This is a genomic window from Brevibacterium sp. UBA7493 (genome assembly GCF_002479565.1).
In the GTDB taxonomy this organism is placed as follows: domain Bacteria; phylum Actinomycetota; class Actinomycetes; order Actinomycetales; family Brevibacteriaceae; genus Brevibacterium; species Brevibacterium luteolum.
This window is the reverse complement of sequence record NZ_DLOD01000003.1, coordinates 398,193-455,863: the sequence shown is the minus strand read 5'-3', so window position 1 is coordinate 455,863 and position 57,671 is coordinate 398,193. Positions and strand designations below refer to the sequence as shown.

The window sequence follows — 57,671 nt, the reverse complement described above, 5'->3', positions numbered from 1 at the left end:
TGACAGAACTGCAATATCGAGCAGGTGATGGATGCCGCGCCGCGCCCGGGGTAGAGACCCGGCTTAAGCACAAGGCGTATTATGATGCGAATCATGGCAAAGCCTGCACGACAAATAAGCTGGCGTTGCTGTACAGTGGCATCGACATCTGTTGTATAACAGTAGAGTAAAGACGATTTCCGATCGAAGGTGGCCTCATGGCGCTTACGCCTCAAGATGTTGTCAATAAGCGGTTCCAGCACGTGAAGTTCCGCGAAGGATACGACCAGGAGGAAGTCGATGACTTCCTCGACGAAGTCGTCCTCGAACTCCGTCGCCTCTACCAGGAGAACGACGAGCTGCGTCAGAAGCTCTCGGCGTGCGAGCAGCGCAACCAGGAGCTGAGCCAGGGACAGGGTGCTGCAGGCACCGAGCAGACCGGCGCCCAGACGATCGGATCGCAGCCGGCCGCCCAGCAGACCGCTGAGGATCCGCAGGCAACCCAGGCGATGCCCGCCGCTGTTTTGGAGCAGGACGTCAAGGAGACCCCTGCCGAGGAGAAGAAGGAGCAGGCCGCCTCGCCGCTGGTCGCCCCGCAGCAGTCGGCAGACGAATCGCGCGAGCAGGCTCAGGAGAAGCCGCAGCAGACCCAGCAGGGCGCTGCCACCAACGGCTTCGGCTCCAACGCCGCTGCAGCCGGAACCGCTGCCGCTGTCGGTGCTGTCGACGGTGGAGCAGGCGGAGGCGACCAGGACGCCCACGGCCTCATCTCGCTGGCCCAGCGCCTGCACGACGAGCACGTCGCCGAAGGTGAGCGCATCCGCGACAAGCTCATCTCCGAGGCCCGCGCCGAAGCCGACCAGATCGTCAAGGACGCTGAGAAGAAGCGCGACGACACCCTCAGCACCCTGGAGAGCCAAAAGACCAGCCTCGAGCGCGAGATCGACGGACTGCAGAACTTCGAGCGCCAGTACCGCACCCGCCTCAAGAGCTACCTCACCGATCAGCTGCGCGAACTGGAGAACTCCGGATCGCTGGCACCGGAGACCCTCGGCGGCAACCAGCAGCCGGGTCACTCGATCTGAGGCACCTGAGATGACTCACCCACGCTGAGTCACAAGGTCCAGCCGGAACGGCCGGCCGCCATGAGGCGGCCGGCCGTTGCGCGTGTGCGAAGCTGCCGGTCATCGGTATGATGGACAGCTGTATCGCCGAACCGAGGAGGACACCCGTGCCGCAGACGAGCAACCGACGTCTGCGCATCGTGCTGTTCGCCATCGCCATCGCCGTGCTCGCCGTCGACCAGCTGACGAAATTCATCGCCGTCCAGACCCTCGAAGGCCGGGAGCGCATCCCGGTCATCGGCGAACTCGCCGGCTTCACGTTCTACCGCAATCCCGGTGCCGCCCTCGGCATGGGAGAGAACACCACCTGGCTGTTCGCTCTCATCGCCATCGGCGTCTTCATCGCCATCCTCGTCGTCAGCCGCAAGCTCGGCTCCCGCGCATGGACGGCCGGCCTGGGAATGCTGCTCGGCGGCCTGACCGGAAACCTCGTCGACCGGCTGTTTCGGCCACCGGGCTTCTTCCACGGCGCCGTCGTCGACTTCATCGACCTGTACTTCTTCGTCTGCAACGTCGCCGACATCGCAATCTCGGCTGCCGCTGTGACCATCGTGCTCACGACCCTGCGGAACATCGGCGTCGACGGCACCGCCGCCGGAGACGACCAGTCATCCGGCGGCGACTACGACACCCCTACAGAGGAGGCGCGAGCGCAGCGATGACCGAGCGATCTTTCCTCGTTCCCGAAGGTCTCGAAGGCGAACGGGTCGACGTGGCCCTCAGCCGGCTGCTTGGCCTGTCCCGGTCGGCATCAGCTGCCATCGCCGCCGATGACGGCGTGCGCGTCAACGACACCGTCGTCGGCAAGTCCGAGCGCCTCATCGCCGGCTCCCGCATCGACGTGCAGATGCCAGCCGAGCCCGAACCGCTGGGCATCGACGCCGAACCGGTGCCGGGCATGAAGATCATCTACGATGACGACGCGTTCGTCGTCGTCGACAAGCCGATCGGTGTCGCCGCCCACTCAGCGGCAGGATGGCACGGCCCGACCGTCATCGGCGGTCTCGTCGCCGCCGGATACGACATCGCCACCTCGGGCGCGGCCGAACGCCAGGGCATCGTCCACCGCCTCGACGTCGGCACCTCCGGTGTCATGGTCGTGGCCAAAGGTGAACACGCCTACTCCGTGCTTAAGCGGGCGTTCAAGCAGCGCACCGTCAAGAAGACCTACCACGCGCTCGTCCAGGGACTTCCCGATCCTGTCATCGGCACGATCGAAGCGCCGATCGGACGCAACCTGCGCCGCGACGGGCTCTACGCCGTGCGCACCGACGGCAAACACGCCGTGACCCACTACGAAGTCATCGAAGCGTACCGCTCGGCAACCCTGCTCGAAGTCCAGTTGGAGACCGGCCGCACCCACCAGATCCGCGTCCACATGGCCGCCACCAAGCACCCATGCTGCGGTGACCTGCCCTACGGCGCCGACCCGGTGCTGGCGAAGAAGCTCGGACTCGAACGCCAGTGGCTGCACGCTGTCGAACTCGGATTCACGCACCCGGAGACAGGGGAGTGGGTCGAGTTCACCAGCGACTATCCCGAGGATCTGCAGACCGCCCTCGACCGGCTGCGCGTCGCCCAGGGGTGAGCGAGCGAAACGGGTCCGCCTCACAGCCGCGATGTCCCTGACGGTCGCTAGACTGGTGTGCGTCGCCGGAAGCGGGACATGCCGACTGTGAGAAAGAGGATCCGTGGCTGAGGACTTCGTACACCTGCACGTGCACACCGAGTACTCGATGCTCGATGGAGCCGCCCGCCTGGGCGACCTGATGCAGGCGACGAAAGCCTCGGGAATGAACGCGATCGCCACGACTGACCACGGGTACCTCTTCGGCGCCTTCGACTTCTGGAAGCAGGCCACCGACGCCGGCATCAAGCCGATCATCGGCGTCGAGGCGTACCTGACTCCCGGCACCGCACGCACCGACAAAACCCGTGTGAAGTGGCGCACCGATGAGAGCCAGCGCGGCGACGACGTTTCCGGCGGCGGCGCCTACACGCACAAGACGCTGCTGGCGGAGAACAACACCGGCATGCGCAACCTCTTCAAAGCATCCTCGCTGGCCAGCCTCGACTCCGCATTCGCCAAGTACCCGCGCCTGGACCGCGAACTGCTCAACACCTACTCCGAGGGCCTCATCGCCACCACCGGCTGCCCCTCAGGCGAGGTGCAGACGCGACTGCGGCTGGGCCAGTACGACGAAGCCGTCAAGGCCGCATCGGAGTTCCGCGACATCTTCGGCAAGGACAACTACTACTGCGAGATCATGGACCACGGCCTGACGATCGAGCGCCGTGTGGTCAAGGATCTGCTGCGCCTGTCGAAGGATCTCGGCCTGCCGCTGGTGGCCACCAACGACCTGCACTACACCCACGAATCCGACGCCAAGGCCCACGAAGCGCTGCTGGCCCTGCAGTCGGGTTCGAAGCTCATCGAACCGACCTACGACCAGGGCGGCAGCCGCTTCGCCTTCTCCGGCTCCGGCTACTACCTCAAGACGCCAGCGGAGATGCGCGCACTGTTCAAGGAGATGCCCGAGGCGTGCAACAACACCCTCGAGATCGCCGAACGCTGCGAGATCTCCTTTGACACCAGCGCCAACTACATGCCCCAGTTCCCCTGCCCGCCCGGTGAGGACGAGACCTCATGGCTGGTCAAGGAAGTCGAGAAGGGCCTGCACTACCGCTACCCCAACGGCATCTCCGACGATGTGCGCAAACAGGCCGACTACGAGCTCGACGTCATCATCTCGATGGGCTTCCCCGGCTACTTCCTCGTCGTCGCCGACTTCATCAACTGGTCGAAGGAGAACGGCATCCGCGTGGGCCCCGGCCGCGGTTCGGGTGCCGGTTCGATGGTCGCCTACGCCCTGCGCATCACCGACCTCGACCCGCTGGAGCACGGACTGATCTTCGAGCGGTTCCTCAACCCCGACCGTGTGTCGATGCCCGACTTCGACGTCGACTTCGATGATCGCCGCCGCGGCGAAGTCATCGACTACGTCACCGAGAAGTACGGCGACGAGCGCGTAGCGATGATCGTCACCTACGGCACCATCAAGACTAAGCAGGCGCTCAAGGACTCCGCCCGCATCATGGGCAAGCCGTTCTCCCTCGGCGAGAAGCTGACGAAGGCGCTGCCACCGGCAGTCATGGCCAAGGACATCCCGCTGGCCGATATCGAAGAGCCCGAAGCACCGCGCTACGGCGAGGCAGGGGAGTTCCGCGAGCTGCTGGAAACCGACCCCGAGGCGCGGGAGACCTTCGAGACCGCTAAGGGCCTTGAAGGCCTCAAGCGCGGGTGGGGCGTGCACGCCGCCGGGGTCATCATGTCCTCTGACCCGATCATCGACGTCATCCCGATCATGCGCCGGTTCCAGGACGGCCAGGTCATTACGCAGTTCGACTACCCCACCTGTGAGGGCCTCGGCCTCATCAAGATGGACTTCCTCGGCCTGCGCAACCTCACGATCATCTCCGATGCGATCGAGAACATCCGGCTGAACAAGGACTTCGATCTCGACCTCGAACATCTGGCCCTTGACGATGCGGAGTCGTACAAGCTGCTCTCCCGTGGTGACACGCTGGGAGTCTTCCAGCTCGACGGCGGTGGACTGCGCGGCCTGCTGCGCATGATGCGCCCGGACAACTTCGAAGACATCTCCGCAACGATCGCGCTGTACCGTCCCGGCCCGATGGGTGCCGACTCGCACACGAACTTCGCGCTGCGCAAGAACGGCCTGCAGGAGATCACTCCGATCCACCCTGAGCTCGCCGAACCGCTGGCCGAGATCCTCGACACCACCTACGGCCTCATCATCTATCAGGAGCAGGTGATGGCGATCGCGCAGAAGGTGGCCGGCTACTCACTCGGTCAGGCAGACATTCTGCGTCGCGCGATGGGTAAGAAGAAGAAAGCCGAGCTGGACAAGCAGCAGGTCGGGTTCTTCGGCGGCATGAAGGAACGCGGCTACTCCGAAGAGGCTGCGCAAGCACTGTGGGACATCCTGCTGCCCTTCTCCGACTACGCCTTCAACAAGGCCCACTCGGCCGCCTACGGGCTCGTGTCCTACTGGACGGCCTACCTCAAGGCCCACTACCCGGCCGAGTACATGGCAGCCCTGCTGACCTCAGTCGGGGACAACAAGGACAAGCTGGCTCTCTACCTCAGCGAGTGCCGGCGCATGCACATCACCGTGCTGCCACCGGACGTCAACGAATCAGCCAACAACTTCACCCCAGTCGGCGACGACATCCGCTTCGGCATGGGAGCAGTCCGCAATGTCGGCACCAACGTTGTCCAAGGCATCGTCGACGCCCGGCAGGAGAAGGGGAAGTTCACCTCCTTCAACGACTTCCTCGACAAGGTGCCCAGCCAGGTGTGCAACAAGCGCACCATCGAATCGCTCATCAAGGCCGGCGCTTTCGACTCCCTCGACCACAACCGGCGCAGCCTTGTTGAGATCCACGAAGAAGCAGTCGATGCTGTCATCGGCGTCAAGCGCCAGGAGGCCGCAGGCCAGTTCGACCTGTTCGCCGGCCTCGGCGAAGAGGACGAGTCGAGCTTTGCCGTCAAGATCCCCGAGCGCACCGAGTGGGAGAAGAAGGAGCTGCTGGCCTTCGAGCGCGAGATGCTCGGTCTCTACGTCTCCGACCATCCGCTCAACGGGCTCGAGGACATCCTGCAGTCAGAATCCGAGGGTTCGATCGCGCAGCTGCTCGACCCGGAGAATAAGCGCCAGGATGGATCCCAGACAAAGATCTGCGGCATGATCACCCAGGTCTCGCGGAAGGTCTCGAAGAACTCCGGTCGCCCGTACGCGATCGTCACGATCGAAGACCTCGAAGCGAGCATGGAGGTGATGTTCTTCGGCGACACCTACGAGCCGGTGGCCACCCTGCTGACCAATGACCTCGTCATCACCGTCACCGGCCGCATCCGCCGCTCCGATGACCGGCCGACCTCGCTCATGGCGATGTCGATGACGATCCCGGACGTCACCGACCGCGCCGACCGGCCGCTGTACGTGTCGATGCCGGTCGAACGCTGCACACCGGACCTCGTCGAGAACCTCAAGATGATCCTGCAGGCCAACCCCGGACAGACCGAGGTGCGGCTGTGCCTGACGAACCGCGACCGCACGACGATCATGCGTCTCGACCGCGGCCTGCGGGTGACAGCAGACCCGAGCCTGTTCGGCGATCTCAAGGGCCTGCTCGGACCCAGCTGCCTCACCACCCCAGCAACCACGTCGATCTTCTGATCGACAGCAGCGGCCGCACCTTCTCGCAGCTTGGGGCACCGGACGGCAGGAAAGCAGAGGACGTAGAATGGAGCGCGTGACTCACGCGCTCATGAATGTCCTCGACCTCACCGACACGCCGCTCGACCGCCGCACGCTGCGCCGGTCCGTGCCGCGTGCCCGCCTCGATTCAGCCTCCGCAGCCGAGGCGGTCATCCCGATCGTCGACGACGTCGAGACCCGCGGCCGCGCTGCCGTGCTGGAGTACACACAGAAGTTCGACTCCGTCAGCCCGGACCTGCTGCGCGTGCCCGCCGAGGAGCTCACCGCTGCCTGCGAGAACCTCGATGCCGGACTGCGCGCAGCACTGGAGGAGACCATCCGCCGCTGCCGGGAAGTCGCTGAGAACGATCGGCGTTCCTCAGCCACGACGACATTCTCCGGTGGCGGCTCCGTGACATCGCGCTGGCTGCCGGTCGAACGCGTCGGCCTCTACGTCCCCGGGGGGCTGGCCGTCTACCCCTCGACCGTCATCATGAACGCTGTTCCCGCCCAGGCCGCCGGCGTCGACTCGATCGCCATCGTCTCGCCCCCGCAGGCCAACGGCCTGCCCCACCCGACAGTGCTCGCCGCTGCCGCCCTGCTCGGCATCGACGAGGTGTGGGCCATGGGAGGCGCCCAGTCTGTCGCCGCACTGGCCCACGGATTCGACGACGGCGAAGAACTCGAACCGGTCGACCTCATCACCGGACCCGGCAACGCCTTCGTCGCAGCCGCCAAGGCACGGGTGCGCCCAGTCGTCGGCATCGACACGATCGCCGGCCCGACTGAGATCATCATCCTCGCCGACGACACCGCAGACCCAGCACTTGTGGCAGCCGATCTCATCAGCCAGGCCGAACACGACCCGATGGCCGCCTCCGTGCTCGTCACCGAGAGCCAGGACCTCATCGACGCCGTGCAGCAGGAGATCGCGCGCCAGGCAGCTGCTGCTGCGCATTCCGAACGCATCCGCACCGCACTTTCCGGGGAGCAGTCCGCGATCCTCAAGGTCGCCTCCCGGCAGGCCGGGCTGGCCGTCGTCAACGCCTACGCTGGTGAGCATGTCGAAGTGCTCGTCAGCGACCCGCAGGCAGCAGCCGAGCAGATCACCAACGCCGGTGCTGTGTTCATCGGCCCGTTCTCACCGGTGGCCCTCGGCGACTACTGCGCCGGGTCGAACCACGTGCTGCCCACCAGCGGAACCGCCGCCTACGCCTCAGCACTCGGCGTGCAGTCCTTCCTCAAGGGAAGCCAGATCATCGACTACCCAGCTGCGGCACTGGCCGAGGTCGCCGACCACATCGAAACGCTGGCAGCCGCAGAAGACCTGCTCGCCCACGGCGAGGCCGTCCGGCTGCGCCGCGGCAAGCCGGGAATGGAGGCCTGATGCACTGCCCGTTCTGCCGCCACCCTGACTCACGCGTCGTCGACTCGCGCACGGCTGAGGACGGCTCGTCGATCCGCCGTCGCCGTCAGTGCCCGCAGTGCTCCCGCCGGTTCACCACCATGGAGGCCACCAGCCTGTCGGTCGTCAAGCGCTCAGGCGTGTCCGAGGAGTTCTCCCGGCAGAAAGTCGTTGCCGGTGTGCGCAAAGCATGCCAGGGCCGACCGGTCGGGGAGGACGATCTGGCCAAACTCGCCCAGCAGGTCGAGGAGAAGATCCGCTCCCAGGGCATCGCCGAGATCGAGGCCGACGAGGTCGGCCTGGCGATCCTGGAACCGCTGCGCGAACTCGACCAGGTCGCCTACCTGCGATTCGCCAGCGTCTACCAGAGCTTCGACTCGTTGGAGGACTTCGAAGCCGCGATCGAATCGCTGCGCGCCGAGCGCGACGAAGAAGCATGAGCATCCCGCTCACCCGGCTGAACGAATTGTGAGAAGAAGCTGGATCCGGTTCGTGAAACGACCAGAAGTATGTGTAAGATAAAACGTGCGCCCAAGGCGCACGCCGCCTGTGGCATCGGAGGGGAAGCCGACGCCACGGGCGGCTTTTAATTTGCCCCAAAGATCGAGCGCCTCAGCAGCCGATGAGGCTGCCGAGGCGCGAACGGATCTTATGTGCGGTCCGCTGCTGCGATGAACGGTGCGAGGACCGAATCGCCGATGCTGAGGATCCTCAGCCGTGCCGTCGAACGGGTCAGCGACACATACAGCTGCCCGACTCCTGCCGCACTGCCGGCAGGGGCGATCGAGGCCGGATCGACGATGATGACGCTGTCGAATTCGAGGCCCCGGACCTCACTGGGATCGAGGACCGCGACGGCGTGATCGATGCCGGCGGGACCTGCAGCGAAGTCGACATCAGGATCAGATGCCAGCGCCGCCACGACACGATCGACGTGCTCAGGCATCGCGATGACAGCCAGCTGGCCGCCGCCGAGTTCGGCGCGTTCGCTGCGTACGATCTCCGGCAGCTGACGGCACAGCGACTCGATGTCGGCGAAGCCCTCAGCCAGCGGATCATAGGTGCCCTCACGCACCGGTGAAGGCACGGAGAGCTGCGGGAAGTACTCCTGCAGCAGCTCGTTGGCCACCGTCATGATGCGTCCGGGCGTCCGGTAGGAGACCGTCAGCTCCTCCATCTCGAAGCGATCGCCGACATGCGGGGCTAGCACCGAGGACCAGGTGCGGGTCGCATCCATCGTCGACGCCTGGGCAAGATCGCCGACGACTGTCGCCGATTTGCTCGGCACCCGCCGGAACAGCACCCGCCACTGCATGGGGCTGAGCTCCTGCGCCTCGTCGACCACGAGGTGACCGTAGGTCCACTCCCGGTCCTGCGCGGCCCGTTCGGCCAGCGTGCGCTCATCGGTGTCCTGCTGGTAGCGCTGGGAGATCGTCTCGGCTGAGACCATGTCACCCGTGCCGGTCATCTCAAGGACCGCCTGGGCGTACTCCAGCTCCGCATTCGGGGTGCCGGCCTGCTCCTGGGCTTCGAGCACCTCGCTGCTGGGCCCGATGAGCTCAGCGATCTCGTCGAGCAGCGGCACATCCTCAACGGTGATCTTCCCGCCGCGGGCACGGCGGATGAGGGCCATCTCCTCGATACGGAGGATCCCATCGGCGGCAGGCACCAGCCGGTGCGGCTTGCTCAGCAGGGCATCGAGCACTCCGCGCGGGCTCAGCGGCAGCCAGCACAGGTTGATCGCCACCCGCACGTCGCGGGCCCGGCGCAGCTCGTCGGTCAGCTCAGCGAGCACCTCGGGCGTGGGCTCATAGTGCTTGGCAGCTGCCAGCGCTCCGGCGAGGAGGCTGAGCAGATGCTTGACGAAGGTCAGGCGCGCCCCGTTGTGCGGCTTGCCGCTGCGGCGTGCCCGGTCTTGGGCCTCCTTGACCATCGCCGGGGTCATGGTGATCGTGTGGCTGATCGTCTTGAGCTGCTGCGGCTCGTCGGGCACCCGCTGGTAGGCGCGCACCGCCCGCTTGATGACCTCAACCATCCGCAGGTCGCCCTTGACCGCAGCCGTTGGCGCGGTGTCGTGGGCGGTGGCGTTGACCTCGGGCATGAGCTGACCGGGGGTCAGCAGCACGGCACCGGTCTCACCGAGGCTGGGCAGCACCTGCTCGATGTACTTGAGGAATACCGGCGAGGGCCCGATGAGCAGCACACCGGACTTTGCGATGCGCTCCCGGTGCTGGTACAGCAGGTAGGCCGCGCGGTGCAGCGCGACTGCGGTCTTGCCGGTCCCCGGTCCGCCCTGTACGACCACGAGCCGATCGAGGGGACGGCGGATGATGCGGTCCTGTTCGGACTGGATAGTTGCGACGATGTCGCCCATCCGGCCGGTGCGATGGGCGTCGAGGGAGGCGATGAGAGCGCCTTCGCCGTGCAGCCCGGCGCGCTGCTGGGCACTGAGCGCCGACAGGTCGAGGACATCGTCCTCGACGCTGATGACTCGGCGGCGTCGCGTAGCGATGTGCCGGCGGCGGGTGAGGTCACCTGGGTTCTCGGCAGTCGCGCGGTAGAACGGCTCGCTGGCCGGGGCCCGCCAGTCCATCAGCAGCTGGGTGCGGTCCTGAGCGGAGATCCCGATGCGCCCGATGTAGGTTGTGGCGCCGGTGACGGTGTCGATGCGGCCGAAGCACAGCCCCTCTTCGGCATTGCGCAGGCGGATGAGCTGATCCTCATACATGCTTGCGAAGGCATCGCGTTCGGAACGGTTCTGGTGGTTGCCCCCGACATGCGTCCGGCGCACGTGGTTAAGGCTGGCAGCGGTCTCCTCACGCAACGCGTCGAGACGCGCGTAGACGGTGTTGAGGTGCTGCTGTTCGTGGCTGATCTCGGTCTCTTCGCTCACCTTCCGCCTTTCTGGTCGGCAATCAATTATGCCGTGTTCTTACGCCCCCGTCACCACAGGCATGTCGGCTGCACAGAATTGAGGAGGAGTTCACCTGCCTGTTGCCGGCCATCCGCAGAAGTCAGCGAGCTTCCGGCCCGCCAGCACCGAGGCGACGGCAGGGCCGGCGCGCAGCGTCTTGGCCAGTGCGATGTCGTCGATGTCCGTTCCCGAGGCGAGGGCGATGATTGCCGAATCGCCGGCCGCGCAGCTGGCTGGGATCGGCGATGAGCACGATGTGCGCAAAGTGCTGCCGCATCCGTGTCAGCTCTCCGCGGGCGCTGGCGTGCGGGGGACAGTCGGCGATGTTGGCGAGGTAGATGCCCTTGGGTCCAAGCGTGCGCGCGGCATGGGAGAAGAACGTGTCGTCGGCAAGCTGGCCCGGCGTCTCATCGGCGCTGAACGCGTCACGGACGACGAGGCTGAGGGCGTCGTCGCGAAACGTGGCGATCTCGACCGCACCGTCGCCTGCGCGCAGCTTGAGCGCAGGGGAGCGGGGCAGGTCGAACCACTCGCGGACGTATTCGAGGAGCTTCTGGTCGATGTCGATGGCGGTCTGCCGGGACCCGGGCCGGGTCGCGTCGATGTAGCGGGCCAGCGAGCAGCCGGCCGCCCCGATGTGCACAGCACGCAGGGTCTGACCTGTGCCGAAGAGCGCATCGATCGCGCGGGCCATCCAGTCGAGGTACTCGAAGTCCAGGCGGGTCGGGTCGCTGAGCGTGATGCACGAGCTCGGCACGCCGTTGACGTAGAGGACCCACGAATCGGGTTCGGCTGGCACCGGTTCGATGCGTGCGGTGCCGGTGGAGATGACGTACTCGCGCTGCTGTGCCTCGTCCCTGGCCCGTCTGCGTCCCATGCGCCTTACTGTAGACTGCCGGCGACTGCTGCACGCCAGCCGGGCACGACTGGTCGGCGTCGGTGTGCACAGCCTGCCGCTGTCCACAGCCGGGGCACGGCCCGCTGCCCGCAGCGGCGGCACGGCACACAGTGAGGACATGAATGCTGCTCCTGAACACCTCGCCCCTGAACTCATCAGCGCGGTCCCGCACCTGCTGACCTATCAGCCGACCGAGTCCCTGGTGCTGGTCAGCTACGACCATGACTGCGGACGCATCAGCTTCGGTCCGGCCCTGCGCATCGACTTCGGTTTCGAGGCCGTCGCCGCTGCGACCGAGACGGACCTGCTCGAACCGGTCTGTGCCTTAGCCCGGGTCTCGGCATCGCAGTACGTCATCCCGGTGCTCTTCTCCGCTGACATGGACGGAGCGGCGCGAGCGCGCTGGGCAGATGATCTGCTCGACAATGTCTTCGATCACTATGCGGTGCCCCTGAAGCTCATCGGCGAAGCACTGGAGTGCACCGGCTTCACCGCCCACAGCGCATGGTGGGTCTCACAGCTCGGGTACGGCTCCTTCACAGCGGGCATGCGCTCGGGGACGGTCTGCGAGCTTGAGCGCACCCAGTCCTTCCGCCAGCTCAGCCGCGCCAACGGTGACCCCTTCGCAAGCTTCTCAGCCGCCACCGCCCTGCCGGAATGCGACCTGGCCCTCGAGAGCGTCATCACCGGCACCCGGGGAGTGACCCACGATCGGGATGAGCTGTTCGAGGCGTGGCTGGCTGAGGTGCTGCGCTATGCCGAGCTCATCGAATCCGGTCAGCAGCACAGCCTCAACACGCTTCCGGCTCCGGATCCGAAGGCGGTGCTCGGACTGGAGGCTCTGTGTCAGGAGAAGTGGGGTCGCGATGCGGTGCTGATGCTCGTGAGCTTCGAACACAGCGCGTTTCTGCCCGAGGACATGCGGCGCCTGGAACTTGGCGAGTTCGCCGCCTACGCCGAGGCGGTCGCCCCGCTGGCGGAAGCTACCGCCGAGCTGCCGGGCTTGAGCTCACGGCGACCGAACGCCCGCGCGTCCGCCTACGGGATCCTGCTGCTCAAGATGATGGCCACCTACGTGCGGATGGAGCACCTGCCTGCGGTGCTGTCGATGATCGCCTGGATGGAATGGTCGATCGGGCGTGCATCTTTCGCCTTGTGCTTCGCCCGCAATGCGCTGACCATCGACAGCACGTGCACGCTCGCCAGGCTCGTCTCCCGAGCGGTCATGACGCCCACGCTGCCGCTGTGGGCGCATGAACCGGTGCCCGAACAGATCCTGGGTGATGAGCCTGCGACGTTGAGATCCGGATCCGCCCCTGTTGCGGCACTGCCGCCCCGCAAGGAGCCTGAGCCGCAGGAGCTTTCGTTCGACAGAGATGATCCTCCCGTGCTGGAGGGCTGAACTGTCGGATCAGCCGCGCCTGCCAGGTGGTGTGGCAGACATCACCTGGAAGAGGTCTTGTCAATCGGTCCGCTGCGTGCGTGTGATTAGCGCAGTGGGGAATATCGTGCCAGAATGGCGTGTTGACCCGGTCAGGCGGACGAGCTGTCCACAGGCTCGCCCTGCTTGACAAGGGTCTTACTGATGCTCGAAGAGTGTCAGCTGGGCCAGACACGACTCCTCCGAAAGGTGATCCAGTGCCGACAGACGCCAAGGATTCGAGCACCACTGCCGCATCGACGGACACTTCGCCGAAGTCAACCGCATCGAAGAAGTCGGCAACGACCACGGCGAAGGCATCGGCCGCTTCGAAGAAACCCGCAGCGAAGAGCACCGCTGCGAAGAAGACGAGCACCGCGAAGTCGACCACGGCTGCGAAGACGACCGCTGCGAAGAAGCCAGCGGCCAAGAAGACCACCACCGCCAAGAAGGAAACGGCCGCGTCCTCCTCCGCCGGTGCCAAGAAGACCACGACTGCCAAGTCGACTGCTAAGAAGAATACGACGTCGACGGCGAAGAAGACCACCGCGACCAAGAAGACGACTGCCGCCAAGAAGTCTGAGGACGCAGAGAAGAAGACCACAGCAGCCGAGAAGAAGCCTGCGGCCAAGAAGTCGACCACCTCGACGACGGCAGCCAAGAAGACCACCGCGAAGTCGACAGCTGCGAAGAAGACCACCGCCAAGAAGACGGCGGCGAAGAAGACCACGGCCAAGGACGCCGAACTCGACGCTGAGGTCAAGGACGCCGCAGCTGCCGCCAAGGGCGCCGACGGTGCAGCACCTGAGGCACCTGTCGAGCAGCTCGAGGCAGAAGCCCTGGCCAGCGAGACTGAGACGAAGAACGCTCAGGAAGAGAAGAAGGACGAGGCCGTAAAGGAGGCCGGAGGCTTCGTCGTCTCCGATACCGACGACGATGACCAGCCGGCCCAGCAGGTCGTGTCCGCAGGTGCGACCGCCGACCCGGTCAAGGACTACCTCAAGCTCATCGGCAAGGTCGCGCTGCTCAACGCCGCAGAGGAGGTCGACCTCGCCAAGCGGATCGAAGCCGGCATGTACGCCGAGCACCTGCTCAACGCCGGAGAGGTCACCGAAGCCAAGGACGTCCGCGATTACAAGTGGATCATCCACGACGGACGGCTGGCCAAGAACCACCTGCTCGAAGCCAACCTGCGCCTCGTCGTCTCCCTCGCCAAGCGCTACACCGGCCGCGGCATGCTCTTCCTCGACCTCATCCAGGAAGGCAACCTCGGCCTCATCCGCGCAGTCGAGAAGTTCGACTACACCAAGGGCTTCAAGTTCTCGACCTACGCCACCTGGTGGATCCGCCAGGCGATCACCCGTGCGATGGCCGACCAGGCACGCACCATCCGCATCCCGGTGCACATGGTCGAGGTCATCAACAAGCTCGCCCGCGTGCAGCGGCAGATGCTGCAGGACCTCGGTCGCGAACCGACCCCGGAAGAGCTCGCCAAGGAACTCGACATGACCCCGGAGCGGGTCATCGAGGTGCAGAAGTACGGCCGCGAGCCGATCTCCCTGCACACCCCGCTCGGCGAGGACGGCGACTCCGAGTTCGGCGACCTCATCGAGGACTCCGAAGCCGTCGTCCCGGCTGACTCGGTGAGCTTCACCCTGCTGCAGGAGCAGCTGCACTCGGTGCTCGACACGCTCTCCGAGCGCGAAGCCGGCGTTGTGTCGATGCGGTTCGGCCTCAACGACGGCCAGCCGAAGACCCTCGATGAGATCGGCAAGGTCTACGGGGTCACCCGTGAGCGCATCCGCCAGATCGAATCGAAGACGATGGCCAAGCTGCGCCACCCCTCGCGCTCGCAGGTCCTGCGCGACTACCTCGACTGACACATCGGACAGAGATGCACGGAGCCGGGTTCCCTCTGGGACCCGGCTCCTGTCATCAGCGACCCGACGTCCGACCGGCTCCCGGTGTCACTGCTGGGCGAAGTAGTCTTCGAGCCCGGTGACAATCGCCTCGGCGTAGCGCTGCCGGCCATCTTCGGACTCCATGAGCTTGGCTTCGTCCCGGTTGCGCATCTCACCGCATTCGATCATCACCGCCGGCACCTCGGCGTGGTTGAGCCCGGCGATGTCGGTGCGGGCGACGATCCCGTCCTTGCCGTAGGCGGGATTCGGAGCGAACTCGGCATCTTCGAATGAGGTCACCATCTGCTCGGCGATGGCCCGGCTGGGCTCCTCGACACCGTCGTGGACGGCATCGTCGACGACAATGACATGGAATCCCTTGGCCGAGGTGTCTTCGGTGCCGTTGGCATGGATGCTCACGAGCGCATCGGCATCAGCCTCACCGGCGAACTGGCCGCGCTCATCGACGCACGGGCCGACGCCGTCATCATCGGAACGCGACATCACCACCTCGGCGCCGGCGTCTTCGAGCAGCTGCTTGGCACGTTCTGCGACGTCGAAGGTGAAGGCGTGCTCCGGATAGTCACCGGCCGTGGCGGTACCGGTGGTGTTGCAGGCTTTCGTGCCGCCCCTGCCGTCGGGCACCTTGCGGTTGATCTCCGAGGGGTTCCTGCTGTTCTTGCCGTTGTGGCCGGGATCCAGCGCAATCGTGAGGCCGTCGAGCACCTCCGGAGTCGCAGACGGGCTCGGCGAGCCGGAGCCGACCGTCTCGCCTGCCACCGGCGTCGTCACCGGCGCCGAGGTGGCTGGCGTCTCGGGCGCCGAGGCTGGGTCGCTGCCGCAGCCGGTGAGCAGAATGCCAGCGCTGAGCAGCACGGCTGACACTGCGCCGGTCGCACGCGCCAGGGGAGGGGAGGTCATCACTCGTCCAGCGTAGCGGAGCGCCGATCCTGCGGTGCACGGCATGGCAGCAGGCGATCGGCCGCTTGAGCGCATAGACTCTGATGGCGGCACGCCGTGACCGCAGAGCACCAGCGACGACGAAAGGGTGGAAGCGTGGCAGTCAAGAAGGCCTCGGACAAGGAATACGGAGCGCGTCAGCTCTCCGTCCTCGAAGGGCTTGATGCCGTGCGCAAACGCCCGGGAATGTACATCGGCTCGACCGATTCGCGCGGGCTCATGCACTGCCTGTGGGAGATCATCGATAACTCCGTCGACGAGGCCCTCGGCGGCCACGGCGAGGACATCGACATCACCTTGCACCCGGATGGTTCCGTCACCGTCGCCGACAACGGCCGCGGCATCCCCGTCGACATCGAACCCAAGACCGGGCTGACCGGCGTTGAGGTCGTCATGACGAAGCTGCACGCCGGCGGGAAGTTCGGCGGCGGATCCTACGCTGCCGTCGGCGGACTGCACGGTGTCGGCGCCTCCGTCGTCAACGCGCTCTCGGCGCGTCTCGACGTCGAGGTCACCCGTGCCTCGAAGATCTACCGGATGTCGTTTCAGCGCGGCAAGCCCGGCCGCTTCGATGACAGCAGCGGCGAGCCGTCCCCGGATAACCCCTTCACCCCCTTCAAGAAGGCCTCCGAACTCGACATCGTCGGCAAGGCCAAGCGCGGCGTGACCGGCACCCGCGTGCGCTACTGGGCTGACCCGCAAATCTTCCTCAAGGACGCCGACTTCACCTACGGCGCGCTCATCGACCGCGCCCGCCAGACGGCGTTCCTCGTTCCGGGCCTGGCGATCCGCGTGACCGACAACCGGGGGATCGCCCGCGACGAGACCGGCGAGATCATCGAATCCCGGGCCGAGGAGTTCCGCTTCGACGGCGGCATCTCCGAGTTCGTCGACCACCTCGCCCATGACGAAGCGCTGACCGACACCTGGCGGCTGACAGGTTCGGAGACCTTCAAGGAGACCGTGCCCGTCCTCGACGATCAGGGCCATATGGTCTCGACCGAAGTCGAACGCGAGGTCGGCGTCGACATCGCGCTGCGCTGGGGCCGGGACTACGAGACCCGGGTCAAGAGCTTCGTCAACATTATCGCGACACCCAAGGGCGGCACCCACGTCGCCGGCTTCGAAACCGCGTTGCTGCGCACCGTGCGCAAGGCCGTGGAGGCCAACGCCCGCAAGCTCAAGGTCGGCAAAGACAAGCTGGAGAAGGACGATGTGCTCGCCGGCCTGACAGCTGTCGTCACGGTGCGGATGGCCGAACCGCAGTTCGAGGGCCAGACGAAGGAGGTGCTCGGCACCTCGGCCGTGCGTCAGATCGTGGCCCGGGCCGTCGACCGGCAGCTCGGGGAGATCCTGACCTCGACGAAGCGCCCGCAGAAGCAGCAGGCGATGCTGCTGATGGAGAAGGTCGTCTCCGAGATGAAGTCCCGGATCTCGGCGCGCACGCACAAGGAGAATCAGCGGCGCAAGACTGCGCTGGAATCCTCGTCCCTGCCCGCCAAGCTCTACGACTGCCGCAAGAACGACCTCGACCGATCCGAGCTGTTCATCGTCGAGGGTGACTCGGCGATGGGCACCGCCAAGCAGGCCCGGGACTCTGAGTTCCAGGCGCTGTTCCCTATTCGCGGCAAGATCCTCAACGTGCAGAAGGCTTCGGTCGGTGACATGCTTGCCAACGTCGAATGCTCGGCCCTCATCCAGGTGATCGGCGCCGGCACCGGCCGCACCTTCGACGTCGATGCCGCCCGCTACGGCAAGATCATCATCATGACCGACGCCGACGTCGACGGCGCGCACATCCGCACGTTGCTGCTGACGCTGTTCTTCCGCTACATGCGCCCGCTCGTCGAGGCCGGCCGCGTCTACGCCGCCGTGCCGCCGCTGCACCGCATCGAGGTGATCAACCGCGGCAAGGCCAACGACTACATCTACACGTATTCGGAGAAGGAGCTCACCCGCGAGCTGCGCAAGCTCGACCGGTTGAAGAAGGCGTACAAGACCCCTCAGCGATACAAGGGCTTGGGCGAGATGGACGCCGACCAGCTGGCCGAGACGACGATGGATCCGCAGCTGCGTTCGCTCAGGCGTGTGACGATGGCCGATGCAGAAGCCGCGGAGACGACGTTTGGACTGCTGATGGGCTCTGAGGTCGCACCCCGCAAGCAGTTCATCGTCTCCGGTGCCGCAGTCCTCGACGCCGAGAAGATCGACGCCTGATCACGGCTGCTCAGACGCTGAGCAGTTCGACCAGCGCGACCACCGGCGGACTGACGACCAGCGCTGCCGAGACGATGACGACTGCCGAGCGCAGCGCCCCAGACGGCTGCGGCAGCGGATGCTCCAACCGGGCGAGCCGCTCAGCGCTCAGAGTCCGGCTGTAATGTCCGGCCTGCATGCGGCTCATCTCCCGGACAGCGGCCGCAAGGTCATCAGCCGGCACCTCGCGGCGGGCCACATCATCGGCCATCACCTCGATGAGCCGGGTCACCTGGTCGAGCGCCTGGCGCGCGGCCGGCAGAAAGGGAAGTGCATGCTGCCAAGCGGCGAAGGGCAGTACGACGAGTTCGTGTCGGCTGCGCAGGTGGGCGCGCTCATGCGCGACGACAGCATCGCGTTCAGCAGGGCTGAGGGCGGCGATCAATCCCGTTGAGAGCACCGTGGTGCCGTGTTGGCCCTGCGGCAGGCAGTAGGCGACGAGCTCATCGACCTTGAGGATCCTCGTATTCGGCAGCTCCTGCGACGGCTCGGTGAGCACCGCGACAAGTTCCGCATGCCGACGACGCTGACGCCGCACCCTGATCCAGTGGTTCACCAAGCTGCTGAGCAGACGCAGCAGCAGTGCAACCCCCAGGCCGACGAGTAGCCAGTTCCACCAGCTGAGAGCGCTGAGGCTGCGCTCATCTGCCGGTCCCGGGGTTCGGGTGAAGGGCATGAATGCGAGGATGAGGACCGCCGACGTCAGCGACAGCCCGCCGGCCAGGCCGATGGCCTGCCACAGCAGCAGACGCGCCGCCGGGTCACGGCTTCCGGGGTAACGGGCGAAGAGCCGGGGGATCGGCCAGGCAAGGACTACCGCGAGCGCTGTGAGCAGCACTGCGCTGAAGAGCATCAGGGAAGTGGGACTGTCAGCTGTCGGCGCCGCGGCGCTGGAGGAGCCGACTGAGGAATGCCGTGTCGGAATCGGAGACAGTGCCGAGGAAGCGCGCGAGCACAGCCTGGCGGTCCGACGCCTGGTCGAGGACCTCATTCATGAGCTCGGCGACGTGCTCTTCGCGAGTGGAGAGCGCAAGATAGCGGTGCGGGCGCTCGGAGCGGTCTCGACGAGCGAAGCCCTTCTTCTCCAGGCGCGTGAGAACAGTATGCACGGTCGTCAGCGCGAGGTCGCGGTCAGCCAGCGCGATCCGGAGCTCGGCAGCGGTCATCCCGTCGACTGAGTTCCACAGCGCATTCATGACACTGCGCTCGAGTTCACCCAGAGTTGCCACCTACGTACTCTCCCTGTCGTGGTTTCGCCTGCTTTTAGCAAAAGTTTAGTGCTGATAATGATGAGCACCTGACATAGTCCAAAACGGCGTGTCCGTTTCAGGCCACCTCCCAGTAAAGCTCAGGGGCACAGCAGGGTCAAGGAAAATCTCGCCAGCGCGCGCTTCGGGCCCGTCTCGCGCACAGTTCAGCTAATGAGACGGCAGGGCGTGCGATGTGGGCTTTCGAACGCTGGCGCGGCCAAGCCGATAGTCTACTTGCAGGTAGATTTCCCAGCCCGCAGGCAGGAATTCCCCAGCCTGCGCGGAGACAGGAGGAAAAGGTGGATCCGGTACTGATCGGCCGATGGCAGTTCGGCATCACTACGGTGTACCACTTCTGGATGGTGCCGCTGACCCTCGGATTGGGTCTGCTGGTTGCGATCCTGCAGACCATGTATCACCGCACCGGCAACGAGATGTGGCTGCGTGCCACGAAGTTCTGGGGCAAGCTGTACCTCATCAACTTCATCATGGGTGTTGCCACCGGCATCGTCCAGGAGTTCCAGTTCGGCATGGCGTGGTCGGAGTACTCGCGCTTCGTCGGCGACGTCTTCGGAGCTCCGCTGGCGATGGAGGCGCTCATCGCCTTCTTCCTCGAATCGACATTCCTCGGTCTGTGGATCTTCGGCTGGGGCCGCCTCAACCGCAAGGTCCACCTCGGCGTGCTGTGGGCTGCTGTCATCGGCTCGTGGATTTCGGCCTACTTCATCATCGTGGCCAACTCCTGGATGCAGCACCCAGTCGGCGTTGAGATCATCGACGGACGACCGCAGATGGTCGATGTCGGCGCAGTGCTGATGAACAACACCGCCTGGGCTGCATATACCCACACCCTCGCCGGATCAGTTGCAGTCGGTGGCGCCTTCCTGCTCGGCATCGCCTGGTACCACCTGTGGCGCCGGCGGGTCGACGGCATCGACACCGTTGACGAGAAGACCGGCCGCGTCATCGTCGGCTCTGCTCCCGAGGTGCCTGGCCGCGACGAGAAGGACCACACCGTGTGGTACAAGTCCCTGCGCATCGGCGCCTGGGCTGCAGTCATTGCCTTCGTCTTCGTCGCCATCACCGGCGACATCCAGGCCAAGCTCATGTACGAACAGCAGCCGATGAAGATGGCGTCGGCAGAGGGCGCCTGCCACGACGGGAGCGAGTTCTCCGTGCTCACGATCGGCAACCTGGCGTCGAATCAGTGTGACGACGTCACCCCGGTCATCGAGGTCCCCGGACTGCTGTCCTTCCTGGCCAACGGCGACTTCAACACCGAGGTGCCCGGCGTCAACACCCTCATCCCTGAGTACCAGGAGAAATACGGCACGACGCTGCCGGAAGGTGAGATGTACGGCCCCTACTCCGGGCAGGAAGTCGATTACCAGCCGCTCATGATCGTCACCTACTGGGGCTTCCGCCTCATGATCGGCTTCGGCGTTCTCGGCGCAGCTGCGGCAGCCTACGCGCTGATCGTCACCCGCAAGGGCACCGTGCCGCGCTCGACGTTCCTCTCACGCCTGGCGCTGTGGGGAATCGCGGCACCGTTCATCGCGAACTCTGCCGGCTGGGTGTTCACCGAGATGGGCCGTCAGCCGTTCGTCGTCGCGCCGAACCCCGACCCGTCGGGAGTCGACGGGGTGTTCCTCTACACGGCGGCTGCGATCTCACCATCGGTCAGCGCAGCGGAGATGCTCTTCTCACTCATCGCGCTCACGCTCATCTACGGAGTGCTCATGGTCTTCGAGCTCAGGCTCATCATGGTTTACTCCCGCGGTGGCGTCGTCTCAGCCATGCCGGAGATCGACAAGGCCAACTACAAACCCACAGTCGACAAGAGTGACGACGACGTACTGTCGTTCGCGTACTAAGGGGAGAACATGGATCTTCTGCCGACAATCTGGTTCATTCTCATCGCCGTTCTCTGGCTCGGCTACCTGTTCCTCGAAGGATTCGACCTCGGCGTCGGGATGCTCCTCAAGGGCTTCTCCCGCGACGAGAAGGAGCGCCGCGTGCTGCTCAACACCATCGGGCCCGTCTGGGACGGCAACGAGGTGTGGCTGCTCACCGCTGGCGGTGCGACCTTCGCAGCTTTCCCCATGTGGTACGCCTCGCTGTTCTCCGCCCTCTACCTGCCGCTGACGCTCGCGCTGCTGGCACTCATCCTGCGCGCTGTCGCCATCGAGTACCGCGGCAAGGTCCACACAGAGGCCTGGCGCAACGGCTGGACCTGGTGTCTGTCTGGCGGTTCCGCCCTCGCAGCTTTCTGCGTCGGTGCGATGCTGGCGCTGACCACCACCGGTCTGCCGCTCAACGAGAACGGTGACAACATCGGCGGTGCCTTCGCCTGGGTCAACATCTACGCCATCATCGGCGGACTCGGCGTCGTCGGGTTCTGCCTGCTGCACGGCCTGCTGTTCATCTCGCTCAAGACCGATGGAGAAGTCCGCTTCCGGGCACGCGCACTGGCCGCCAAGCTGGCCCCGGTGTTCCTGCTGCCGCTGGTCGCCTGGGTCATCATCGTCCAGGTCATGCACGGAGGACTCCTCGGCTGGGTCCTCATCGTCGTCGCCGCGGCAATGGCCGCCCTCATGTGGGTGCAGATCCGCCGCGGTTCCGAGAAGTCGGCCTTCTTCGCCCAGAGCCTCTTCCTCGCCGTCGGTGTCACCACCGTTTTCCTGGCGATCTACCCCAAGGTTCTGCCGTCGACGGTCGATGACAGCTTCTCGCTGACGGTCTCGAACGCCTCCTCCTCGGGATACACGCTCACCGTCATGCTCATCGTCGCGATCGTCTTCGTGCCGATCGTGCTGGCCTACCAGATCTGGAGCTACTCGGTCTTCGCCAAGCGTCTGAAGACCGAGCACATCCCGCCAGCCCACCAGGTGCCGGTCGCAATCCGCAGTCACCATCAGTGACCCGGACACAGCGCCGATCGCCTGTCGCCATAGCGCTCGCGGCCCCACAGGGCCGGCGGGCGCTATGGCTGCTCGGCCTCATCGCGGCAGCCCAAGCACTCGGCCTCATCCTCGTCGCTGACGGCATCGCCCGCGGCATCGTCGCAGCGATGGAAGGTCGGCCGATCACGATGGCCGCAGCGCTCGGCATCATCGGCGCCCTCATCCGCGGGCTGGCCACCTGGGCTTCGAAGACTGCCGGTGCGCGCGCTGCCGTGGGATTCAAGACCACGCTGCGCTCCCGCCTCGTTGACCGCAGCCTCGCCGGCTCGGGTCGAGACCTGCCGGCCTCAGACGGTGCCCTCGCGCTCACCGCGACCCGCACCCTCGATGATCTCGACGACTACTTCACCGGGGTGCTGCCCGCTCTGCTTGCAAGTGCGCTCATCCCCGGCCTCATCATCGTCCGGGTCCTCTTCACCGACTGGGTCAGCTCCCTCATCCTCATCCTGACCCTGCCGCTCGTGCCGATGTTCATGATCCTCATCGGCCGCTACACCGAGAACCGCGTCGCCGACGCCACGCGCGCCCTCGACCAGCTCTCGACCAACATCGTCGAACTCGCCCGCGGCCTGCCCGTCCTCGTCGGTCTCGGCCGGGTCACCGCCCAGACGGCTGCACTGCGGCGCATGAGCACCAGCTACCGCGCCACGACGATGCAGACCCTGCGCGTGGCCTTCATCAGCGCACTGGCATTGGAGCTCATCGCCACGATCTCCGTCGCGGTCGTCGCGGTCTTCATCGGCGTGCGCCTTGTCTACGGGCACATGGGCTTGGAAGCCGGGCTCTTCGCCCTCATCCTTGCCCCGGAGTGCTTCCTGCCGCTGCGCCGCCTGGGTGCTGCATTCCACTCGACTGAAAACGGTGTGGCCGCCTACGACCGTGTCACCGAGATGACCGATCACCCTGTCGCCGAGCGCATCGGACAGGAATCAGCATCTGAAATCTCGCAGACCGCCCCTGCCGGTGCACCGATTACCTTCGATGAGCTCAGCGTCTCCTACGCCTCCCGCCAGCAGCCGGCGCTGCCGCCGCTGACCGCCGAGGTGCCGAGCACCGGCCTCACCGCGGTCACCGGCACCTCAGGCTCGGGCAAGAGCACACTGCTCGGCGTGCTCGCAGGCTTAGTCCGCAGCACTGAGGCAGGGGAGTGCCGCATCACCGGCAGCCTGACCGGTGTCCCCGCCCGCGTGGCCTACGCCGGGCAGGGTCCGCGGATGTTCGAACCGACTGTCATCGAAGAGCTCTCGCTGTACGCCGGCCGGCAGCTCAGCGCCGAGGAGGCCGCCGAGATCTCAGCCGCGGCAGCTCTCGATGTCGACCCTGAGATGCCGTGCGCTGCGCTGAGCCCAGGGGAGCAGCGCCGACTGGCCATTGCCCGTGTGCGCGCCCAAGGCGACGCCGAACTCATCCTCGTCGACGAACCGACTGCCCATCTCGACGCAGCAGCGGCAGCCGCCGTCCGGCAGACCCTTCACCGACTCGCGCGCACTCGGCCGGTCATCGCCGCGACCCACGACTCGACCCTCGTCTCCGAAGCTGATGCACACATCCGCCTCACCCCTGCCTCGCGACCGGCTGTCACCGATCGGTCAGTCCCCGCGCCTTCTGCGGTCGACACCACGGCCGGTGATGCAGCCGCTCCGGCGAGCACCCGGGTGACGGCTCCAGCCGACGAGCAGACGGCTGTGGACGCAGTGCCGACGGGCACGCTGCTGCGTCGCCTGGCAGCGGCAGTCGACATGCGCTCGGTGAAGTTCTGGCTGGCAGTCTTCTACGGAGTCGCCGCAGTTGCCGCCGGCGCCGCACTCACCGGCGTGTCTGCCTGGCTCATCGTCCGCGCCTCGGCCCAGCCGCCGATCATGTACCTGCTCGTCGCGATCGTCGGCGTGCGATTCTTCGGACTGTCGCGCGCGGTGTTCACCTACCTGCAGCGACTGGCGCTGCACGATGCAGTGCTGCGCGCCCTCATCGACCTGCGCGAGCGGATGTGGACCGGTTTCGCCCGCACCGGCACCGCCAACCGCACCCTGCTGCGCGGCGATATCGCACTCACGCGATTCATCGCCGATGTCGACGACATCCGCGACATCGCACCCCGTGTCGTGCTGCCCCCAGTCGTCGCCCTCGGCGTGACGATCGCCGCTGTCGGAACCCTGGCTGTCATCGCCTGGGAAGCCGTGATCATCATGCTCGCCGGCGGCCTGCTGTGCCTGTGCGCCGCACCGTGGGTGACCCTGCGCGCCGACCGCACAGCCAGCAGCGCAACCCTGGCCGCCCGGCAGCGCGCTCTCGGTGTGCTCTCGCGCCTGCTCTATGCCCGCGAGGACCTCATCGCTGCAGGCCGCACCGAACCGGCAGCCGCACAGTTCGCGCACGCCGATACCTCGGCGGCGGCCTACGAATCAGCAGCGATCCGCGCCACGGGCCTCGGAGAGGGCATCATCACCGCAGTCGGCGTGCTCACCGGCATCATCATGATCCCGGTGCTCGCCGGACAGGTCGCAGCCGGTGAGCTCAGCGGCGAACTCCTCGCCGTCACCGTGCTGCTGCCGCTGGCACTCATCGACGCCTTCGCCGACTCGTTGACCGCGGTCCAGCAGTGGCCGGGACTGGCCCGGATCCTTGCCCGCGTCGACGACCTCGACCCGGCAGGCGAAGAAGACAGGCTCGCCACAGGTGTGAGGCCCGAGCAGATCACGCAGCTGACCCTGTCGGACGTCTCGGCGCGCTGGCCGGGCACCCAGTCCGACGTCTTCACCGGCCTGAGCGCCGTGCTGCCCCGCGGCGGAGTGGCTGCTGTCACCGGGCCGTCAGGATCCGGTAAGACGACCCTGGTCAGCGTGCTGCTGCGCTTCCTCGACCCGCGCACCGGCCGCTACCAGCTCAACGACACCGACGCCCTGACCTGCCTGCCGATGGACTTGGCCGGGCGGATCTCCTGGTGCCCGCAGGAGGCGCATGTCTTCGACTCGACGCTGCGCGCGAACCTGCTCATCGCCCGGCCGCGCGAGGACAAACCCAGCGATGCCGAGCTGCTCTCCGCGCTCGAACGCGTCGGGCTCGGCGAGCTCGCCGCAGACATCGGACTCGACGAGCGCATCGGTGCCGGCGGCGGGCATCTGTCCGGCGGTCAGCGGCAGCGCCTCGCCGTGGCACGCACCCTGCTTGCCGACGCCGAGGTGGTGGTTCTCGATGAGCCGACCGCGCACCTCGACGAGGAGATGGCAGCCGCACTCATGGCCGACCTGCGCGGGGGACTGGCCGAGGAACTCGTCGTCCTCGTCACCCATGATCCGTCCCTCATCACCGAGACCGACGTCCCCGTCCAGCTGGCAGGCTGAACCCCTGCCCATCTCTGACACGGGCATGATAAGAGCCGGCTGAACAGGAGATCTCCTGCTCAACCGGCTCTTCTCAGAAGGTCAGTCGCGCTTGGTTCCGAACATGATCTCGTCCCAGCTGGGAACCGAGGACCTGCCGTTCTTCTTCTTCGGCTCCTCACCGGCTGGCTCTGCGCTCTCACCGGCATCAGCCTCGATACCCGAGGTGGACGCGCCGCTCTGCGGTTCGGCTGCGGCCGTGCTTCCCGTTTGTGGAGCGTCCGGCTGCGACGTCATGATCGGCTGCGTCGAATTGCGGCCATCGCTGACACCGGGCTCATCGAGAAGCGAGGGCTGATCATCGAAGATGTCGAATGTCGACTGCGCAGCACCGGCCGGTGCAGCATTCGACTGGCCGCTGCTGGGCTGCTCGGCCGGCAGCGGAAGACGGCCGGCATCATCGGCCTCGTCTGGGGCACTGAGCGCGGTATGGGCACCATCGGGCCGGGCGGCCGGCGCATCGGCAACGGCGTGCAGGCGACCACGGCTCTGCTGCTGGGGAGCCGGCTGCACCGGTGCGTCGGCAGCAGCGTCGACCGGATCGACGCCGGGAGCTGACTCACCGGTGCGCGGACCCTGCGAACCGAGCACGCCGTTCTCAGCACTGCGGCTGCGACGGCGGCGGAGGCTCTCAAGAATGCGGCCGGTCTCGGCCTGGTGGTCGCGCAGCGGCGTCGCATCCGAGCCGGAGGAGTCCTGGTGCTCGGCGTTGTAGGCACGTTCGCTGCCGGAACCGTAGTTCGGAATCGGCCCCGAATCCGTCGGACCGGAATCAGCCAGCCAACGGGCCTCATCGTCGAGCGGGATCATCGATCCACGTGAGTACTCCCAGCCGGCGCGGCGCCGGCGATCGGCGGCGATGAAGGACAGCTCGACGTACCAGCTGCCGGAATTCTGCTTCCAGGCATCCCAGGACATCGTCTCGATATCGACATCACGCAGCTTCAGGCGCTCTTCGCACAGGCGGACGAGCGGGGAGGGCGAATCATCGGGGGAGCTGTCCGGGTAGACGAGGGTTTCACGAGCCTGCCGGGAGATGTGCCCGCGCTCAGCGAGCACCGGATGCTCGTAACGGCGGATGTGCTCCAGGGACTCCCCGGTGGTATCAGCGACCTCCTCGGCCGTCATGCCCGAGCGGATCATCGCCTGGATGTCTCGCGGACGGACGTGCTGGCCGTGACGCTGCTGCTTCTGCGCAGCCGAATCGAGCCGGTGGGCGCGGATGGCGGCGTAGAGGCTTTCGTCGATCGGGAGGAGATAGTCATTGCCGGCGGCGTCGCTCAGCTGCAGGTGCTCGCCGTCGCTGTGCACACCGCGAAACGTCAGCTCCGTCATTGCCTCACCTTCCACATAATCCAGTTGAATCTGATCGTGTCACACCGTCGGCGGCAAACCGCGCAGATATGCGGGCGAGTCGTGAGACAGACGCTCCCACCAGCCTGACCGCCGTGGCGAGGGGCAGCCGAGGTCCTAGAATGGAGCCCGTGACCACTTCGAATCTCAAACCCTTTGACGCAGTCGTGCTCATGTCCTTCGGCGGGCCGGAACGCCCCGAAGACGTGCTGCCGTTCCTCCAGAACGTCACACGCGGGCGCGGCATCCCAGACGAACGTCTCAACGAAGTCGGAGAGCACTACTACTCCTTCGGCGGCCGCTCACCGATCAACGACCAGAACCGCGCACTCAGATCTGCACTCGAAGAGGCCTTCGCCGCACGCGGAATCGACGCCCCAGTGCTGTGGGGCAACCGCAACTGGGACCCATTCCTGGCTGATGTGCTGCGCGAGCAGGCAGAAGAAGGAGCGCGAACCTTCCTTGCCATCGACACCTCGGCGTACTCCTCCTACTCCTCGTGCCGCCAGTACCGCGAAGACTTCGCCGGAGTGACGGCGCAGCTCGCTGAGGAAGGCATCGAGGTCGAGATCGACAAGATCCGCCAATACTACAACCACCCGGGATTCGCCCAAGCCGAACTCGATGCGGTGCGCGCTGCCCTGACTGACTTCCGTGCACAGGCCGGCGAGATCGACCCCGCCAAGCACCGGCTGCTCTACGTCACCCATTCGATCCCGAACGCCATGCAGTCGGCATCGGAGGTCCGCACCGCCGGCTACCAGGGTCAGCACCAGCAGCTCATTGACTGGATCGCCGGCCAGCTCGGCGACGAGCTGACGCTCGATTCCGAACTCGTCTACTGCTCCCGTTCCGGCCCGCCTCATGTGCCGTGGCTCGAACCCGACGTCAACGATCGGATGGAAGAGCTCAAGGCAGACGGCGTCGAAGGCGTCATCCTCGTGCCGATCGGATTCGTCTCCGACCACATGGAGGTCAAGTTCGACCTTGACACCGAGGCGAAGGAGACAGCCGACGAGCTCGGGATGGCCTTCACCCGTGCCGCCACCGTCGGTACGCATGAGGCCTTCGTCTCCGGTCTTGTCGATCTCGTCGAAGAACGAGCCGCCCAGCGCCGCGGTGAGGACGTCGAGTCTCCGGCGGTCACCCCAGAGGGTCCGCTGATTCCCGGCAGCGGTGCCTGCTCGATCGAATGCTGCCGCGGCACGCGCGACAAGCCTGTTCTCCCGCAGTGGGAATCCGCCGCAGGCTGACCTCTCCCGCTGCTGCACACTCATGCCCTCACCTGCTGACAGGTGAGGGCATGAGCGTTCAGCGGTGCGAGCGCGGTGCCTGACTCGTCTGAGAGCGGGATCTCAGCGCTGGAGCCGAGCTCCGATGCTGGTCGGGGATGAACGGTGGCTCAGGGGAGGGGGACTCAGCTGTCGTTCGGATCCTCGATGATCGGGATCTGCCCGGTCTCGGTGGCCAGGACGCGCTTCATCTCACCGGTGTCGACATCATTGGCATCGGCCAGGTCGACGATTCCTTCGAGCTGCCCGACGAGGGATTCGACGAGATGCTCATTGTCCTCACGGCGTGCCTGTGCGAGCTGCTCCTGCAGTTCACTGACGCGCTTATCAAGCTCATTCTCAAATTCGCTCATACAGTTTCCTTCTCGTTTCGACATCGGTGGATAAGGTCTCAGCTTACCCATCGTCTTCCCTTTGTGCCGCACACCGGCATCGTCTGAGTATCGATGTGGGGAATCACAAGTGTCTTTGCTGGCTTCCTGTTGCGAAATGACCCGATGGCGGGCACAATTCCATGAGATACAAAACGGTGTCACGACATAGGCATGAGTGGTACTCTATGGCGACCGTCCACTCCAATTCACATATCAGCGGAGAGTGATCAGGCCAGATGGCGACAGACTACGACGCACCTCGTAAGCAGGAAGACGAACTCAGCAGTGACTCCCTTGAAGAGCTGAAGGCTCAGCGAAATCAGCAGCAGGCCAGCCAGGTCGATGAAGACGAGGCGGTTGCAGCAGAAGGGTTCGAACTCCCGGGTGCCGATCTGTCCAACGAGGAGCTGTCGGTGCGCGTTCTGCCGAAGCAGAACGACGAGTTCACCTGCATGGAGTGCTTCCTTGTGCGGCATCACTCGCAGCTGGCCACCGATGAAGGCGGCGTGCCGATCTGCACCGACTGTGCCGGCTGAGCAGCGAGCGAGCTGAGAACAGACGATAGGAGCACCGGAATCCTGCGGGATTGCCGGTGCTCTTTCGCATTCAGTCGCTGCAGTGGCGCTGCATCAGCGCTGGGAGTTCAGTGCAGCAGCAAGCGCCTGCGGATCCTTCGATGAGACCAGCCAGTACGGCGTCGGGTCGTCTGGGTCGTCGATGATGACCTTGACCAGCAGCGGCTCCCACGGCCGGAGCATGAGGAAGGCAAGCGCATCGAGCAGCGGCCCGCGCTCGGCGAACGACTGCGCCTTGTCACACGGCTGAGCCTCAGCGATGAAGCTGCGCTCGATATGCGCCGGACCGGCGATGAACTCCGTGTCGCTGACGATGATGACAGCCGACGCCGACCGCAGCCACACGGCCACGAGTGCGAAGACGACGATGGGAACCACCATCGCACCCCAGCTCCAGACGGGGAAGACGATCGCTGCAGTCATCGCGGACAGAAACGCAGCAACGAACCACCAGCCGAAGGTCGGCCAGAGCCGTTCACGGTAGCGCACAGTGTTCGAGGAATCAGTCGTGGCGGGCATGCCTCAAGTATCCCACAGACCAGCGACCGGCAGCAGTCAGGGCAGGTCGGGCAGAACCGGACGCCGCGAGACGGTGGCACTGGCTCGGGTACCGGGCTAAAGTGCGTCAATGTGGCATATGAAGAACTGCGGATAGAGATCAGACAGCTCGACCCGGACATCGCCCTGCCCTCCTACGGACACCGCGGCGACGCCGGAGCTGACCTGTGCGCAACCGAGGACGTCGTGCTCGAACCGGGCCAGCGCCGCGCAGTGGGCACCGGCATCGCGATCGCCCTGCCAGAGGGCTATGCCGGATTCGTGCACCCGCGCTCCGGCCTGTCCACCAAGCACGGGATCACCGTCGTCAACAGCCCCGGCACCATCGACGCCGGGTACCGCGGAGAGATCAAGGTGCCGCTCATCAACGTCGACCCGCACGCCGCCTACACGATCCGCCGCGGCGACCGCATCGCCCAGCTCATCATCCAGCGGGTCATCCACGCCGACTTCTGCCTCGTCGACAGCCTGGAGGACTCCGAGCGCAGCGACCGCGGCTTCGGATCCACCGGAGGCTTCACCGCCGGCGAGCACGATCCGCGGCACTGACCATCCGTCAGAGGACTACACCGACGACCATCCGCTGAGGAAGGAACCATGGGACTGTTCGACATTTTCTCCAAGAAGAAGCGCAGCGACGACACCGACGAGGAACTCGACACCACCGCTGAGACCGTCACCGACGACGACGTCGCAGACGACGAGCCCACCGTCGCCGACAGCTCTGACGACAGCGACGAGCCGGAAGGCCCCTTCGCCGCAGCCGAAGCAGCCGAGGATGACGACGACGAAGACGAGGAGTTCGCCAAGGCCGCTCCGCTCGACCGCGATGAGAAGGGCCCCTTCGACTCGGAAGAGGAGTTCCCCGACGTCCACCGCATCGACCTCGGCGCCCTCCAGGTGCCGGTGCGCGACGGCATGCAGATGCGCCTGGACGCCGAAGAGAAGACCAACAAGATCGTCGCCGTGACGATCCAGCACAGCGGCGGCGCCCTGCAGCTGCAGGTCTTCGCCGCACCCACCTCCGAAGGCGTGTGGAACTCCGTGCGCGGCCAGATCGAGGACAACATCAGCCAGCGCGGCGGGCAGACCGATGAGCTCTACACCGAACTCGGCCGTGAGCTGCTCACCCGCATCCCGGCCACCGCACCCGATGGCCGCAAGGGACTGCGCATCGCCCGGTTCGCCGGCGTCGACGGACCGCGCTGGTTCATCCGCGGCGTGTTCTCCGGCAAGGCGATCGACGATGAGGAGGTGCGTGCACTGTTCGTCGAGCAGTTCCGCAACATCGTCGTCCACCGCGGCACCGAGCCGATGCCGCCGCGCGAGCTGCTGCCGCTGACCGCACCGCAGATGCAGAAGGCCGAAGACTCAGCCGAGGAAGCCGAGCAGAAGGACGACATCAATCCCTTCGAACGCGGCCCCGAGATCACGGAAGTCCGCTGACCCCCACGCCCATGCTGCTCACGCGCTTCCTCGAACGATTCGGCTCAACGGACTCGACTGACGCCGAGGACGTCCACCGCCGGCTGTCCCAACTGGAGGGCACGACCCCGATCGCTGAGATCACCGCGCGCCGTGAGGTGACCGTCGGCGGGGTCGTCGTCGCACTCACCCGGTCTGTGCCGCAGTCCAGCCCGCGCCTGGACATCAGCGTCTCCGACGGCACCGGGATCGTCCATGCCCGCTTCCTGGGCATGCGCGACATCCCCGGCATCACCGCCGGACGCACCCTGCTGCTGACCGGCTGCTTCACCCTCAGCGACTCGACGGTGCTGACAGCGCTCAACCCGCGCTACGAGCTCATCGACACTCAGTCGGACTGATCCTCAGCCGTCTCGCGCTCATCGGTGTGGCCGTCATCGGTGCGCAGCAGATTCTGCAGACGGTCGTGCTGATCCGGTGAGGTGATGAAGAACAGCTCATCGCCGTCATCGACGACATCGTCAAACGACGGGGCGAAGGCCTTCTCATTGCGCACGATCGCCACCAGCGCGGTGTCCGGCGGCCAGGAGATCGCCCCGATCCGCTTGCCGACCGCCGCCGACTTCTCGTGCACGGTGAACTCCATGAGCGTGGCCTGCCCGCGCTCGAAGCTCATGAGGTGGACGAGGCCGCCGACCTCGACGGCCTCCTCAACGAGTGCGGTCATGAGCCGCGGGGTCGACACGGCGACATCGACGCCCCAGTTCGAGTCGAACAGCCACTCATTGCGCGGGTTGTTCACCCGCCCGATCGTGCGCGGGACCCCGAACTCCATCTTCGCGATGAGGCTGAGCACGAGATTCGTCTTGTCATCACCGGTGGCGGCGACGACGACATCAGTCTCCTCCAGCCCGGCCTCTGCCAGGCCGCTGAGCTCGCAGGCATCGGTGAGCAGCCACGAGGCACCGGGCACCTTGTCGTGGCGCACGGCGTCCTTGTTCTTGTCGACGAGCAGCACGTCATGACCGTTGTCGAGCAGCTCCCGGGCGACCGAACGGCCGACTGAGCCGGCTCCGGCGATGAGGATCTTCACTCTTCTTCCTCCTCGGTGATCGGCTCGTCGAGAATCTGCGTGACACGGTCGAGCACTGCATGCTCGCACATGATGTGCACAAGGTCCCCATCCTGGATGAGGGTCTCGGGGCGTGCGAGCATCCCCTCACCCAGCCGCGTGATGTAGGCGACCCGGCCGGGAATCGCGTCTTCCACCTCGGCGACGGGGCGCGCGATCCAGTCCGGGTGCAGGTGCACCTCGGCGAGCACCATCCGGCCAGACGGGTCGCGGAACTCCGTGGCTGCGCCCTGCGGGATGAGCTTGCGCATCATCCGGTCGGCCGTCCAGCGCACGGTGGCCACCGTCGGGATGCCGAGGCGCTCGAACACCTCGGCGCGCAGCGGATCGTAGATGCGGGCGGCGACATTGCGCACCCCGAAGGTCTCACGCGCCACACGCGCGGCGAGGATATTGGAGTTGTCGCCGCTGGAGACCGCCGCGAAGGCATACGCCTCGCCGGTGCGGGCACGCTCGAGCGTGTCGCGGTCGAAGCCGAGGCCGGTGATCGTCGAACCGGAGAAGTCCTGGCCGAGCGCGCGGAAGGAATCGGGGTCGCGGTCGACGACGGCAACCGTGTGGCCGCTGGCGTCGAGGGCGCGTGCGAGTGAGGCGCCGACGCGCCCGCATCCCATGACGACGAAGTGCATCCCTGACCTCTTCCTGCGCCTGCGGCCGTGCGGTTGAAGCCCGGCCGTGCTCTACGATTGAGCACGTGGCACGTAATATTTCGTCTGCCGTCAAAAGACTACTCGTTGGACGGCCCTTCCGCAGTGACCGGCGCAGGCCTGTGCCGCTGCGCAAGCGTCTGGCGATGCCGGTCTTCGCCTCCGACATGCTGTCGTCGGTGGCCTATGCGCCTGACGAGATCCTGCTGGCCCTCTCACTGTCCGGTCTCGTCGCGCTGACCGTCTCGCCGTGGATCGGCCTGGCCGTCGGCGTCGTCATCCTCGTCATCGTCTGGTGCTACCGCCTCAACCTGCGCGCCTACCCCGGCGGCGGAGGCGACTACGAGGTCGCCGGCAAGAACCTCGGCGTGCGCGCCGGCCGGGCCGTCGCGGCCTCCCTGCTCATCGACTACGTGCTGACCCTGGCGGTGTCGATGACGATGTTCGCCTCCTATGTCGGCTCGATCGTCCCGGAGCTCAAACCTCACCGCATCATCGTCTCCGTCATCGGCATCGTCGTCGTCACCGTGCTGGCCCTGCGCGGAACCCGCACCGCCCCGAAGCTGCTTGCCATCCCAACCTACCTGTTCCTCGCCGCAGTCTTCCTCACCCTCATCGTCGGCGCCTACCGGGTCCTCACCGGCGACACGCCGATCGCTGTCACGAGTGACTACTGGGTGCTGCCGCGGACGGACTTCGACACGCCGCTGTTCGGGCTGGCTGCCGTGTTCATCGTGCTGCGTGCCTTCACCTCCGGTTCGGTCGCCCTGGCAGGTGTGCAGACCGTCGCCACCGCCGTGCCCCGCTTCACCTCCCCGCGCGGGCACAATGCCGGCCGCACCCTGCTGCTGACCGGTGCGCTGTCGGCCACGATGCTCATCGGCATCACCTGGCTCAGTTCGGTCATCGGTATCAAATTCGTCGCCGAACCCCACATCTACCTGCTCAACCGGGCCGGCACCCCCATCAGCGCCGACTACGTCCAGGACCCGGTTCTCGGCCAGCTCGCCCACGCGGTGTTCGACGACGTGCCCGTGCTGCCCTCGATCGTGGCCGCAGTGGCAGCGCTTGTGCTCATGGCGGCAGCCAACACCGCCGTCGAGGGATTCCCCGGGCTGGCCTCGCGGCTGGCCCGAGACAGCTTCCTGCCCCGCCAGCTGGCTACCCGCGGTGACCGGCTGACCTTCTCCAACGGCATCCTGCTGCTCTCCGGGGCTGCGATCGTCCTCGTCGTCGCCTTCCGCGCCCGGGTGCCCGACCTCATCGAGCTCTATCTCGTCGGCGTGTTCTTCGCCTTCAGCCTCGGCCAGCTGGGCATGATCCGGCACTGGACCGACCGGATCCGCACGATGGTCACCTCCCCGACGCGCCGGCGGATGCAGGCCAACCGCGTCATCAACACCGTCGGATTCGTCCTCGTCACCCTCGTCCTCGTCGTCGTCATCATCACGAAGTTCGCCGGCGGCGCCTGGATCGCCGTCGCCGCGATCGCCGTGCTCTACGCGCTCATGGGCCTCATCCACCGCCACTACGGCCGTGTCGCCTCCGAACTCGCCCCCGAAGAGGACGCCTCGGACACCACCCTGCCGCCGAACACCCGCGCGGTCGTCATCATCACCCAGATCCACAAGCCGGCACTGCGCGCGCTCAGCTATGCGAGGGCCAGCCGCCCGACCTCGGTGCAGGCGATCACCGTCGCCGTCGACGAGGATGCCGCCGAGGCGCTGCAGCGCGAATGGGACGAGATGGGCCTGCCGGTGCCGCTGACGATCCTCGACTCGCCGTATCGCGAACTCGTCCGCCCGGTCATGAACCACATCGCCGACATGCGCCGGCACCACCCCAACGACCTCATCGACGTCTACATCCCGCAGTACATCGTCGGCCGCCGCTGGGAGAACATCCTGCACAACCAGACGGTGCTGCGGCTGAAGTCGCGGCTGCTCATCGTGCCCAATGTCGTCGTCTCGATCGTGCCCTGGCGGCTGCGCTCCTTCACCCGCAACCAGGACGTCCTCATCCGCCGGGTCGGCGACATCGACCACGACGTCATCGGCCGGGAGCAGCGATGAGCCCCGCCGCCGAGGCGGTGGCCGGCGATGCAGTCGAGCTCACCGTCGACAAGCAGGTGGGGGAGGGCTACGGGCTGGCCCGCCACGACGGCCGCGTCGTCTTCGTCTCCGGTGCCATCCCCGGCGAACAGGTCCGCGCCGAACTCACCCAGGTCAAGAAGCGCATGGCCTACGCCCGCACCACCGAGGTGCTCCAGCCCAGCCCGCACCGGGTTCCCGACCGCCGGCTGGCCTGGGGTGCCGCCGGGGTCGGCGGCGTTGAGTTCGCCCACGTCGACCTGCCCCACTCACGGCAGCTCAAGACCGATGCCGCCGCCGAGCAGCTCGCCCGCCTCGGCGGGCTTGAGGACACCGGGCTGAGCATCGCGGCAGCCCCAGGTGAACAGGCAGCCGAAGCCGCCGATCCACACGCGGCGGCCACTACTGCCGGAACCATATGGCGGACCCGCGTGCAGCTGGCCGTCGACGCCGCAGGAACACCGGGCATGCGGGCGGCCGGCTCCCACACGGTCATCCCGGTGGACACGGTGCCCCTTGCCGTGCCGGTCCTCGACGACCTCGGACTGCACACCCTGCGCCTGCCGGGACTCGAGCGCATCGAACTCACTGCCTCCCACGCCTCAGGCGCGGTCGTCCTGCACACCCGGCCCGGAGCCGAACTCGACCCGCGCGCGGTCGAATCCGTCGCCGCCCGGCTGGGGGAGCAGGACGGGCAGTGGTCGCTGCTGCACCGCAGCGGCCAGCCGGTCCGCCGCGGCGGCCGGGGCGGACCGGCGGTGAGGAATCGCGGCGGATCGGCGGTGAGGAATCGCGGCGGCAGCAGCCGCCTGGAGGTGCTCGCCGGCACCGGTGAGGTCACCGAGCGTCTGCACCTCGACACGCCCGGCGGACCGCTGGAGCGGGACTTCCGGCTGCGCGCGGACGGGTTCTGGCAGGTCCACGTCGATGCCGCAGCCGTGCTCGCAGGTGCGGTCGTCGAGGCTGCAGCAGGAGCGAGCCGGGTGCTCGACCTGTACTGCGGCGCCGGGCTGCTCGCCTGCGCAGTCGGTGCCGCCTACGAGGTGCCGGTCACCGGACTCGAAGGAGCCCCGGAGGCGATCGCCGCCGCCCGCGCCAACAGTGCCGACCTCGATGCCGACTTCGCCGTCGCCCGCATCGACCGGCTGAGCGAACTGCCCGCGGCCGACGTCATCGTCCTCGACCCGCCCCGCGCCGGGGCCGGACCTGCCGTGACCGACGCGCTGACCGCCTCGGGTGCGGAGCGGATCGTCTACGTCTCCTGCGACGCCGGCACCTTCGCCCGCGACGCCCGGGCACTGACCGACAGCGGGTTCACACTGGCCAGCTGCCGCGGTTTCGACCTGTTCCCGCTGACCGCACACGCCGAATTCGTGTCCGTCTTCACCCGGTGAGCAGGTGTCCGGAAAGCGTCCGAGCTGGTGGAAACGCGTGTGCGGATGCGGTAAGATTTATCTTGATATCAAGATAAATTACGGCACAGTTCTGTGACGTAATCGCGTGGCGGGCCAGTCCGTGCGGCTCGCCGCGGATCAGCAAGTCGTGTGCCACGGAAGAGGAGAGTCACGATGAGTAACGTTGACAGTTTCGGCTCGAAGGGCACCCTGGAGGTCGGCGGCAAGTCCTATGAGATCTACCGCCTGAACTCGGTCGAGGGCTCGGAGACGCTGCCGTTCAGCCTCAAGGTGCTGCTGGAGAACCTGCTCCGCACCGAGGACGGCGCCAACATCACTAAGGACCACATCAACGCACTGGCCAACTGGGACGCCTCGGCTGAGCCGAGCACCGAAATCCAGTTCACCCCGGCACGCGTCGTCATGCAGGACTTCACCGGTGTGCCCTGCATCGTCGACCTCGCCACCATGCGCGAGGCCGTCAAGGACCTCGGCGGCGACCCGTCGAAGATCAACCCGCTCGCCCCGGCCGAGCTCGTCATCGACCACTCCGTGCAGATCGATGCCTTCGGCTTCGAGGACGCCATCGAGCGCAACATGGACATCGAGTACGAGCGCAACGGTGAGCGCTACCAGTTCCTGCGCTGGGGCCAGACCGCCTTCGACGATTTCAAGGTCGTCCCGCCCGGCATGGGCATCGTCCACCAGGTCAACATCGAGTACCTGGCCCGCGTCGTCATGGCCCGCGAGGTCGACGGTGTCACCCGCGCCTACCCCGACACGCTCGTCGGCACCGACTCGCACACGACAATGGTCAACGGCCTCGGCGTGCTCGGCTGGGGTGTGGGCGGCATCGAAGCGGAGGCCGCGATGCTCGGCCAGCCGGTCTCGATGCTCATCCCGCGCGTCGTCGGCTTCAAGCTCACCGGTGAGATCCCCTCCGGTGTCACCGCCACCGACGTCGTCCTCACGATCACCGACATGCTGCGCCAGCACGGCGTGGTCGGCAAGTTCGTCGAGTTCTACGGTGAGGGCGTCGGCGCTGTGCCGCTGGCCAACCGTGCGACCATCGGCAACATGAGCCCCGAGTTCGGCTCGACTGCTGCGATGTTCCCGATCGACGAGGTCACCGTCGACTACCTGCGCCTCACCGGCCGCGACGAGGACCAGATCAACCTCGTCGAAACCTACGCCAAGGAGCAGGGACTCTGGCACGACCCGTCGAACGAGGTGGAGTACTCCGAGTACCTCGAGCTCGACCTCTCGACGGTGGTGCCCTCGATCTCCGGCCCGAAGCGTCCGCAGGACCGCATCGAGCTGTCGGATTCGAAGGAGCAGTTCCGCAAGGACATCCACAACTACGCCAAGCCCGGCGAAGAGGACAAGTCCGCCAGTGTCGCCATGGGCGACGGACGCAACTTCGAGCTGGCCAACGGTGCCGTGGCGATCGCGTCGATCACCTCGTGCACCAACACCTCGAACCCGTCGGTCATGATGGCTGCCGGCCTGCTGGCCCGCAACGCCCGCAAGCGCGGCCTCAACACCAAGCCGTGGGTCAAGACCTCGGTCGCACCGGGCTCGAAGGTCGTCACCGACTACTACGAAAAGTCCGGCGTCATGGAGGACCTCGAAGCGCTGAACTTCTACACCGTCGGCTACGGCTGCACCACCTGCATCGGCAACTCCGGTCCGCTGGAGTCGGAGATCTCCGAGGCGATCCAGGACAACGACCTCTCGGTCACTGCGGTGCTTTCGGGCAACCGCAACTTCGAGGGCCGCATCAGCCCTGACGTCAAGATGAACTACCTGGCCTCGCCGCCGCTCGTCATCGCCTACGCGCTGGCTGGCACGATGGACTTCGACTTCGAGAACCAGCCGCTGGGCAAGGACGAAGACGGCGTCGACGTGTTCCTCAAGGACATCTGGCCGACTCCCGAGGAGATCGAGCGCACGATCGACGAGTCGATCGACACCAGCATGTTCACCAAGGAATACGGCGCCATCTTCGACGGTGACGAGCGCTGGCAGCGGCTCGAAACCCCTTCGGGTGACCTGTTCGAGTGGGACGACGAGTCCACCTACGTGCGCAAGCCGACCTACTTCGACGGCATGACAATGGACCCGGAGCCCATCGAGGACATCTCCGGCGCCCGCGTGCTCGCGCTGCTCGGCGACTCGGTCACGACCGACCACATCTCCCCGGCAGGTTCCTTCAAGGCCGACACCCCGGCCGGCAAGTACCTGCAGGAGCACGGTGTTGAGCGCAAGGACTTCAACTCCTACGGCTCGCGCCGCGGCAACCACGAGGTCATGATCCGCGGAACCTTCGCCAACATCCGTCTGCAGAACCTGCTGCTCGACGGCGTGCAGGGCGGATTCACCCGCGACTTCACCCAGGAGGGCGGACCGCAGACGACGATCTACGACGCCTCGGTCAACTACCAAGAGCAGGGCATCCCGCTCGTCGTCATCGGCGGCGCCGAATACGGCACCGGCTCCTCGCGCGACTGGGCTGCCAAGGGCACCAAGCTGCTCGGCGTCTCGGCCGTCATCGCCCAGAGCTTCGAGCGCATCCACCGCTCGAACCTCATCGGCATGGGCGTGCTGCCGCTGCAGTTCCCGGCCGGTGAGTCGGCAGAGTCCCTCGGACTCGACGGCACCGAGACCTACGACATCTCCGGAGTGTCGGCCATCAACGACGGCGACATCCCGAAGACCGTCAAGGTCACCGCGAAGAAGGACAGCGGCGAGACCGTCGACTTCGACGCTGTCGTGCGCATCGACACCCCGGGTGAAGCCGACTACTACCGCAACGGCGGCATCCTGCAGTACGTGCTGCGCTCGCTCGTGCGTCAGTGACGCCAACCGCAGGATGACAGTGCAGCAGGCCTGACCTGCAGCGCTTGAACCGGCACAGCAACGGCCGGAGCACCACCAGGTGCTCCGGCCGTTCTGTGTGAACGCGTCTCGTGTCCACCTGGATACGAGCGTCCGAAAGAGTAGACTTGACGTTCTGACCGTATGAAATCGGATATGACGCATGTGTGTCAGCTGCCGATGAGGAGCAGCGTAAAGGAGTCGACAACCGTATGACCTTCCTGGAGAACATCACTTCGCCAGCGGACGTCAGACAGCTCAGCACCGCCGAGTGCCAGGTGCTGACGAAGGAGATCCGTGACTGCCTCATCACCACCGTGGCGCAGACCGGAGGCCACCTCGGCCCCAATCTCGGCGTCGTCGAGCTGACCACCGCAATCCACCGGGTCTTCGAGTCCCCGCGTGACACGATCCTCTTCGACGTCGGCCATCAGAGCTACGTCCACAAACTGCTCACCGGCCGCTACCCGGAGTTCTCCACACTGCGCCAGCGCGGCGGCATCTCCGGCTACCCGTCCCGAGCCGAATCCGAACACGACGTCATCGAGAACTCGCACGCCTCCAGCTCGCTGTCCTGGGCCGACGGCATCGCCAAGGCCCGCCAGCTGACAGGGGAGCAGGACCGGCACGTCGTCACCGTCATCGGTGACGGTGCACTCACCGGCGGCATGGCCTGGGAGGCGCTGAATACGATCGCGGCTGATAAGTCCCAGCCGCCGCGCAAGCTCATCATCGTCGTCAACGACAACGGCCGCTCGTATGCCCCGACCGTCGGCGGCTTCGCCGAGCATCTCGACTCGCTGCGCACCTCATCGCAGTACGAGAAGTTCCTCTCCTGGGGCAAAGAGCGCCTGCAGCAGTCCGGGCCTCCCGGCCGGGCCGCCTATTCGGCGATGCACGGCATGAAGAAGGGCCTCAAAGACATGATGGCCCCAGCCGAGACCGGCATGTTCGACGAACTCGGCATCAAATACGTCGGACCTGTCGACGGGCACGACCTCGACAGCCTCGAACGCGCCCTGGCCAAGGCCAAGGACTACGATCAGGGCCCGGTCATCGTCCACGCACTGACCCAGAAGGGCTACGGGTACGCCCCGGCGATGGCCGACATGGACGATCAGTTCCATGCCGTGGGCGTCATCGACGCCGAGACCGGCCGCTCACAGCCGTCGAAGTCGACGTCGTGGACGTCGGTGTTCGGAGACGAGATCACCCGCATCGCCCGCGAGCGCAAGGACATCGTCGCGATCACCGCGGCCATGCTCATCCCGGTCGGCCTCAAGCGCTTCGCTGAGGAGTTCCCCGAGCGTGTCTTCGACGTCGGCATCGCCGAACAGCACGCCGTCGCCTCGGCCGCCGGACTGTCCTACGGCGGACTGCACCCGGTCGTGTGCCTGTATGCCACCTTCCTCAACCGCGCCTTCGACCAGCTGCTCATGGATGTGGCCCTGCACAAGCAGGGAGTCACCTTCGTCCTCGATCGCGCCGGCATCACCGGCCCTGACGGTGCCAGCCACCACGGCATCTGGGACATCGCGATGCTCCAGGTCGTGCCCGGCCTGCAGCTGGCCGCTCCGCGCGATGCCACCCGGCTCGTCGAGGAGTTCAACGAAGCAGTCGCGATCGAAGACGCCCCGACCGTCGTGCGGTTCTCCCGCGGTTCGGTCGGCAACGACATCGAGGCGCTGTCGCGGACCGAGGACGGTGTCGACATCCTCGCCGAACCCGCTGACGGCCTTGATCGCGATGTGCTTATCGTCTCTGTCGGCGCGCTGGCCGATCGTGCCCTGGCGCTGGCCGAGGAGCTGCGGCAGCGTGCGATCGGCGCGACGGTCATCGACCCGCGCTGGGTGCTGCCGGTACCGGATTCGGTGCTGACGATGGGCAAGGACCATGCGCTCGTCGCCGTCGTCGAGGACGGTGTGAAGATCGGCGGCATCGGTTCGCAGATCCGCCAGGATCTGCGCGATGAGGATTCGCGCACCGGTGTGGTCGAACTCGGTGTGCCCGATGAGTTCCTGCCGCACGGCACGCGTGAGGAGATCCTCGAATACGCCGGCCTGTCGGTGCCGGACATGCTCGACAACACTCTGCACATGCTGCCCCCGCATCTGGCTGAGCGCGCCCATCGGGCCAGCCGCCGCGCCATGTGAGGAACCAGCCGTCATCGCATCAGATGACGGGTTGTGCTGAGTCAGATCTCAGCTGGTGGCGTTGTCGGCTGCGTGTGCCGCCTCGGCGAGCACCTCGGCGGTGCGCTCGATCTGCCACGGCCTAGCTGAGTTGGCCGCCAGATAGGCTTCGACATCGGTGACATCGCCGACCGTCCGCTCAGACGCCAGCGACTTCACGATCCGCGGGGTCAGCAGCACGTCATGGGGCATCTCCAGCTCATCTGCGACAGCTCCCACGGCAGCGCGCATCTTCTCCGATCGCGCCGTGGCGACCTCCCGGTCAGCGCGCGGACCCGTCTTGGGCTGCGGCTGACGGCGCGGCGGCAGCTCGGAATCCGGCAGCGCATCGGCACGCTGCAGGGAATGCAGCACATTCGCCGCCGCCCGTCCGGAGAGCTCCTTGCCACCAGGCAGCCGGTAGATGTCATCGATCGTGCGCACCTTCGGATCCGTCAGGGCCACGAGCAGCCGATCGCGCAGCAGCCGGGTCGGTGCGATGTCGCGGCTGGAGGCTGCCGCATCCCGGTCGAGCCACAGCTGCCGGGCCCGGGCGAGAGCGCGGCGTGACTTCACCGTTCCCAGACCGCTGATCCGCCGCCACGGTTCGGCATGGACGCGCCGCTGGAAACCGAGCAGATGCTCGAACTCCTGCCGGGCGAACTCGTCCTTGCCGGTCTCACGCAGCTGGCGCGCCAGAGATTCGCGCAGCTCGATGAGCACCTCGACATCAAGGGCGGCATAGTTGAGCCAATCCAAGGGCAGAGGGCGCTTCGACCAGTCGACATAGGAGTGCTCCTTGGCCAGGCGCACACCGAGCTCATTGCCGACCAACGCGGCAAGCCCGAAACGCTCGGCACCGAGCAGCCGGGCGGCCAGCTCGGTGTCGAACAGCGCCGAGGGCGTCATCCCGCGATCGGCCAGGCACGGCAGGTCCTGGGTCGCAGCATGCAGGATCCACTCGACACCGCTGAGCGCGGCATCGACCTGCCTGAGGTCCGGCAGCGCCTCGGGGTCGATGAGCACGATCCCACTGTCGGTGCGCTTGAGCTGGATGAGAAACGCCCGATCCCCGTAGCGGATGCCGGAAGCGCGTTCGGCATCGACAGCCACCGGTCCGGTGCCCGAAGCCAGCAGATGGGCGACCTCGTCAAGGGAGGTCGTGGTGTCGATGACCTCAGGAACACCGCCGGCAGGGCGGGCGAGCAGGGGCAGATTCTCGTCGACGTGGCGTGAGCTCACCGGCGTCGCCCCGGCAGCGGCGTCACGCCTTCGGGAACAGGGGGCAGACCGGCGACCATGCCGATGAGGTCGATCCAGGCATTGACGTGGTTGCCCATCTCCTCGGGATCCTCAACGACCGGGGTCCAGGAGGCGCGCAGCTCCAGATCGACCGTCCACGGCCGGCCGGCCAGGGTTCCGAAGCTCTCGGACATCACACGCGTTGTGGTGCCGCCTGCCTTGGCGATCTCGCAGTCGTGGGTCTCCAGCGCCTCGGTCAGCCATGACCAGGCGACCGGGCCGAGCATCGCCTCATTGCCCATCTCAGCCTCAAGCTCCGCGCGGATGTAGCTCACCAGCCGGAACTCCCCTTCCCACTCCTCAGGGCGGGCGGGGTCGTAGAGCAGCACGATCCGGCCGGTGGCCAGCTCCTCGATGTCCTCGCCGGTGGCCGCCTGGAAGGCCTCATCGGCACGAACCTCGGCACCGAGGGCGATCGCGTAGGGGGCCAGCTTCGAGGGGGCGGGGATCTCGCTGACTTCGATGCGCGCATCCTCGCGCGGTGAGCGCAGCACATCGGCTGCGCGGGCGAAGGCCTGCGGGATCCGGTTGAGCGGTGATGGGGCTATCACACTTCACACTGTAGGTCGAGGCACTGACAACAGCGAGCGTCCACGCCGGGCACGTCGCGGCTGAATGGCATCGACCACCGGAGCCGGGACTAAAGTGGCGGCAAGGAATGTTACGGCAGACAGGACGAAAGGAGACCGCTGCCGATGAGCGCAGACCCTGAGGATTTCAAGCACGCCTTCCGGCACCACCCCGCCGGAGTCGCCGTCATCACCGCACAGTCACCAGACGGGCCGATCGGCCTGACGGTCTCCAGCCTCGCCAGCGTCACCCTGCAGCCGCCGATGCTGCACTTCTCCGTCTCCACCGCCCGCTACTCAGCCTCCCGGCTGCTCGGTGCCGAGACCTTCGTCGTCAACACCCTTGGTGCTGAACACGCCGAGATCGCCCGCGCCTTCGCCCGCTCCGATGGCCCGCGCTTCACCCCTGAACAGGGCTTTGCGACCCTGGAAGGCGGCGACCCGTACCTGCCCGGCGCCCACGCTGTGCTGCACTGCCGCTTCGCCTCCCAGACGCCGGCAGGCGACTCAACCGTCTGCGTCGGAGAGATCACCGACATCATCACCGCAGAGCCCGGCCGGGCACTCGTCTACGTCGACCGCGAGTTCTACGCCCTCGACGCCGCCGACCGGATCTGAACTGACCTGCGCACGACCCGTCACTGACACCGCCACTGCAAGGAAGGGACCATGTCCCGGAAGTTCCTGCCCCAGCTCGCCTTCACCGGTGCACTCACCGCTGCCGCCGCCGTCGCCGGCTCGGTCGCGACACGCGCCGGTCTCGATGACTACGACAAGCTCGACAAGCCGGACTTCACTCCGCCCAGTGAGGTCTTCCCGATCGCCTGGACGACGCTGTACGCCGATATCGCCGCCACCACCGCCCACGCGCTGAAGAAGGCCCGCACCGAGAAGGAGCGCCGCCGTCTCGTCGGCGAACTGGTCTTCAACCTCGGGCTCAACGCCGGCTGGTCGATGGCGTTCTTCGGCGGCAAGCGCCGCTGGACGGCCACCGGTGTCGCTGTCGCGCTCACGGCATCCTCGGTCTCCCTCGCCCGCCAGGTCGGCAAGCAGGAACCGGCAGCTGGCTGTGCGCTGGCCCCGTACCCGGCGTGGTGCGCCTTCGCCACCGTGCTGTGCGCCTCGGTCGCCGCCCGCAACGACTGAACTCTCAGAACCGCAGCACCTGCACCCCGGCATGATCCGTCATGCCACTGGGTGCCGGTTCGTCTGTGCGCAGCAGCGTGAAACCGGGCCCGAGGCGGGAGCCACCGAGGGTGAGGAGGAAGGTCCCGTCGACCACGGGGTCAGGTGGCTCGCCAGCGGAGGCGGCCACCGCCTCGGCGGTGGTGATCATGAGGTTGACGGCGTGACACGGTCGGGGCAGCTCGACGAGCTCCGTCACTGCGGCACCGTCGAAGACGCACGCCTGACCGTCGGCTAGGGCGAACCGGGTGCGGTCGATGTCGAGGACGACATCGGCGCCGATCGGCCGGAAGATCCGGCGCATGCCTGGCAGCGCTGAGAACGCAGCCGGCCGCTCCAAGGATGCGATCGACAGCCGCCAGGCAGGAAGCCCGGGCGTCAGTGCCGCGGAAGCATCGAGGGAGACGAGCTCGACGGTCGAACCGGCCCCATTGGCCCAGGGGGCCGCCGGCTGGTCGGCATAGGTAGCGATCGGTGTCAGCTCACGTGTCATACCGCCAGCCTAGACGCCGGTACCGGTGCCCGTGAGACGGGCTGTTCTGGAGGGCGAACGGTTTTCTCCCCGCCAGCCACAGATGAGACGATAGGTCCATGACGACGACTCTTGTGCGTGCAGCGCGCTCTCAGCCGGTAGACCGTACCCCTGTCTGGTTCATGCGTCAGGCCGGCCGCTCCCTTCCCGAGTACCGCGAACTGCGTCAGGGCAACCAGATGCTCGAAGCCTGCCGCACCCCCGACCTCGTCACCGAGATCACCCTGCAGCCGGTGCGCCGCCACAACGTCGACGCCGCGATCTTCTTCTCCGACATCGTCGTCCCGCTCCAGGCCGCCGGCATCGACGTCGTCATCGAACCCGGCGTCGGCCCGGTCATCGCCCACCCAGTGCGCACCCAGGCCGATATCGACAGCCTGCCCGAGCTCACCGCCGAGATGATGCCCGACATCACCGAATCGATCTCGCGCATCGCAGCCGAACTCGCCACCCGCGAGGACACCGCCCTCATCGGCTTCGCCGGCGCCCCGTTCACGCTTGCCAGCTACCTCATCGAAGGCGGCCCGAGCCGCAACCACGAGAAGACCAAGGCGATGATGGCAGGCGCCCCAGAGATGTTCTCCCAGCTGCTCGGCAAGCTCGCCGCTATGTCGACGACGTTCATCGACGTGCAGCTGAACGCCGGCGCGCAGGCCTTCCAGCTCTTCGACTCCTGGGCCGGTTACCTCAGCCCGCGCGACTACCGCACCCACGTGCTGCCGCACTCCCAGCGCGTCTTCTCAGACCTCGCACATCACGACGTGCCCAGCATCCACTTCGGCGTGCAGACCGGTGAGCTGCTGCCGGCCATGTCTGAGGCCGGCTCGAATGTCGTCGGCGCGGACTTCCGCGTCGAACTTACCGACGCCTCCACCCGCCTCAAGCCCGGTCAGGCGCTGCAGGGCAACCTCGACCCGGCCCTGCTCTTCGCCCCGTGGGAGGCCCTCCAGCCGCGCATCGAGCAGATCGTGCGCGACGGCCTGACCCACAGCGGCGGGCACATCTTCAACCTCGGCCACGGCGTGCTGCCGGCCACCGACCCCGAGGTGCCCGGCCGGATCGTCGACGAGGTCCACCGCATCTCCGCCGCGCTGCTGAGCGGAGACGACCCGAAGTGAGCGCACCGCGCATCGTCATCGCCGGGGCCGGGATCTCGGGGCTCGCCACCGCCTACCGGCTGACCCGCGCGCTGCCGGATGCCCAGATCACCGTGTGCGAGGCCTCCGACCGGCTCGGCGGCTGCCTCAAGACCTCGACACTCGGCGGGCACGCGCCCTTCGGCGCCGACGTCGGTGCTGAGGCCAGCCTGTTCGTTCGGCCTGAGACGAAGGAGCTGTGCGCTGAGCTCGGCCTCGATCTGGAGTTCCCCTCCCGGGAGCACTCCTCGCAGCTGTTCGTCCGCGATGCGATGCACCCGATGCCCACGGACACACTCATGGGCGTGCCGAGCGATCCGGGCAGCCTGGCCGGGATCCTCACCGCGCCCGAGGTGGACCGCGCCCAGGCAGAGACGCTCACCGATCCTGCCGACGGCGACGTGTCGGTCGGTGAGTTCATCGCCTCCCGGTTAGGCGATGCGGTCGCCGATGTCATCGTCGACCCGCTGCTCGGCGGAGTCTACGCCGGGCGCTGCCGCGACCTGTCGATGGCTGCCACCATTCCCGCGCTGCTGCCAGCCGCCCACGCCGGCACGTCTGTGCTCGAGGCGGTGAGCGAGGTGCGCGCCCAGCGCAGTGCGGCTTCCGGTGCCAACATCCCCGGCACCAAGTCGAAGGACGCCCCGCCGGTGTTCATGACCCTGCCCGGCGGCATCGGACGCCTCATCACCGCCCTTGCCGATGACCTGCGCGCCCATGGCGTGCGCATCAACCTCAACACCCCCGTCACCGCTCTGCAGCCGGGTACGGCTGCCGGCGATGAGGCCTGCGGCGAGGCTGCTTGGACGGTGGCGGCAGGGGAGCAGCTGCTGCCGGCTGAGGCCGTCGTCCTTGCCGTTCCGGCCTATGCAGCCGCACCGATTCTCGCTGACATCGATGCTGAGATCGCAGGCATCCTCAGCGACCTCGACTACGCCGACTCCGCCGTCGTCACTGCCGTGCTTGAGACCGGTGACCAGCCGATGTCCGGTTCCGGGTTCCTCATACCGCCGACCGAAGGCCGGTTCATCAAGGCCTCGACCTTCGCCTCGAACAAATGGCCGTGGCTCAAAGACGCACTGCCAGCCGGCACCGCTGTCGTGCGGATGAGCGTCGGACGCTATGGCGATGACCCGAACACCTGGGCCGTCCTCGACGACGAGCAGCTCGCCGCCCGGGCGCTCGCCGACTGGCGTGACATCACGGGCAGCAACGCCGAATGCCGGCACATGGAAGTCCAGCGCTGGACCCAGTCGCTGCCCCAGTACCGGCCCGGCCACCTGGACCGCAGCGCCGCCATCGACACCGCGTTGACCCGGCACGCCGGTCTCGGACTCACCGGTGCCGCCTATGACGGCGTCGGCATCCCAGTGTGCCTCAAACGCGCAGCAGCAGAGGCGAACCGGATCGCCACCGGCCTCACCGCCGCCACCAGCACCTGAACCGATGACCCGCCGACCCTGAGACCACCCACCCCGAACAGACATGGCCGCCACGGCCGCAGAGAGGAACGAAGGAATGTCTGACTACGTTCAGCCCACTCCCGAACAGATCGAGAAGTACAACAGCGAGATCCGCTACGCCGGCTACAGCGTCTTCGCCGTCGCCGGTGAGCTCGGCGAAGCCGACCGGGCCGAACTGGCAGCCGAGCTGAACGAGGGCCTGGCAGCACTGGCTGATAAGGACCTCGTCGTCCGCGGCACCTACGACATCTCTGCCATGCGCGCTGATGCCGACCTGATGTTCTGGTGGCACGCCCCCTCAGTCGAGGTGCTGCAGGAGGCCTACTCCGTTGTGCGCCGCTCGCTGCTGGGCGGACTGCTCGAACCGGTCTGGTCATGCATCGGCCAGCACCGACCGGCTGAGTTCAACAAGTCCCACCTGCCGGCCTTCCTCACCGACCCGAACCCCGGCGACTACCTGTGCGTCTACCCGTTCGTCCGCTCCTACGACTGGTACCTGCTCGATCCGAAGGAACGGGCCACCATGCTGCGCGACCACGGCAAGGCCGCCGCCGGTTATAAGGACGTCAAGGCCAACACCATCGCCGCTTTCGCGCTGAACGACTACGAGTGGCTGCTCGGCTTCGAAGCCGACGACCTCGACCGCATCATCAGCCTCATGCGCGACCTGCGCGACACCGAGGCCCGCCTGCACGTGCGTGAGGAGATCCCGTTCTTCACCGGCCCGCGTAAGGACCTGGCCGACATCATCGCCCTGTGGCGCTGACCGGCTGAGTAGCGCTCACCATCTGAGCGGCGCTGAGCGCCTGAAACGACACTGTGCCGGCCCCCGCATCCGCGTGGGCCGGCACAGTCATCTGATCACAGTCCTGCTTCGCGGCGCAGCGGGGTGTGCTCGATGCCGTCTTCCATGAACCGCGGGCCCGAGGGCACGAATCCGTACCGGCCGTAGAAGCCCTCCAGGTGGCTCTGCGCATTCATCACCAGCGGCTCACGGCCCAGCTGCGCGACCAGGGCCGCCAGCAGGCGCCCGCCTGCACCGGTGCCCCGCACCTCGGGATCGGTCACCACCCGGCCGATAGAATAGGCGTCGTCGGCACCTGCCGGGCCATCCGGGAAGCCCAGCGGCAGCACGCGCGCATAGGCGGCCGGCATGACCGAGACACCGGTGTCGTTGCCGTGGGAGTCGCGGGAGGCGCGAGCCGGCTGCGGGAAGAACGCATGCAGCGTCTCGGGCACAGTGTCGACGCCGTCGAGGTCGAGGAACACGCAGTCCTGCTCGACGACGAAGACCGCTGAGCGCAGCTGCAGGATCCCGTACAGCTCTGTCGTCGTCAGCTCGGCAAAGGGCTTAACGATCAGGTCGCCGCTCATGCGTCGTCGAAGCCCAGGCAGATCGAGTTGATGCAGAAGCGGGCGTCGGTCGGGGTGGAGAAGCCCTCCCCGTAGAACACGTGCCCGAGGTGGGAGTCGCAGGCTGCGCAGCGCACCTCGGTGCGCACCATGCCCAGCGTCCGGTCTTCGATGTAGCGCACCCGGTCCTCGGCCAGGGGTGCGTAGAAGGCAGGCCACCCGCAGTGGGCGTCGAACTTCGTCTCCGAGCGGAACAGCTCAGCCCCGCAGGCCCGGCACGAGTAGACGCCGGTGGCGGTGTGGTCGGTGTACTCGCCGGTGAACGGCCGTTCGGTGCCGCCCTTGCGCAGCACCTGGTATTCGGCAGGGGAGAGGATCTCCTGCCACTGCCGTTCGCTGCGCTCGGCAGCGCCGGGAGCGTGGGTCGGTTCGGTCATGCGTCTGGCTCCTCCCTGATGCGGATGTGCTCACGCTACCAGGCACGCAGGCTCCGTGAGCCAGGTGAACACCAGCTGAAATCCTCCGTGCTTCCTGGAATCCCACCCCAGGTGAGATGAGTAGGATGAGAGCCAGGAGGGACACAGATGACTCACGCGGACTTCAAGAACCGGGCGCTGCGGGCCACCGTGGCCGGACTCGGGGCGGGCCTGGCCGCCGGGGCGGTCGTCTCGGTCGCCTCATCAGGGCTGGCCGCCTACTTCGCCCGCCGCATCGTCGTCCCCGAACACGCCCCTGAGGACCTGGAGATCCTGCACGTCGACGGCTTCGACGACGATATGCGCGTCCACCTGCCGGCCACCGACGACACCCTCGTCAACGGCCGCTACGGCCTGTACTTCGATTCGGCGACCGGCCACGCCCAGCTCGGCGATATCATCGAATACGACCCAGTCTCCCAGACCGTCTCGCGGGAAGTCCTCGCCGTCACCTCCGGCAACCTGCGCACCGCCCGCTGGGGCCGCTGGACCGGCCAGTTCTACTCACATCCCGACCAGCTCAACCTACCGTATGAGGACACCGCGCTCGTCTCCGATGTCGGCGAGCTGCCGGCCTGGTATCTGCCGACGACCGCTGAGAAGCCCAGTGACACGTGGGCGATCCTCATCCACGGTCGCGGTGCGACCCGCGCCGAATGCCTGCGCGCAGGCCCCGTGCTCGATTCGCTGAGCATGCCGGCCCTGGCGATGGCCTACCGCAACGACGCCGAGGTGCGGGTCGGCCGGTCTGCCCGCTACGGGCTGGGAGACACCGAGTGGCTCGACGTCGATGTCGCCATCGACTACGCCCTGGCCCGAGGTGCGAAGAACGTCGTGCTCTTCGGCTGGTCGATGGGCGGGGCGATCGCCTTCCAGGCCGCCTCCCGCGGCCGCAACCGCGACCACATCCGCGCCCTCGTCCTCGACGGGCCGGTCGTCGACTGGTACAACGTGCTCGACCATCAGGCCAAGCTCAACTTCCTGCCCACCCCGATCGCACGTTTGACCCTCGATATGATCACCCGCCCGTGGGCCCGGCGGATCACCGGGCTGGAGACCCCGCTCGACCTCGACCGGATGGACTGGCTGACCCGAGCCGCCGAACTGGACAAGCCGCTGCTGCTCATCCACTCCGAAAGCGACGAATTCGTCCCCACCGGTCCCTCACATGCCCTGGCGAATGTGCGCCGCGACCTCGTGACGATGCCCAGCTACACCAAGGGCCGGCACACCAAGGAGTGGAACACCGACCCGGAGCGCTGGTCGGATGATGTGGCGAACTTCCTCGAATCGAAGGTGCTGCGCAGCCCGCTGCCCAGCCGCCGGCAGCCAGCAGAACCGGCCCGACTGGCAAGCGCGTCACCGACGCAGCCGACTCACGCAGCATCATCAGGTGACACTGTCGCGCAGGAGAACTCGCGGCTGCTCGATCTGAGCAACCGGCAGCTCGGGCGCGGCGACGGCTGCCTGGACCTGCCTGTCGACCGCTGATTCAGCGGCCGGCAGGCCACCGGTTCACAGGACGCCGAGCTCCTGGGCGGTCTCCCGCTCGGCCTGCAGCTCAGCGACCGAGGTATCGATGTGCTTGCGGGAGAACGCATCGACCTCCAGGCCGGTGACGATCTCATAGCCGCCGTCGGCACACACGACGGGGAACGAGGAGACGAGGCCTGCCGGCACGTCGTACTCACCCTGTGAATGCACCGCCATCGACACCCAGCCGCCGTTGCTGCCGTGCTCCCAGTCGCGCAGGTGCTCCAGCGTCGCGTGCGCTGCCGAGGCTGCTGAGGAGGCTCCGCGGGCGGCGATGATCGCCGCGCCGCGCTTGGCGACCGTCGGCACGAACTCATCTGCCACCCACGCCTCATCGCCGATGACCTCGGCCAGCGGCCGGCCGGTCAGCCGGGCGTGGGAGATGTCGGGGTACTGGGTGGCGGAGTGGTTGCCCCAGATGGCGACCCGTTCAAGGTCCTGGACCTGCACCGGCTCACCGGTGACCTCGGTGGCCTTTGCCGCCAGCTGGGACAGCGCCCGGTTGTGATCGAGCCGGGTGAGAGCGGTGAACTGCGTCTTCGGGATATCCGGGGCGTGGTGGGAGGCGATGAGCGCATTCGTATTGGCCGGGTTGCCGGTCACGACGACCTTGACATGGCCGGCGGCATTCTCCAGCGCACGGCCCTGGGTGGAGAAGATCTCACCGTTCTTCTGCAGCAGATCAGCACGCTCCATGCCCTTCTTCCGCGGCATCGAACCGATGAGCAGCGCGGCATCGACACCGTCGAACGCGGTAGCGGGGTCGTCGGTGATCTCGACGGCTTCGAGCTGGGTGAAGGCGCAGTCGTCGAGTTCCATCACGACGCCTTCGAGGGCCTGCATCGCCTGCGGGATCTCGAGCAGGCGCAGGCGGATCGGCTCATCGCCGTAGACGAATCCTGCTGCCAGACGGAAGAGGAGGCTGTAGCCGATCTGTCCGGCGGCCCCGGTGACGGCGATGGTGCGGGTCATGATGTGCTCCTATCGGTGGGGTGGTTCAGGGAGAGTCCAGCTGCAGGCGGTGGATGGTCGCCGAACCGTCGGTCAGCTGGGACAGCGGGCGGGCTCGCAGCGGCGGGTCGAAGGTGGGCCCGGACACCAGGCCTGGGCCCGTGCCAGTGATGAGGGGGCTGACGGTCAGGCACAGCTCGTCGATGACACCGGCCTGGAGCCACGTGCCGAGCAGGGCGGGCCCCCCTTCGCACAGCACCCGGCGCATCCCTCGGGCGCGGAGGTCAGCGAGCACCGCTGCCGGGGTGACATCGTCTGCATGGGTGACGACGTTGCCGTCCCCGAAGTAGCCGCGCAGGCGATCCAGCGTCGCCTCATCCGCACATGAGGTGTGGACGATGACATCGGAGTTGCCGGCGGCATCGAGACGGTCGGTGTCGATGTTTCCGGAGGCGGTGATGAGGACGAGTGCGGGAACGTCGGCCTGGCCGCGGCGGCGGCGCTGGGCGAGGTGGGCGCGCTTGGCGGCAAGCCGGGTGTAGCCTTCGGCGCGGGCGGTGCCGGCTCCGACGACGACGGCATCGGCCAGGGCGCGCAGCACGGAGAAGACCCGCATATCGGCAGGGGAGGAGATCTCCCGGGAGCTGCCGTGGGCGCCGGTGACCGCCCCGTCGAGAGTGGTGACCATGTTCGCCTGCACCCGCATGCCGTGCGGGCCAGTCAGCGGGCCGGAATCATAGAGAGCGGTCAGCGCCGGCTCGCCGAGCTCATAGGGCAGCAGCCGGGCCTGCGGGGTCAGCTCGCGCAGTGTCGTGCGGGTGGGGAAGTCAGCTCGTGCCGCCATGCGCTGCCCGACTCACCGGCCGAGGATGTCCGCAGGACCCATGACGATGTGCGGATCGAGCTCAGGATCGATGGTCTGCAGCAGATACTGCATCTCATCGGTCGGCACGGTCACACAGCCGCGGGTGGGGGAGTCGTGGTCGACGTGGAGCCAGATCTTGCCGCCTGCGTCCCAGCCCATCGGGCGGGTGTTGTCCGTCGGGGCAGTGCCGGGCTTGCGGTTGTAGTTGATGGCGATGACGTAGTCGAACACATCGCGCCAGTCCTCACCGTAGACCTGGGCGGCGCCATCGCGCAGGCCGCTGTCCTGGGTGTAGGGCAGCTTCGAGTTCGGGTCTGCCTTGGCCCCACCGGCGTCGGTGAGAGCGAACACGCCGACCGGCGTGGTGCCGTCGCCCTCGCGGCGTTCCTCTGCCCAGCCGCTGCGGCCGTTGTGGGCGGTGAAGACCTTGACCGCCTCCCATTCGGAGTCGGCGTCAGCACGCTGGTAGAGCACCAGTTGGTTCTGCGTGTCCTTCTCGTCCTCACCGATGGCCACCAGCACCTGGCGGGCCGAATCGGGCACATCGCTGCGCGTCTCGGGTCCGACACCGGGCAGGGATGGGAACGTCTGACCGGCGGAGATGTCATCGGCAGGCATGACCTTGTCAGCATCCGGGGTGCTGGCCGCTTCGTCGTCTGCGGTGGAATCGGCGGCGTTGGGCTCGATGGGCGCCTGGACGGCTGGGGCCGGGAAATCACCGGGAGCCTGCAGCTGCGGAGCGCTGAGGCTGGAGCCGACACTCTCGGCAGCGACCGGAGCGCCGTCACCGGCTGCCTGCGCGTTGGCGCTGCCGGCTGCGCCGCATCCGGAGACGAGCAGTGCGGCCGCTGTCAGCACAGCAGCCGGCAGGACTGTCTTCGGCGCGATGGGCATACTGCCATTATTCCATGCTTGAGCAGGCAGTGCAGGATCCGGCGCGCCTGGCCACCTCCTGAGTACGCGGCTGTGAGCAGCAGACTAAACTGGGAGCACTATGACCCTGCCACCACCGCCGTCGCACCGGCCGCAGCCGCGCCGCCGCGCCGACTCCGAACCCGAGGAGTCGCTGACGACCCAGCTCTTCGTCGGCCAGCCCAAGCCGGGCGCCGACCGCTCTGCCGACCCCGCCGGCCCGGGAGCCAGCGGGCCCTCCGGAAACCAGCCGCAGGCCGATGCCACCGCTGCGATGCCGCCGGTGACCGGAACACCAACCGCCCCATCTCAGCCGCAGGCAGCGCCTGCCGGCCAGCCTTCGCCGGAGCCTGTCGGCGCCGCCGGAGACAGTGCGGAGTCGACGAAGATGCTCAGCCTCGAAGAGCTGCGCGAACTCGCTGCGGAGACCCGCGACGACCGGCTCGACGGCACCCGTGAGCAGGACATCCCGCGCGATCACCTGCCGAAGGCGACCAAGGCTGATGAGGCATTCGCCGAACAGCAGGCAGCACCCTCGGTGTGGCCGGCACGTCAGCCGTCCGATGCACCGCCACCGCCGGCACAGCCGCCGGTCGTCAGCCCGGCCGCCTCGCAGGCCTACGGCGCCACCCCGCCCGGTTACGGTGCAGTCCAGCCCGGTTACGCCGCCGCCCAGGGTCACAGCCCCGTGCAGAGCTATGGAGCGGCACCTGGCTATGCGCCCGGGCATGGAGCGCCGAGCCCCGGACAGTCTGCCGGTTTCGGGCAGCCGCCGGGCGTGCCGACCGGATCGTTCCCGCAGCCACCGGCACAGCCGCCGCGCAAGAAGGGCGGCCTGCCGGTCCCGGCCATCATCGCCATCATCCTCGCCGCGCTCATCGTCGCCGGCAGCATCGGCTACATCGTCTGGGATGTCAGCACCCGCAGCGACGACGTCCAGGGAGACACGCCCCCGCCGCCACCGGCTGACACCACCGAGCCGACGGGCGAGGCGAGCCAGGAGCCGACCGAGACCTCCGGTGAGCAGGTCGCTGAGTCCTTCACCACGCCTTCGGGCAACATCTCGTGCACGATCAGCAACGAACGCGCCCGCTGCGCGATCGCCAGCTTCGACTACGACCCACCGGCCGACAAGCCCGAGAACTGCAAGGTCGACCCGTGGGGATCCGTTGTCGTTGCCAATGCCGAGGGTGCCGGCTTCTCGTGTGCCGAAGCACCGCCGAGCAGCGGTGAGGCCCAGGAGCTCGCCTACGGCCAGAGCCTCGAGGCTCACGGGATGCGCTGTACCTCGAACGAGGACGGCGTCGAATGCTCGCACATGGAGTCGGGCAAGGGCTTCAAGATCGCCCGGGCTGCAGCAAACTTCACGAACTGACATCTCACACCTCGGACGCGGCTATGGATGCCAGCAGCTGCGTTCTAGGGTGGGAGCATGGCTAGGCACATCCTCCTCCTTCCGTGCCGCGGCGAGGCCTGACACAGGCCGCATCCTCGCCGCGGAGTCCGTGCTGCCGGTCGCTGACACACCCGCCGGGTCACTCGCCCACCTGCGATACTCCCGGGCTCTGAGCACACCACAGAGGATGAAACACCATGGCGAAACTGCAACAGCCGACCCCCATGCCCTTTGCGAAGTACAAGTCCTTCTTCGACCGCATCTCCCTCGACATGCGCGACAGGACCTGGCCAGACCAGCGGATCACCAAGGCCCCGCGCTGGCTCTCAACCGACCTGCGCGACGGCAACCAGGCACTCATCGACCCGATGACACCCGACCGCAAGCGCGCGATGTTCGACCTGCTCGTCCGCCTCGGGTTCAAGGAGATCGAGGTCGGCTTCCCGGCTGCCAGCCAGCCGGACTTCGACTTCGTCCGCCAGATCATCGAAGAGGACGCGATCCCTGATGATGTGCGCATCTCGGTGCTGACCCAGGCACGTGAGGACCTCATCGAGCGCACCGTCGAGAGCCTCGTCGGCGCCAAGAAGCCGACGGTGCACCTGTACAACGCCACCGCCCCGGTCTTCCGCAAGGTCGTCTTCGGCTTCGACGGCGAAGGCTACGACCAGACCCGCGACATCGCGATGCGCGGCACCCAGGCGGTCATGAAGCACGCCGAGTCGCTGCTCGGGGATGCCGACTTCGGCTACCAGTACTCGCCGGAGATCTTCGTCGACACCGAACCGGAGTTCGCCCTCGACATCGTCGGCAACGTCCTCGACATGTGGCAGCCGGCAGACGGCCGCGAGACCGTCGTCAACCTGCCGGCCACCGTCGAACGCGGCACCCCGAACACGTACGCCGACCAGATCGAATGGTTCTGCCGTCACGTGCCCTACCGGGAGGCCATCGCCATCTCCCTGCACCCGCACAACGACCGCGGCACCGGTGTCGCAGCCGCTGAGCTCGGCATCATGGCTGGTGCCGACCGCATCGAAGGCTGCCTGTTCGGCAACGGCGAGCGCACCGGCAACCTCGACCTCGTCACCACCGCACTGAATCTGTACTCCCAGGGAGTCGATCCCGAACTCGACTTCTCCGACATCGACGAGGTCATCCGCACCGTCGAGTACTGCAACCAGATCGGTGTGCACGAACGCCACCCTTACGGCGGCGATCTCGTGTTCACCTCGTTCTCCGGTTCGCACCAGGACGCGATCAACAAGGCCTTCGCCGACCGGGAGAAGAAGGCCAAAGAGGCCGGCGTGCCGACCGACGAGATGGAATGGGACATGCCCTACCTCCCGGTCGACCCCAAGGACCTCGGCCGCACCTATGAGGCGATCATCCGCGTCAACTCCCAGTCCGGAAAGGGCGGGGTCACCTACCTGCTCAAGAGCGAGTACGGCCTCGACATGCCCCGGCGCATGCAGGTGGAGTTCTCCAAGGTCGTCCAGCAGCACAGCGAATCCGGCGGCGAGATCCCGGCATCGGAGATCTGGCAGATCTTCTCCGATGAGTACCTGCCGGCAGAAGAGGCCAGCAAGAGCTGGGGCCGCTTCCGAGTCACAGCACTGCGCACCGAATCGGCTCACGTCGATGACGATGCCGCTGGCAAGAACGCCGAGCGCCTCGAAGTGACCCTGGAGACCGATGGCCAAGAGCGCTCCTACGAAGGCCACGGCACCGGCCCGCTGAACGCACTCGTCAACGTCATGAACGAGAACTTCGGCGTCGACGTGCGAGTCCAGGACTACACCGAGCACGCGATCGGCGCCGGAGCAGACACGACCGCAGCGGCCTACGTCGAGATCGCTATCGGCGACCGCGTGTTGTGGGGTGCTGGCATCCACCCGAATATCACGAAGGCCTCACTCAAGGCCGTCATCTCGGCGATCAACCGCTATATGCGGGATGAGACGAGCTTCGACGGACAGCAGTGACACGCTGAGAGCCGACAGGGCGCTGGGACGATCATCCCAGCGCCCTGTTCCGTCTTCAGTCGTGCTTCAGCCAGCCTGCTGATGCCGCAGGCGCGCCCAGCGGCGCAGCGCTGTCGTCAGTGTCGTGCCGATGAGCGGTAGGCACAGCAGGGCCGGGGCGAACAGCGGCCCGCCGCCGGGGACGAAGAATGCCGAGAGGAGCATGAGCGCCACAATGCCGGTCGTCACCGCCGCCGCCAGTGCCGCGATGCGCACGGCTGCAGCCGCTGAACCCGTGCGATCACGGGCACAGGCGCGCAGGGCGATGCCGAGTGCAGCCGCACACGCGACAGCAGAGATGCCACCAAGGGCAAAGGCGATCGCGTAGAGATCCAAGGCGGTGCTCAGACC

The 57,671-nt window shown here is 66.8% G+C and carries 48 protein-coding genes (1 of these 48 only partly in view); 29 read left to right on the top strand and 19 right to left on the bottom strand.

All coding sequences use genetic code 11. The features are described from left to right. Window positions 1-197 precede the first annotated feature (197 nt). The 6 genes from B4E96_RS03400 (at window position 198) to nrdR (ending at window position 8,233) form a co-directional block, all read left to right on the top strand. On the top strand, window positions 198-1,064 hold the full coding sequence (locus B4E96_RS03400) for a DivIVA domain-containing protein (protein WP_286956377.1): 867 nt from the start codon (window positions 198-200) through the stop codon (window positions 1,062-1,064). Window positions 1,065-1,210: 146 nt separating this feature from the next. Continuing rightward, the gene (gene lspA / locus B4E96_RS03395; protein ID WP_286956376.1) at window positions 1,211-1,765 is read left to right on the top strand and encodes a signal peptidase II; all 555 of its coding nucleotides are present in this window, start codon (window positions 1,211-1,213) and stop codon (window positions 1,763-1,765) included. After that, the gene (locus tag B4E96_RS03390) at window positions 1,762-2,691 is read left to right on the top strand and encodes an RluA family pseudouridine synthase (protein WP_286956375.1); all 930 of its coding nucleotides are present in this window, start codon (window positions 1,762-1,764) and stop codon (window positions 2,689-2,691) included. The genes lspA and B4E96_RS03390 overlap by 4 nt, the downstream gene beginning before the upstream one ends. 148 nt (window positions 2,692-2,839) lie before the next feature. Continuing rightward, window positions 2,840-6,367, top strand: a complete 3,528-nt coding sequence (gene dnaE / locus B4E96_RS03385) for a DNA polymerase III subunit alpha (RefSeq protein ID WP_414632663.1) — start codon at window positions 2,840-2,842, stop codon at window positions 6,365-6,367. A 67-nt stretch (window positions 6,368-6,434) separates the two neighbouring features. Continuing rightward, window positions 6,435-7,775 carry a histidinol dehydrogenase gene (gene hisD, locus B4E96_RS03380; RefSeq protein ID WP_286956373.1) on the top strand — a complete coding sequence of 447 codons (1,341 nt, stop codon included), beginning with the start codon at window positions 6,435-6,437 and terminating at the stop codon, window positions 7,773-7,775. Continuing rightward, window positions 7,775-8,233: a transcriptional regulator NrdR gene (gene nrdR, locus B4E96_RS03375; RefSeq protein ID WP_102160528.1), complete on the top strand. Its 459-nt coding sequence runs from the start codon at window positions 7,775-7,777 to the stop codon at window positions 8,231-8,233. The genes hisD and nrdR overlap by 1 nt, the downstream gene beginning before the upstream one ends. 209 nt (window positions 8,234-8,442) lie before the next feature. On the opposite strand, the gene B4E96_RS03370 is transcribed toward nrdR, so the two are convergent. Both B4E96_RS03370 and B4E96_RS03365 read right to left on the bottom strand, forming a co-directional pair. Further along, window positions 8,443-10,686: a HelD family protein gene (locus tag B4E96_RS03370; RefSeq protein WP_170274290.1), complete on the bottom strand. Its 2,244-nt coding sequence runs from the start codon at window positions 10,684-10,686 to the stop codon at window positions 8,443-8,445. Between the two features lie 121 nt (window positions 10,687-10,807). Beyond that, window positions 10,808-11,584, bottom strand: coding sequence for a spermidine synthase (locus tag B4E96_RS03365; RefSeq protein WP_286956372.1), 777 nt, complete (start codon window positions 11,582-11,584; stop codon window positions 10,808-10,810). Between the two features lie 139 nt (window positions 11,585-11,723). Here B4E96_RS03365 and B4E96_RS03360 point away from each other — a divergent pair, with 139 nt between their 5' ends. After that, on the top strand, window positions 11,724-13,007 hold the full coding sequence (locus B4E96_RS03360) for a DUF4192 family protein (RefSeq protein ID WP_170274288.1): 1,284 nt from the start codon (window positions 11,724-11,726) through the stop codon (window positions 13,005-13,007). A gap of 236 nt (window positions 13,008-13,243) precedes the next feature. Next, on the top strand, window positions 13,244-14,905 hold the full coding sequence (locus B4E96_RS03355; RefSeq protein ID WP_286956371.1) for an RNA polymerase sigma factor: 1,662 nt from the start codon (window positions 13,244-13,246) through the stop codon (window positions 14,903-14,905). Between the two features lie 87 nt (window positions 14,906-14,992). Here the strand turns inward: B4E96_RS03355 and B4E96_RS03350 are convergent, their stop codons facing one another. Beyond that, entirely contained in the window at window positions 14,993-15,847 is an 855-nt protein-coding gene (locus tag B4E96_RS03350; RefSeq protein ID WP_217004546.1) for an N-acetylmuramoyl-L-alanine amidase, read from the bottom strand. Window positions 15,848-15,982: 135 nt separating this feature from the next. Here B4E96_RS03350 and B4E96_RS03345 point away from each other — a divergent pair, with 135 nt between their 5' ends. Next, window positions 15,983-18,103, top strand: coding sequence for a DNA gyrase/topoisomerase IV subunit B (locus B4E96_RS03345; RefSeq protein ID WP_286956369.1), 2,121 nt, complete (start codon window positions 15,983-15,985; stop codon window positions 18,101-18,103). Window positions 18,104-18,113: 10 nt separating this feature from the next. Here B4E96_RS03345 and B4E96_RS03340 read toward each other — a convergent pair whose 3' ends face one another. Then, window positions 18,114-18,995 carry a M56 family metallopeptidase gene (locus B4E96_RS03340; RefSeq protein WP_286956368.1) on the bottom strand — a complete coding sequence of 294 codons (882 nt, stop codon included), beginning with the start codon at window positions 18,993-18,995 and terminating at the stop codon, window positions 18,114-18,116. Between the two features lie 16 nt (window positions 18,996-19,011). Continuing rightward, entirely contained in the window at window positions 19,012-19,371 is a 360-nt protein-coding gene (locus B4E96_RS03335) for a BlaI/MecI/CopY family transcriptional regulator (RefSeq protein WP_170274283.1), read from the bottom strand. Window positions 19,372-19,691: 320 nt separating this feature from the next. Here B4E96_RS03335 and B4E96_RS03330 point away from each other — a divergent pair, with 320 nt between their 5' ends. Genes B4E96_RS03330 through cydD form a run of 3 tightly spaced genes read left to right on the top strand, consistent with a single transcriptional unit; the run spans window position 19,692 to window position 25,696 of the window. Continuing rightward, a complete protein-coding gene (locus tag B4E96_RS03330) occupies window positions 19,692-21,266 on the top strand; it encodes a cytochrome ubiquinol oxidase subunit I (protein ID WP_170274282.1) in 1,575 nt (524 codons plus the stop codon). A 9-nt stretch (window positions 21,267-21,275) separates the two neighbouring features. Beyond that, window positions 21,276-22,313, top strand: coding sequence for a cytochrome d ubiquinol oxidase subunit II (cydB, locus tag B4E96_RS03325; RefSeq protein WP_170274281.1), 1,038 nt, complete (start codon window positions 21,276-21,278; stop codon window positions 22,311-22,313). Continuing rightward, window positions 22,310-25,696 carry a thiol reductant ABC exporter subunit CydD gene (gene cydD / locus B4E96_RS03320; protein ID WP_286956366.1) on the top strand — a complete coding sequence of 1,129 codons (3,387 nt, stop codon included), beginning with the start codon at window positions 22,310-22,312 and terminating at the stop codon, window positions 25,694-25,696. Before cydB ends, cydD begins: the two co-directional genes overlap by 4 nt. Before the next feature lie 81 nt (window positions 25,697-25,777). Here the strand turns inward: cydD and sepH are convergent, their stop codons facing one another. Then, entirely contained in the window at window positions 25,778-27,070 is a 1,293-nt protein-coding gene (sepH, locus tag B4E96_RS03315) for a septation protein SepH (protein WP_259796402.1), read from the bottom strand. A 149-nt stretch (window positions 27,071-27,219) separates the two neighbouring features. On the opposite strand from sepH, the gene B4E96_RS03310 reads away from it, so the two are divergent. Further along, window positions 27,220-28,341: a ferrochelatase gene (locus B4E96_RS03310; RefSeq protein WP_286956364.1), complete on the top strand. Its 1,122-nt coding sequence runs from the start codon at window positions 27,220-27,222 to the stop codon at window positions 28,339-28,341. Between the two features lie 164 nt (window positions 28,342-28,505). Here the strand turns inward: B4E96_RS03310 and B4E96_RS03305 are convergent, their stop codons facing one another. Then, window positions 28,506-28,733 carry a hypothetical protein gene (locus B4E96_RS03305; protein ID WP_102160504.1) on the bottom strand — a complete coding sequence of 76 codons (228 nt, stop codon included), beginning with the start codon at window positions 28,731-28,733 and terminating at the stop codon, window positions 28,506-28,508. A gap of 257 nt (window positions 28,734-28,990) precedes the next feature. Here B4E96_RS03305 and B4E96_RS03300 point away from each other — a divergent pair, with 257 nt between their 5' ends. Continuing rightward, entirely contained in the window at window positions 28,991-29,290 is a 300-nt protein-coding gene (locus tag B4E96_RS03300; protein WP_102160502.1) for a DUF4193 domain-containing protein, read from the top strand. 93 nt (window positions 29,291-29,383) lie between these two features. Here the strand turns inward: B4E96_RS03300 and B4E96_RS03295 are convergent, their stop codons facing one another. After that, on the bottom strand, window positions 29,384-29,848 hold the full coding sequence (locus B4E96_RS03295; protein WP_286956363.1) for a DUF3093 domain-containing protein: 465 nt from the start codon (window positions 29,846-29,848) through the stop codon (window positions 29,384-29,386). A gap of 111 nt (window positions 29,849-29,959) precedes the next feature. On the opposite strand from B4E96_RS03295, the gene dut reads away from it, so the two are divergent. From dut to B4E96_RS03280, 3 genes are read left to right on the top strand one after another with little or no spacing between them, the layout of a single operon-like run. After that, window positions 29,960-30,436 (top strand): dUTP diphosphatase, encoded by a 477-nt coding sequence (gene dut / locus B4E96_RS03290; RefSeq protein WP_170274276.1) that lies wholly within the window; start codon window positions 29,960-29,962, stop codon window positions 30,434-30,436. Between the two features lie 48 nt (window positions 30,437-30,484). Beyond that, the gene (locus B4E96_RS03285) at window positions 30,485-31,333 is read left to right on the top strand and encodes a DUF3710 domain-containing protein (RefSeq protein WP_286956362.1); all 849 of its coding nucleotides are present in this window, start codon (window positions 30,485-30,487) and stop codon (window positions 31,331-31,333) included. An 11-nt stretch (window positions 31,334-31,344) separates the two neighbouring features. Continuing rightward, window positions 31,345-31,713: an OB-fold nucleic acid binding domain-containing protein gene (locus tag B4E96_RS03280; protein ID WP_170274275.1), complete on the top strand. Its 369-nt coding sequence runs from the start codon at window positions 31,345-31,347 to the stop codon at window positions 31,711-31,713. On the opposite strand, the gene B4E96_RS03275 is transcribed toward B4E96_RS03280, so the two are convergent. Together B4E96_RS03275 and B4E96_RS03270 are read right to left on the bottom strand one after the other, a co-directional pair. Then, window positions 31,701-32,405, bottom strand: coding sequence for a potassium channel family protein (locus B4E96_RS03275; RefSeq protein WP_102160492.1), 705 nt, complete (start codon window positions 32,403-32,405; stop codon window positions 31,701-31,703). The genes B4E96_RS03280 and B4E96_RS03275 overlap by 13 nt on opposite strands. Beyond that, window positions 32,402-33,073 carry a potassium channel family protein gene (locus tag B4E96_RS03270; protein WP_259855061.1) on the bottom strand — a complete coding sequence of 224 codons (672 nt, stop codon included), beginning with the start codon at window positions 33,071-33,073 and terminating at the stop codon, window positions 32,402-32,404. The genes B4E96_RS03275 and B4E96_RS03270 overlap by 4 nt, the downstream gene beginning before the upstream one ends. Window positions 33,074-33,138: 65 nt before the next feature. Here B4E96_RS03270 and B4E96_RS03265 point away from each other — a divergent pair, with 65 nt between their 5' ends. From B4E96_RS03265 to dxs, 4 genes are all read left to right on the top strand, one after another. After that, window positions 33,139-35,163 carry an APC family permease gene (locus B4E96_RS03265; protein ID WP_338075939.1) on the top strand — a complete coding sequence of 675 codons (2,025 nt, stop codon included), beginning with the start codon at window positions 33,139-33,141 and terminating at the stop codon, window positions 35,161-35,163. Further along, on the top strand, window positions 35,160-36,575 hold the full coding sequence (locus B4E96_RS03260) for a class I SAM-dependent RNA methyltransferase (RefSeq protein WP_286956361.1): 1,416 nt from the start codon (window positions 35,160-35,162) through the stop codon (window positions 36,573-36,575). Before B4E96_RS03265 ends, B4E96_RS03260 begins: the two co-directional genes overlap by 4 nt. Window positions 36,576-36,749: 174 nt before the next feature. After that, complete coding sequence (gene acnA / locus B4E96_RS03255) at window positions 36,750-39,434, top strand: aconitate hydratase AcnA (protein WP_286956360.1); 2,685 nt, start codon at window positions 36,750-36,752, stop codon at window positions 39,432-39,434. Between the two features lie 230 nt (window positions 39,435-39,664). Further along, complete coding sequence (gene dxs / locus B4E96_RS03250) at window positions 39,665-41,605, top strand: 1-deoxy-D-xylulose-5-phosphate synthase (RefSeq protein ID WP_259796385.1); 1,941 nt, start codon at window positions 39,665-39,667, stop codon at window positions 41,603-41,605. Between the two features lie 48 nt (window positions 41,606-41,653). Here dxs and B4E96_RS03245 read toward each other — a convergent pair whose 3' ends face one another. Both B4E96_RS03245 and B4E96_RS03240 read right to left on the bottom strand, forming a co-directional pair. Beyond that, window positions 41,654-42,865 (bottom strand): ribonuclease D, encoded by a 1,212-nt coding sequence (locus B4E96_RS03245; protein ID WP_286956358.1) that lies wholly within the window; start codon window positions 42,863-42,865, stop codon window positions 41,654-41,656. Next, on the bottom strand, window positions 42,862-43,476 hold the full coding sequence (locus B4E96_RS03240; protein ID WP_102160482.1) for a DUF3000 domain-containing protein: 615 nt from the start codon (window positions 43,474-43,476) through the stop codon (window positions 42,862-42,864). The genes B4E96_RS03245 and B4E96_RS03240 overlap by 4 nt, the downstream gene beginning before the upstream one ends. Before the next feature lie 144 nt (window positions 43,477-43,620). Here B4E96_RS03240 and B4E96_RS03235 point away from each other — a divergent pair, with 144 nt between their 5' ends. Next, a complete protein-coding gene (locus B4E96_RS03235) occupies window positions 43,621-44,112 on the top strand; it encodes a flavin reductase family protein (RefSeq protein ID WP_102160480.1) in 492 nt (163 codons plus the stop codon). 51 nt (window positions 44,113-44,163) lie between these two features. Further along, window positions 44,164-44,640, top strand: a complete 477-nt coding sequence (locus B4E96_RS03230) for a TspO/MBR family protein (protein ID WP_102160478.1) — start codon at window positions 44,164-44,166, stop codon at window positions 44,638-44,640. 4 nt (window positions 44,641-44,644) lie between these two features. On the opposite strand, the gene B4E96_RS03225 is transcribed toward B4E96_RS03230, so the two are convergent. Beyond that, the gene (locus tag B4E96_RS03225; RefSeq protein WP_102160476.1) at window positions 44,645-45,172 is read right to left on the bottom strand and encodes a HutD family protein; all 528 of its coding nucleotides are present in this window, start codon (window positions 45,170-45,172) and stop codon (window positions 44,645-44,647) included. 98 nt (window positions 45,173-45,270) lie between these two features. Here B4E96_RS03225 and hemE point away from each other — a divergent pair, with 98 nt between their 5' ends. The 3 genes from hemE (at window position 45,271) to hemQ (ending at window position 48,576) form a co-directional block, all read left to right on the top strand. Next, window positions 45,271-46,329 carry a uroporphyrinogen decarboxylase gene (gene hemE, locus B4E96_RS03220; RefSeq protein ID WP_286956356.1) on the top strand — a complete coding sequence of 353 codons (1,059 nt, stop codon included), beginning with the start codon at window positions 45,271-45,273 and terminating at the stop codon, window positions 46,327-46,329. Then, window positions 46,326-47,789 carry a protoporphyrinogen oxidase gene (hemG, locus tag B4E96_RS03215; protein WP_286956355.1) on the top strand — a complete coding sequence of 488 codons (1,464 nt, stop codon included), beginning with the start codon at window positions 46,326-46,328 and terminating at the stop codon, window positions 47,787-47,789. Before hemE ends, hemG begins: the two co-directional genes overlap by 4 nt. A gap of 76 nt (window positions 47,790-47,865) precedes the next feature. After that, entirely contained in the window at window positions 47,866-48,576 is a 711-nt protein-coding gene (hemQ, locus tag B4E96_RS03210; protein WP_102160471.1) for a hydrogen peroxide-dependent heme synthase, read from the top strand. A gap of 95 nt (window positions 48,577-48,671) precedes the next feature. Here the strand turns inward: hemQ and B4E96_RS03205 are convergent, their stop codons facing one another. Together B4E96_RS03205 and msrB are read right to left on the bottom strand one after the other, a co-directional pair. Further along, window positions 48,672-49,184 carry a GNAT family N-acetyltransferase gene (locus tag B4E96_RS03205; protein WP_259796362.1) on the bottom strand — a complete coding sequence of 171 codons (513 nt, stop codon included), beginning with the start codon at window positions 49,182-49,184 and terminating at the stop codon, window positions 48,672-48,674. Then, window positions 49,181-49,600 (bottom strand): peptide-methionine (R)-S-oxide reductase MsrB, encoded by a 420-nt coding sequence (msrB, locus tag B4E96_RS03200; RefSeq protein ID WP_286956353.1) that lies wholly within the window; start codon window positions 49,598-49,600, stop codon window positions 49,181-49,183. Before msrB ends, B4E96_RS03205 begins: the two co-directional genes overlap by 4 nt. 147 nt (window positions 49,601-49,747) lie before the next feature. Between msrB and B4E96_RS03195 the strand changes: the two genes are divergently transcribed. Continuing rightward, entirely contained in the window at window positions 49,748-51,130 is a 1,383-nt protein-coding gene (locus B4E96_RS03195; RefSeq protein ID WP_286956352.1) for an alpha/beta hydrolase family protein, read from the top strand. 24 nt (window positions 51,131-51,154) lie between these two features. On the opposite strand, the gene B4E96_RS03190 is transcribed toward B4E96_RS03195, so the two are convergent. Genes B4E96_RS03190 through B4E96_RS03180 form a run of 3 tightly spaced genes read right to left on the bottom strand, consistent with a single transcriptional unit; the run spans window position 51,155 to window position 53,882 of the window. Next, complete coding sequence (locus tag B4E96_RS03190; RefSeq protein ID WP_102160462.1) at window positions 51,155-52,144, bottom strand: malate dehydrogenase; 990 nt, start codon at window positions 52,142-52,144, stop codon at window positions 51,155-51,157. Window positions 52,145-52,169: 25 nt separating this feature from the next. Then, the gene (locus tag B4E96_RS03185; protein WP_286956351.1) at window positions 52,170-52,967 is read right to left on the bottom strand and encodes a dihydrofolate reductase family protein; all 798 of its coding nucleotides are present in this window, start codon (window positions 52,965-52,967) and stop codon (window positions 52,170-52,172) included. Between the two features lie 12 nt (window positions 52,968-52,979). Then, window positions 52,980-53,882, bottom strand: a complete 903-nt coding sequence (locus tag B4E96_RS03180; protein WP_102160458.1) for a L,D-transpeptidase family protein — start codon at window positions 53,880-53,882, stop codon at window positions 52,980-52,982. Between the two features lie 100 nt (window positions 53,883-53,982). On the opposite strand from B4E96_RS03180, the gene B4E96_RS03175 reads away from it, so the two are divergent. Beyond that, window positions 53,983-55,275: a DUF6636 domain-containing protein gene (locus B4E96_RS03175; RefSeq protein WP_259796330.1), complete on the top strand. Its 1,293-nt coding sequence runs from the start codon at window positions 53,983-53,985 to the stop codon at window positions 55,273-55,275. Between the two features lie 218 nt (window positions 55,276-55,493). Continuing rightward, a complete protein-coding gene (gene leuA, locus B4E96_RS03170) occupies window positions 55,494-57,281 on the top strand; it encodes a 2-isopropylmalate synthase (protein ID WP_102160454.1) in 1,788 nt (595 codons plus the stop codon). Window positions 57,282-57,347: 66 nt separating this feature from the next. Here leuA and B4E96_RS03165 read toward each other — a convergent pair whose 3' ends face one another. Continuing rightward, window positions 57,348-57,671, bottom strand: the 3' portion of a protein-coding gene (locus tag B4E96_RS03165) for a hypothetical protein (RefSeq protein ID WP_286956349.1). Its footprint extends 168 nt past the window's final position; only the last 324 of its 492 coding nucleotides appear in the window; its start codon lies beyond the right edge, outside the window; its stop codon occupies window positions 57,348-57,350.

What these genes read in the sequence shown, in the direction of transcription:
- B4E96_RS03400 (WP_286956377.1), top strand. Translation starts at nt 198, where the DNA reads ATGGCGCTTACGCCTCAAGATGTTGTCAATAAGCGGTTCCAGCACGTG.
- B4E96_RS03390 (WP_286956375.1), top strand. Translation starts at nt 1,762, where the DNA reads ATGACCGAGCGATCTTTCCTCGTTCCCGAAGGTCTCGAAGGCGAACGG.
- dnaE (WP_414632663.1), top strand. Translation starts at nt 2,840, where the DNA reads ATGCTCGATGGAGCCGCCCGCCTGGGCGACCTGATGCAGGCGACGAAA.
- hisD (WP_286956373.1), top strand. Translation starts at nt 6,435, where the DNA reads ATGGAGCGCGTGACTCACGCGCTCATGAATGTCCTCGACCTCACCGAC.
- nrdR (WP_102160528.1), top strand. Translation starts at nt 7,775, where the DNA reads ATGCACTGCCCGTTCTGCCGCCACCCTGACTCACGCGTCGTCGACTCG.
- B4E96_RS03365 (WP_286956372.1), bottom strand. Translation starts at nt 11,584, where the DNA reads ATGGGACGCAGACGGGCCAGGGACGAGGCACAGCAGCGCGAGTACGTC.
- B4E96_RS03360 (WP_170274288.1), top strand. Translation starts at nt 11,724, where the DNA reads ATGAATGCTGCTCCTGAACACCTCGCCCCTGAACTCATCAGCGCGGTC.
- B4E96_RS03350 (WP_217004546.1), bottom strand. Translation starts at nt 15,847, where the DNA reads ATGACCTCCCCTCCCCTGGCGCGTGCGACCGGCGCAGTGTCAGCCGTG.
- B4E96_RS03340 (WP_286956368.1), bottom strand. Translation starts at nt 18,995, where the DNA reads ATGCTCTTCAGCGCAGTGCTGCTCACAGCGCTCGCGGTAGTCCTTGCC.
- cydB (WP_170274281.1), top strand. Translation starts at nt 21,276, where the DNA reads ATGGATCTTCTGCCGACAATCTGGTTCATTCTCATCGCCGTTCTCTGG.
- sepH (WP_259796402.1), bottom strand. Translation starts at nt 27,070, where the DNA reads ATGACGGAGCTGACGTTTCGCGGTGTGCACAGCGACGGCGAGCACCTG.
- B4E96_RS03305 (WP_102160504.1), bottom strand. Translation starts at nt 28,733, where the DNA reads ATGAGCGAATTTGAGAATGAGCTTGATAAGCGCGTCAGTGAACTGCAG.
- B4E96_RS03300 (WP_102160502.1), top strand. Translation starts at nt 28,991, where the DNA reads ATGGCGACAGACTACGACGCACCTCGTAAGCAGGAAGACGAACTCAGC.
- B4E96_RS03295 (WP_286956363.1), bottom strand. Translation starts at nt 29,848, where the DNA reads ATGCCCGCCACGACTGATTCCTCGAACACTGTGCGCTACCGTGAACGG.
- B4E96_RS03285 (WP_286956362.1), top strand. Translation starts at nt 30,485, where the DNA reads ATGGGACTGTTCGACATTTTCTCCAAGAAGAAGCGCAGCGACGACACC.
- B4E96_RS03280 (WP_170274275.1), top strand. Translation starts at nt 31,345, where the DNA reads ATGCTGCTCACGCGCTTCCTCGAACGATTCGGCTCAACGGACTCGACT.
- B4E96_RS03270 (WP_259855061.1), bottom strand. Translation starts at nt 33,073, where the DNA reads ATGCACTTCGTCGTCATGGGATGCGGGCGCGTCGGCGCCTCACTCGCA.
- B4E96_RS03260 (WP_286956361.1), top strand. Translation starts at nt 35,160, where the DNA reads ATGAGCCCCGCCGCCGAGGCGGTGGCCGGCGATGCAGTCGAGCTCACC.
- acnA (WP_286956360.1), top strand. Translation starts at nt 36,750, where the DNA reads ATGAGTAACGTTGACAGTTTCGGCTCGAAGGGCACCCTGGAGGTCGGC.
- dxs (WP_259796385.1), top strand. Translation starts at nt 39,665, where the DNA reads ATGACCTTCCTGGAGAACATCACTTCGCCAGCGGACGTCAGACAGCTC.
- B4E96_RS03235 (WP_102160480.1), top strand. Translation starts at nt 43,621, where the DNA reads ATGAGCGCAGACCCTGAGGATTTCAAGCACGCCTTCCGGCACCACCCC.
- B4E96_RS03230 (WP_102160478.1), top strand. Translation starts at nt 44,164, where the DNA reads ATGTCCCGGAAGTTCCTGCCCCAGCTCGCCTTCACCGGTGCACTCACC.
- B4E96_RS03225 (WP_102160476.1), bottom strand. Translation starts at nt 45,172, where the DNA reads ATGACACGTGAGCTGACACCGATCGCTACCTATGCCGACCAGCCGGCG.
- hemE (WP_286956356.1), top strand. Translation starts at nt 45,271, where the DNA reads ATGACGACGACTCTTGTGCGTGCAGCGCGCTCTCAGCCGGTAGACCGT.
- hemQ (WP_102160471.1), top strand. Translation starts at nt 47,866, where the DNA reads ATGTCTGACTACGTTCAGCCCACTCCCGAACAGATCGAGAAGTACAAC.
- B4E96_RS03205 (WP_259796362.1), bottom strand. Translation starts at nt 49,184, where the DNA reads ATGAGCGGCGACCTGATCGTTAAGCCCTTTGCCGAGCTGACGACGACA.
- msrB (WP_286956353.1), bottom strand. Translation starts at nt 49,600, where the DNA reads ATGACCGAACCGACCCACGCTCCCGGCGCTGCCGAGCGCAGCGAACGG.
- B4E96_RS03195 (WP_286956352.1), top strand. Translation starts at nt 49,748, where the DNA reads ATGACTCACGCGGACTTCAAGAACCGGGCGCTGCGGGCCACCGTGGCC.
- B4E96_RS03190 (WP_102160462.1), bottom strand. Translation starts at nt 52,144, where the DNA reads ATGACCCGCACCATCGCCGTCACCGGGGCCGCCGGACAGATCGGCTAC.
- B4E96_RS03185 (WP_286956351.1), bottom strand. Translation starts at nt 52,967, where the DNA reads ATGGCGGCACGAGCTGACTTCCCCACCCGCACGACACTGCGCGAGCTG.
- B4E96_RS03180 (WP_102160458.1), bottom strand. Translation starts at nt 53,882, where the DNA reads ATGCCCATCGCGCCGAAGACAGTCCTGCCGGCTGCTGTGCTGACAGCG.
- B4E96_RS03175 (WP_259796330.1), top strand. Translation starts at nt 53,983, where the DNA reads ATGACCCTGCCACCACCGCCGTCGCACCGGCCGCAGCCGCGCCGCCGC.
- leuA (WP_102160454.1), top strand. Translation starts at nt 55,494, where the DNA reads ATGGCGAAACTGCAACAGCCGACCCCCATGCCCTTTGCGAAGTACAAG.